61 protein-coding genes and 1 pseudogene are annotated in these 50,729 nt (G+C 48.9%); 8 read left to right on the top strand and 54 right to left on the bottom strand.

Annotated features, from left to right (window positions below):
- The coding region (locus ACR0QE_RS03080) for a zinc ribbon domain-containing protein (protein WP_432626896.1) at positions 1 to 460 on the top strand (460 nt) is incomplete at its 5' end.
- Between the two features lie 156 nt (positions 461 to 616).
- On the top strand, positions 617 to 1,450 hold the full coding sequence (locus tag ACR0QE_RS03075) for a deoxyribonuclease IV (protein WP_432626895.1): 834 nt from the start codon (positions 617 to 619) through the stop codon (positions 1,448 to 1,450).
- Positions 1,451 to 1,650: 200 nt separating this feature from the next.
- Here ACR0QE_RS03075 and ACR0QE_RS03070 read toward each other — a convergent pair whose 3' ends face one another.
- The 4 genes from ACR0QE_RS03070 to ACR0QE_RS03055 form a co-directional block, all read right to left on the bottom strand.
- Positions 1,651 to 2,250 carry an AAA family ATPase gene (locus ACR0QE_RS03070; protein ID WP_432626894.1) on the bottom strand — a complete coding sequence of 200 codons (600 nt, stop codon included), beginning with the start codon at positions 2,248 to 2,250 and terminating at the stop codon, positions 1,651 to 1,653.
- Positions 2,251 to 2,341: 91 nt separating this feature from the next.
- The gene (locus ACR0QE_RS03065; RefSeq protein WP_432626893.1) at positions 2,342 to 2,971 is read right to left on the bottom strand and encodes a flavodoxin family protein; all 630 of its coding nucleotides are present in this window, start codon (positions 2,969 to 2,971) and stop codon (positions 2,342 to 2,344) included.
- Between the two features lie 246 nt (positions 2,972 to 3,217).
- Positions 3,218 to 4,057: a bifunctional 5,10-methylenetetrahydrofolate dehydrogenase/5,10-methenyltetrahydrofolate cyclohydrolase gene (locus tag ACR0QE_RS03060; protein ID WP_432626892.1), complete on the bottom strand. Its 840-nt coding sequence runs from the start codon at positions 4,055 to 4,057 to the stop codon at positions 3,218 to 3,220.
- Between the two features lie 107 nt (positions 4,058 to 4,164).
- Positions 4,165 to 4,791 (bottom strand): cyclodeaminase/cyclohydrolase family protein, encoded by a 627-nt coding sequence (locus ACR0QE_RS03055; RefSeq protein ID WP_432626891.1) that lies wholly within the window; start codon positions 4,789 to 4,791, stop codon positions 4,165 to 4,167.
- Positions 4,792 to 4,982: 191 nt separating this feature from the next.
- On the opposite strand from ACR0QE_RS03055, the gene mscL reads away from it, so the two are divergent.
- The gene (gene mscL / locus ACR0QE_RS03050; RefSeq protein WP_432626890.1) at positions 4,983 to 5,465 is read left to right on the top strand and encodes a large conductance mechanosensitive channel protein MscL; all 483 of its coding nucleotides are present in this window, start codon (positions 4,983 to 4,985) and stop codon (positions 5,463 to 5,465) included.
- Between the two features lie 231 nt (positions 5,466 to 5,696).
- Here mscL and ACR0QE_RS03045 read toward each other — a convergent pair whose 3' ends face one another.
- The 5 genes and pseudogenes from ACR0QE_RS03045 to argC form a co-directional block, all read right to left on the bottom strand.
- Positions 5,697 to 6,902, bottom strand: a complete 1,206-nt coding sequence (locus tag ACR0QE_RS03045; protein ID WP_432626889.1) for an aspartate aminotransferase family protein — start codon at positions 6,900 to 6,902, stop codon at positions 5,697 to 5,699.
- Between the two features lie 73 nt (positions 6,903 to 6,975).
- Positions 6,976 to 7,866: pseudogene (gene argB, locus ACR0QE_RS03040) on the bottom strand (acetylglutamate kinase); the annotation flags it as partial.
- A 22-nt stretch (positions 7,867 to 7,888) separates the two neighbouring features.
- Complete coding sequence (argJ, locus tag ACR0QE_RS03035; RefSeq protein WP_432626888.1) at positions 7,889 to 9,112, bottom strand: bifunctional glutamate N-acetyltransferase/amino-acid acetyltransferase ArgJ; 1,224 nt, start codon at positions 9,110 to 9,112, stop codon at positions 7,889 to 7,891.
- 90 nt (positions 9,113 to 9,202) lie between these two features.
- Entirely contained in the window at positions 9,203 to 9,667 is a 465-nt protein-coding gene (locus ACR0QE_RS03030; protein WP_432626887.1) for a GNAT family N-acetyltransferase, read from the bottom strand.
- Between the two features lie 90 nt (positions 9,668 to 9,757).
- Entirely contained in the window at positions 9,758 to 10,798 is a 1,041-nt protein-coding gene (argC, locus tag ACR0QE_RS03025; protein WP_432626886.1) for an N-acetyl-gamma-glutamyl-phosphate reductase, read from the bottom strand.
- Between the two features lie 340 nt (positions 10,799 to 11,138).
- Between argC and ACR0QE_RS03020 the strand changes: the two genes are divergently transcribed.
- Positions 11,139 to 12,368 (top strand): argininosuccinate synthase, encoded by a 1,230-nt coding sequence (locus ACR0QE_RS03020; RefSeq protein WP_432626885.1) that lies wholly within the window; start codon positions 11,139 to 11,141, stop codon positions 12,366 to 12,368.
- Between the two features lie 346 nt (positions 12,369 to 12,714).
- On the opposite strand, the gene ACR0QE_RS03015 is transcribed toward ACR0QE_RS03020, so the two are convergent.
- From ACR0QE_RS03015 to ACR0QE_RS02970, 10 genes are all read right to left on the bottom strand, one after another.
- A complete protein-coding gene (locus ACR0QE_RS03015; RefSeq protein ID WP_432626884.1) occupies positions 12,715 to 13,803 on the bottom strand; it encodes an NlpC/P60 family protein in 1,089 nt (362 codons plus the stop codon).
- Positions 13,804 to 13,831: 28 nt separating this feature from the next.
- Positions 13,832 to 14,767: a DMT family transporter gene (locus tag ACR0QE_RS03010; RefSeq protein WP_432626883.1), complete on the bottom strand. Its 936-nt coding sequence runs from the start codon at positions 14,765 to 14,767 to the stop codon at positions 13,832 to 13,834.
- Positions 14,768 to 14,911: 144 nt separating this feature from the next.
- Positions 14,912 to 16,567 (bottom strand): acetolactate synthase large subunit, encoded by a 1,656-nt coding sequence (locus ACR0QE_RS03005; protein ID WP_432626882.1) that lies wholly within the window; start codon positions 16,565 to 16,567, stop codon positions 14,912 to 14,914.
- Positions 16,568 to 16,811: 244 nt separating this feature from the next.
- Positions 16,812 to 18,317: a UDP-glucose--hexose-1-phosphate uridylyltransferase gene (gene galT / locus ACR0QE_RS03000; RefSeq protein ID WP_432626881.1), complete on the bottom strand. Its 1,506-nt coding sequence runs from the start codon at positions 18,315 to 18,317 to the stop codon at positions 16,812 to 16,814.
- 179 nt (positions 18,318 to 18,496) lie between these two features.
- Positions 18,497 to 19,777 (bottom strand): DUF1576 domain-containing protein, encoded by a 1,281-nt coding sequence (locus ACR0QE_RS02995; RefSeq protein ID WP_432626880.1) that lies wholly within the window; start codon positions 19,775 to 19,777, stop codon positions 18,497 to 18,499.
- 105 nt (positions 19,778 to 19,882) lie between these two features.
- Positions 19,883 to 20,719 (bottom strand): undecaprenyl-diphosphate phosphatase, encoded by an 837-nt coding sequence (locus ACR0QE_RS02990; protein ID WP_432626879.1) that lies wholly within the window; start codon positions 20,717 to 20,719, stop codon positions 19,883 to 19,885.
- Positions 20,720 to 20,794: 75 nt separating this feature from the next.
- Positions 20,795 to 21,469, bottom strand: a complete 675-nt coding sequence (locus ACR0QE_RS02985; RefSeq protein WP_432626878.1) for a uracil-DNA glycosylase — start codon at positions 21,467 to 21,469, stop codon at positions 20,795 to 20,797.
- A gap of 124 nt (positions 21,470 to 21,593) precedes the next feature.
- Positions 21,594 to 22,355 carry an imidazole glycerol phosphate synthase subunit HisF gene (gene hisF / locus ACR0QE_RS02980; RefSeq protein ID WP_432626877.1) on the bottom strand — a complete coding sequence of 254 codons (762 nt, stop codon included), beginning with the start codon at positions 22,353 to 22,355 and terminating at the stop codon, positions 21,594 to 21,596.
- Between the two features lie 29 nt (positions 22,356 to 22,384).
- Positions 22,385 to 22,990 (bottom strand): imidazole glycerol phosphate synthase subunit HisH, encoded by a 606-nt coding sequence (gene hisH, locus ACR0QE_RS02975; protein ID WP_432626876.1) that lies wholly within the window; start codon positions 22,988 to 22,990, stop codon positions 22,385 to 22,387.
- 230 nt (positions 22,991 to 23,220) lie between these two features.
- Positions 23,221 to 23,991, bottom strand: coding sequence for a hypothetical protein (locus tag ACR0QE_RS02970; RefSeq protein ID WP_432626875.1), 771 nt, complete (start codon positions 23,989 to 23,991; stop codon positions 23,221 to 23,223).
- Positions 23,992 to 24,659: 668 nt separating this feature from the next.
- Between ACR0QE_RS02970 and ACR0QE_RS02965 the strand changes: the two genes are divergently transcribed.
- The 4 genes from ACR0QE_RS02965 (at position 24,660) to hydF (ending at position 28,916) form a co-directional block, all read left to right on the top strand.
- Complete coding sequence (locus ACR0QE_RS02965; protein ID WP_432626900.1) at positions 24,660 to 24,926, top strand: TM1266 family iron-only hydrogenase system putative regulator; 267 nt, start codon at positions 24,660 to 24,662, stop codon at positions 24,924 to 24,926.
- 50 nt (positions 24,927 to 24,976) lie between these two features.
- A complete protein-coding gene (gene hydE / locus ACR0QE_RS02960) occupies positions 24,977 to 26,029 on the top strand; it encodes a [FeFe] hydrogenase H-cluster radical SAM maturase HydE (protein WP_432626899.1) in 1,053 nt (350 codons plus the stop codon).
- 155 nt (positions 26,030 to 26,184) lie between these two features.
- Positions 26,185 to 27,606: a [FeFe] hydrogenase H-cluster radical SAM maturase HydG gene (gene hydG / locus ACR0QE_RS02955; protein WP_432626874.1), complete on the top strand. Its 1,422-nt coding sequence runs from the start codon at positions 26,185 to 26,187 to the stop codon at positions 27,604 to 27,606.
- A 77-nt stretch (positions 27,607 to 27,683) separates the two neighbouring features.
- Entirely contained in the window at positions 27,684 to 28,916 is a 1,233-nt protein-coding gene (gene hydF, locus ACR0QE_RS02950; RefSeq protein ID WP_432626873.1) for a [FeFe] hydrogenase H-cluster maturation GTPase HydF, read from the top strand.
- A 206-nt stretch (positions 28,917 to 29,122) separates the two neighbouring features.
- Here hydF and ACR0QE_RS02945 read toward each other — a convergent pair whose 3' ends face one another.
- The 35 genes from ACR0QE_RS02945 to rpsJ form a co-directional block, all read right to left on the bottom strand.
- The gene (locus tag ACR0QE_RS02945) at positions 29,123 to 30,049 is read right to left on the bottom strand and encodes an N-acetylmuramoyl-L-alanine amidase family protein (RefSeq protein ID WP_432626872.1); all 927 of its coding nucleotides are present in this window, start codon (positions 30,047 to 30,049) and stop codon (positions 29,123 to 29,125) included.
- A gap of 90 nt (positions 30,050 to 30,139) precedes the next feature.
- On the bottom strand, positions 30,140 to 31,450 hold the full coding sequence (locus ACR0QE_RS02940) for an N-acetylmuramoyl-L-alanine amidase family protein (RefSeq protein WP_432626871.1): 1,311 nt from the start codon (positions 31,448 to 31,450) through the stop codon (positions 30,140 to 30,142).
- A gap of 272 nt (positions 31,451 to 31,722) precedes the next feature.
- Positions 31,723 to 32,526, bottom strand: a complete 804-nt coding sequence (locus ACR0QE_RS02935) for a hypothetical protein (protein WP_432626870.1) — start codon at positions 32,524 to 32,526, stop codon at positions 31,723 to 31,725.
- A gap of 170 nt (positions 32,527 to 32,696) precedes the next feature.
- The gene (locus ACR0QE_RS02930; RefSeq protein ID WP_432626869.1) at positions 32,697 to 33,893 is read right to left on the bottom strand and encodes an LCP family protein; all 1,197 of its coding nucleotides are present in this window, start codon (positions 33,891 to 33,893) and stop codon (positions 32,697 to 32,699) included.
- A 330-nt stretch (positions 33,894 to 34,223) separates the two neighbouring features.
- Positions 34,224 to 34,760 (bottom strand): bL17 family ribosomal protein, encoded by a 537-nt coding sequence (locus tag ACR0QE_RS02925; protein ID WP_177977835.1) that lies wholly within the window; start codon positions 34,758 to 34,760, stop codon positions 34,224 to 34,226.
- Positions 34,761 to 34,898: 138 nt separating this feature from the next.
- Complete coding sequence (locus ACR0QE_RS02920) at positions 34,899 to 35,858, bottom strand: DNA-directed RNA polymerase subunit alpha (protein ID WP_308451370.1); 960 nt, start codon at positions 35,856 to 35,858, stop codon at positions 34,899 to 34,901.
- A 155-nt stretch (positions 35,859 to 36,013) separates the two neighbouring features.
- Positions 36,014 to 36,607 carry a 30S ribosomal protein S4 gene (rpsD, locus tag ACR0QE_RS02915; protein ID WP_432626868.1) on the bottom strand — a complete coding sequence of 198 codons (594 nt, stop codon included), beginning with the start codon at positions 36,605 to 36,607 and terminating at the stop codon, positions 36,014 to 36,016.
- A gap of 18 nt (positions 36,608 to 36,625) precedes the next feature.
- A complete protein-coding gene (rpsK, locus tag ACR0QE_RS02910) occupies positions 36,626 to 37,027 on the bottom strand; it encodes a 30S ribosomal protein S11 (RefSeq protein ID WP_177978761.1) in 402 nt (133 codons plus the stop codon).
- A 91-nt stretch (positions 37,028 to 37,118) separates the two neighbouring features.
- Positions 37,119 to 37,487 carry a 30S ribosomal protein S13 gene (gene rpsM / locus ACR0QE_RS02905; protein ID WP_177978763.1) on the bottom strand — a complete coding sequence of 123 codons (369 nt, stop codon included), beginning with the start codon at positions 37,485 to 37,487 and terminating at the stop codon, positions 37,119 to 37,121.
- Between the two features lie 35 nt (positions 37,488 to 37,522).
- A complete protein-coding gene (rpmJ, locus tag ACR0QE_RS02900; RefSeq protein ID WP_003497809.1) occupies positions 37,523 to 37,636 on the bottom strand; it encodes a 50S ribosomal protein L36 in 114 nt (37 codons plus the stop codon).
- Between the two features lie 151 nt (positions 37,637 to 37,787).
- Entirely contained in the window at positions 37,788 to 38,006 is a 219-nt protein-coding gene (gene infA / locus ACR0QE_RS02895; RefSeq protein ID WP_021869270.1) for a translation initiation factor IF-1, read from the bottom strand.
- Between the two features lie 96 nt (positions 38,007 to 38,102).
- The gene (map, locus tag ACR0QE_RS02890; protein ID WP_432626867.1) at positions 38,103 to 38,852 is read right to left on the bottom strand and encodes a type I methionyl aminopeptidase; all 750 of its coding nucleotides are present in this window, start codon (positions 38,850 to 38,852) and stop codon (positions 38,103 to 38,105) included.
- Positions 38,853 to 38,855: 3 nt separating this feature from the next.
- Positions 38,856 to 39,500: an adenylate kinase gene (locus ACR0QE_RS02885; protein WP_432626866.1), complete on the bottom strand. Its 645-nt coding sequence runs from the start codon at positions 39,498 to 39,500 to the stop codon at positions 38,856 to 38,858.
- A gap of 138 nt (positions 39,501 to 39,638) precedes the next feature.
- Complete coding sequence (gene secY / locus ACR0QE_RS02880; RefSeq protein WP_432626865.1) at positions 39,639 to 40,955, bottom strand: preprotein translocase subunit SecY; 1,317 nt, start codon at positions 40,953 to 40,955, stop codon at positions 39,639 to 39,641.
- A 1-nt stretch (position 40,956) separates the two neighbouring features.
- Positions 40,957 to 41,397: a 50S ribosomal protein L15 gene (rplO, locus tag ACR0QE_RS02875; protein WP_177978771.1), complete on the bottom strand. Its 441-nt coding sequence runs from the start codon at positions 41,395 to 41,397 to the stop codon at positions 40,957 to 40,959.
- Positions 41,398 to 41,423: 26 nt separating this feature from the next.
- Positions 41,424 to 41,606: a 50S ribosomal protein L30 gene (gene rpmD, locus ACR0QE_RS02870; RefSeq protein WP_432626864.1), complete on the bottom strand. Its 183-nt coding sequence runs from the start codon at positions 41,604 to 41,606 to the stop codon at positions 41,424 to 41,426.
- Between the two features lie 13 nt (positions 41,607 to 41,619).
- On the bottom strand, positions 41,620 to 42,129 hold the full coding sequence (rpsE, locus tag ACR0QE_RS02865) for a 30S ribosomal protein S5 (RefSeq protein WP_177978775.1): 510 nt from the start codon (positions 42,127 to 42,129) through the stop codon (positions 41,620 to 41,622).
- A 16-nt stretch (positions 42,130 to 42,145) separates the two neighbouring features.
- Complete coding sequence (gene rplR, locus ACR0QE_RS02860; protein ID WP_177978777.1) at positions 42,146 to 42,514, bottom strand: 50S ribosomal protein L18; 369 nt, start codon at positions 42,512 to 42,514, stop codon at positions 42,146 to 42,148.
- Positions 42,515 to 42,531: 17 nt separating this feature from the next.
- Positions 42,532 to 43,074, bottom strand: a complete 543-nt coding sequence (gene rplF / locus ACR0QE_RS02855; protein WP_177978779.1) for a 50S ribosomal protein L6 — start codon at positions 43,072 to 43,074, stop codon at positions 42,532 to 42,534.
- A 141-nt stretch (positions 43,075 to 43,215) separates the two neighbouring features.
- Positions 43,216 to 43,617: a 30S ribosomal protein S8 gene (gene rpsH, locus ACR0QE_RS02850; RefSeq protein WP_432626863.1), complete on the bottom strand. Its 402-nt coding sequence runs from the start codon at positions 43,615 to 43,617 to the stop codon at positions 43,216 to 43,218.
- A gap of 193 nt (positions 43,618 to 43,810) precedes the next feature.
- Positions 43,811 to 43,996, bottom strand: a complete 186-nt coding sequence (locus ACR0QE_RS02845; protein WP_002566501.1) for a type Z 30S ribosomal protein S14 — start codon at positions 43,994 to 43,996, stop codon at positions 43,811 to 43,813.
- Between the two features lie 15 nt (positions 43,997 to 44,011).
- Positions 44,012 to 44,551: a 50S ribosomal protein L5 gene (gene rplE / locus ACR0QE_RS02840; RefSeq protein WP_177978783.1), complete on the bottom strand. Its 540-nt coding sequence runs from the start codon at positions 44,549 to 44,551 to the stop codon at positions 44,012 to 44,014.
- Positions 44,552 to 44,573: 22 nt separating this feature from the next.
- Entirely contained in the window at positions 44,574 to 44,873 is a 300-nt protein-coding gene (gene rplX, locus ACR0QE_RS02835) for a 50S ribosomal protein L24 (protein ID WP_432626862.1), read from the bottom strand.
- A gap of 13 nt (positions 44,874 to 44,886) precedes the next feature.
- Positions 44,887 to 45,255 carry a 50S ribosomal protein L14 gene (gene rplN / locus ACR0QE_RS02830; protein WP_177978786.1) on the bottom strand — a complete coding sequence of 123 codons (369 nt, stop codon included), beginning with the start codon at positions 45,253 to 45,255 and terminating at the stop codon, positions 44,887 to 44,889.
- A gap of 20 nt (positions 45,256 to 45,275) precedes the next feature.
- Entirely contained in the window at positions 45,276 to 45,530 is a 255-nt protein-coding gene (gene rpsQ, locus ACR0QE_RS02825; protein ID WP_349061731.1) for a 30S ribosomal protein S17, read from the bottom strand.
- Positions 45,531 to 45,545: 15 nt separating this feature from the next.
- A complete protein-coding gene (gene rpmC, locus ACR0QE_RS02820) occupies positions 45,546 to 45,752 on the bottom strand; it encodes a 50S ribosomal protein L29 (RefSeq protein WP_177978790.1) in 207 nt (68 codons plus the stop codon).
- Positions 45,742 to 46,179, bottom strand: a complete 438-nt coding sequence (gene rplP / locus ACR0QE_RS02815; protein WP_177978792.1) for a 50S ribosomal protein L16 — start codon at positions 46,177 to 46,179, stop codon at positions 45,742 to 45,744. The genes rpmC and rplP overlap by 11 nt, the downstream gene beginning before the upstream one ends.
- Positions 46,179 to 46,835 carry a 30S ribosomal protein S3 gene (rpsC, locus tag ACR0QE_RS02810; RefSeq protein ID WP_177978794.1) on the bottom strand — a complete coding sequence of 219 codons (657 nt, stop codon included), beginning with the start codon at positions 46,833 to 46,835 and terminating at the stop codon, positions 46,179 to 46,181. Before rpsC ends, rplP begins: the two co-directional genes overlap by 1 nt.
- A 13-nt stretch (positions 46,836 to 46,848) precedes the next feature.
- Entirely contained in the window at positions 46,849 to 47,235 is a 387-nt protein-coding gene (rplV, locus tag ACR0QE_RS02805; RefSeq protein WP_177978804.1) for a 50S ribosomal protein L22, read from the bottom strand.
- Positions 47,236 to 47,265: 30 nt separating this feature from the next.
- The gene (gene rpsS, locus ACR0QE_RS02800) at positions 47,266 to 47,544 is read right to left on the bottom strand and encodes a 30S ribosomal protein S19 (RefSeq protein ID WP_177978806.1); all 279 of its coding nucleotides are present in this window, start codon (positions 47,542 to 47,544) and stop codon (positions 47,266 to 47,268) included.
- Positions 47,545 to 47,563: 19 nt separating this feature from the next.
- A complete protein-coding gene (gene rplB, locus ACR0QE_RS02795) occupies positions 47,564 to 48,409 on the bottom strand; it encodes a 50S ribosomal protein L2 (protein ID WP_432626861.1) in 846 nt (281 codons plus the stop codon).
- 194 nt (positions 48,410 to 48,603) lie between these two features.
- Positions 48,604 to 48,903 (bottom strand): 50S ribosomal protein L23, encoded by a 300-nt coding sequence (gene rplW, locus ACR0QE_RS02790; protein WP_432626860.1) that lies wholly within the window; start codon positions 48,901 to 48,903, stop codon positions 48,604 to 48,606.
- The gene (rplD, locus tag ACR0QE_RS02785) at positions 48,903 to 49,523 is read right to left on the bottom strand and encodes a 50S ribosomal protein L4 (protein ID WP_177978813.1); all 621 of its coding nucleotides are present in this window, start codon (positions 49,521 to 49,523) and stop codon (positions 48,903 to 48,905) included. The genes rplW and rplD overlap by 1 nt, the downstream gene beginning before the upstream one ends.
- Before the next feature lie 28 nt (positions 49,524 to 49,551).
- Positions 49,552 to 50,187, bottom strand: coding sequence for a 50S ribosomal protein L3 (rplC, locus tag ACR0QE_RS02780; RefSeq protein WP_432626859.1), 636 nt, complete (start codon positions 50,185 to 50,187; stop codon positions 49,552 to 49,554).
- Positions 50,188 to 50,237: 50 nt separating this feature from the next.
- Positions 50,238 to 50,555 (bottom strand): 30S ribosomal protein S10, encoded by a 318-nt coding sequence (rpsJ, locus tag ACR0QE_RS02775; protein ID WP_118533463.1) that lies wholly within the window; start codon positions 50,553 to 50,555, stop codon positions 50,238 to 50,240.
- Positions 50,556 to 50,729 lie beyond the last annotated feature (174 nt).

Below are 50,729 nucleotides of genomic sequence, written 5' to 3'. Positions count from 1 at the left end.
TCGCGAAATCATTCAGTATCTTTGCGAATGGAACGGGATTCGCTGTATTGAACAGGAAGAAAGCTATACCTCAAAGGCAAGTTTTCCTGATCATGATCCGATCCCGGTATACCAAAAAGAAGATTCCACAAAATATACGTTTTCCGGTAAGCGAAAACCGACTCGCTATGCAGGAATATATAAAAAAGATGGATTTCGCGGTCTTTATCAAACAAAAAATGGCATGATCATCAACTCTGATTTAAATGGATCTGCGAATATTTTGAGAAAAGCATATCCGCAAGCCTTTACCGGGGAAAGTCTGCCTTGTTTTGAGAACGTTTTTATCATTTTTCATCCTGACTATGAAAATCAGAAAAGAAACCGTGAAAAACAATTACAGGCAAACCATTTGCCCAGCAAATCAAAACAAAAACGTCAAAGACGAAAAGAACATACTTTTCGGCAAACTGTCGCTTAAAAGTAATCCCATTGGGATAGGGCTTTGTGAATAGCCATAAGCCACTTATCGTAGTCTTTCAGAAAACACGCCTGATGGCGTAGGAAACGGAGACTTCAGACGTGGTAATTCATAATAAATATGATATCATTGATTTTTTAGAAAGGAACTTTCACTATGCTCACAATCGGATGCCACCTGTCTTCCTCCAAGGGCTACCTTGCGATGGGAAAAGATGCTGTAAAAATCGGCGCAAACACCTTTCAGTTTTTCACGAGAAATCCCCGGGGCGGCAATGCAAAAGCCATAAACCCCGAGGATGTCAAAGCCTTTCTCGATTTTGCTGCGAGAAACGGAATCCACCAGATCCTCGCTCACGCCCCGTACACACTCAACGCCTGTTCTGCCGATGAAGGTCTGCGCGATTTCGCCTGCCGGACAATGGCAGACGACATGGAGCGGATGGAATTCACACCGGGAAACTGCTACAACTTTCACCCGGGTTCCCACGTCAAACAAGGGACAGAGACCGGCATTGCCTATATCAGCGAAATGCTGAACAAAATTCTCAAACCCGATCAGCACACAACGGTTCTTCTTGAGACAATGTCCGGAAAAGGCAGTGAAGTCGGCCGGACCTTTGAAGAGCTGCGTGAAATCATTGACCGCACTGAGCTCTCCGACCACCTCGGTGTCTGTCTCGACACCTGTCACGTCTGGGACGGAGGATATGACATCAAAGATCACCTCGATGAGGTTCTGACAGAATTTGACCGCATCATCGGTCTTGACCGCTTAAAAGCAATCCATCTAAATGACAGCCAGAATCCTCTCGGCGCCCACAAGGACCGCCATGCACGCATCGGCGAGGGATACATCGGAAAGGATGCCCTGATCCGCGTCATCAATCACCCCGCCCTGCGTTCCCTGCCCTTCTACCTCGAGACCCCAAATGCGACCCTCGACGGATATGCCGAGGAGATTCGTCTGCTCAGGGAAAATTACCGCTGACACTTAAACGGCTAAAGGAGTGGGATTTTCGCGCAATTGTTGTAAATCTCTCTCCTTGGCAATATAAGCAAACGAACTTTGACACAAACAACAGAGAGACAGCCGAACACGTCTTACTTCGACTCTGCCCGGCTGCCTCTCTGTTTCTTTTTTTAAGCGTTTTTCTGTTCAAGTCGACACAAGCATCGACTTGGTGCGACTCACTTTTCCAGCTTTACACTATTTGCGATGATCTCCACGCAGGTCTCCACACCCAGTTTGCCACTGTTCAGGCTCAGGTGGTAGTTGCGCGGATTTCCCCACTCATTTCCGCTGTAATACTGGTAGTAATCACGACGCTTGCGATCAATCGCACGCATCCGGCTCTCCAGCTTCTTTGCCGACTCTTCCGGCTCAAGCGCCTGCATGCGCTCCAAGCGTTTCTTCATGCTCGCACAGATGAAGACATGGAACCCGTTCTCCACGATGATGTCTGAGCAGCGGCCGATGATGATACACGGACCCTCCTGCTCTAACTTGCGGATCATCTGGGACTGCGCCAGAAAAATCTGATCCGAGACCGGCACCTCATACAGGGGAGAAAATGGATTGACCGAAACGTACTCCTGATCGACCCGCACCTTTCTTCCAATCACCTCGTCATTCGCATGAAATACTTTTTCTGCGATATTGCTGTCCTCTGCAGCCAGAGAAATGATCTCTTTATCGTAAAACGGAATCCCCAGCTTTTCTGAAAGCCGGAATCCAATCTCGCGCCCGCCGCTTCCAAACTCACGGCTGATGGTAATCACTTTGCTCATAATTGCATGGCCTCCTCTCGTGTATGAAGCACTCTCCATCTCGGGAAAGTACCATCAGTATATCACGTTTGCGGGAAGAATTCTACCGCTTTTAGCGGATAAAGTTTGTTCTCTGGCGAACTTCTTCCGGCTGCGGATGAGTGAATCCTGCCGCCTCTCCCGCCTTGATGCAGCGGATCAGCCATGCCAGATTTCTTGCCAGATCGCGCATATTCTGAAGGCCTTCCAGATCCTGACGCACCTCTTCCGGAGTATTTCCGTGAACCATATTCCAGTACTGCCCGGAGACAACCGGCATCCGGTTGATCGTGAAATACTTGTTCAGCACGTCGAGAGAAGCCGTTGTTCCCGCACGTCTCGCAGAAGCCACTGCAAATGCCGGCTTATATGCAAGATCCGCACTGCCTGAGTAAAAGAGACGATCTAAAAATGCCTGGATGCGTCCACTCGGATGTGCATAGTAAACCGGGGTGCCGAACACGAAGCCATCTGCCTCCTTCGCCTTCTGTCTGACCTCATTTACCATATCGTCATCAAACACACACTTTCCGAGTTTTCCGCAGGCTCCACAGCCGATGCAGTCGCGGATCGCATTCTTTCCGAGCGAAATGATCTCCGTCTCAACGCCCTCCTTCTCCAGCACATCCGCAACCTCTTTCAGTGCCGTGTAAGTACATCCATAATCATTGCTGCTTCCGTTAATCAACAATACTTTTGACATGTGAAATTCGACCCCTTTCTACAAACCCTTAACTATTATTCTATTTCTACATAAAACTATTTCTTATTCTGCTCCTCAATGCGACGTAAGGCGAGAAAGTCCATGCAAACCCGTGTGAGGCGTCGGTGTTTAGACTGCGTATTTTGCAGTCTTATGCACCGCTACGCCGAACCCGGAGTGAGAACGAGTTTGCATGACTTTACTCGCCGTCGGAGCTACATAATCCATATCACAAGAATTACACTCCTATTTTTTCTTCGCCCACGCCTGCACCAGATGCTTCGCCAGAACCGCTGTCGTCACCGCACCGACACCGCCCGGAACCGGAGTTGCCATCGAGGCATGTCCCTCAAGAGACTCAAAATCCACATCGCCGCAGAGCTTTCCGTTCTCATCCACATTGATGCCGACATCGATCACAACTGCACCGTCCCCGACATACTCCCCGTCAAGCATTTTTGCCTTTCCGGCTGCTGCACAGAGAATCTCGGCATTCCGGCAGGTTTCCTTTAAATCTTTCGTGCGGGTATGGCAGATCGTCACCGTCGCATTCTCCTTCAAAAGAAGCATTGCAAGCGGACGTCCGACCACCATGCTTCGTCCGACCACAACTGCACGTTTTCCGGAAATCTCGATCTGATTCTGTTTCAGAACTTCCATGACAGCCTCCGCTGTGCACGGTGCAAAACCGCTCTGGTCTCCCGCAAAGACTTTCGCAATGTTGACCGGTGAGATTCCGTCAAGGTCCTTCTCCGGATCAATCATCTTCTCGATGTCTTTCTCGCAGATCTGCTTCGGCAGCGGGCGGAGCATCAGGATGCCCGTCACGTCCGGATCCTCGTTGATCTTCTTGAACTCTGCCTTGAACTCTGCATCGCCAATGTCAGCCGGAAATACGTAGGACTGCACTCTCAGCCCGAAATTTCCCATCTTCTTTGTAGCACCCTTCTCATAAGAAATATCATCCGGTCTCTCCCCGACACGGATGATCGCTAACTTTGGCGCCTCGCCGGAAAGCGTTCCCAGAATGTCCTGTACCTCTTCTTTGATCTTTGCAGAAACTTCTGCTCCCTTTAATGTAACCATCTCGTCTCGCTCTCCTCTCTCATTCTCAGAATCTGCCTGAACCTCTTATCTGAATGAACTTCTTATTTAAATGAACTTTTTATCTGAACTTTTCTTCGTTATGCTATCTATCTCAGTTTCTCCTGAACCCGTCCGTAAATCTGATCTGCCAGATAAATGCCATCACGGAGAAGTGCATCCGCCTCACGGTTCAGTTCCTCCGCCTTATCGCGATCCTTCATTGAGCGGGTGTTGATGTAAATGTTCATCACAGCACCCGTCACAGCGGAACGTGCAAACTGCGCCGCCACACCGATATCAGAGACTGCCATCCGGCTTCCCTTCTCCTCGAGAACATCGAGTGCCTTTAAGACCTCCATCGCCTTTCCCATCATCTGAAGCGGAACAAGGCTCGCTGCAAGGAGGTTCTTCTCCATCTCCCAGTCTTTCGCTGTGCGCTGTTCTTCCGTCTCGGTCGGCATGGAATAAGCTGCCGCAAGCGGAGCAAATACCTGTGCGTCCTGATCTGCCAGATCAAGAAGATCATTCTGAAGTCTCTCGAGATGCTCACAGAGCTCTTTGACCTCTCTCTCCACATCCGCATAACGCTTCTTGCCGATTGTCAAATTGGAAACCATCTGTCCAAGTGCCGCTGCAAGCGCGCCGCCGAGTGCAGATGCACCGCCGCCGCCCGGTACCGGTGCCTTTGATGCCAATGCCTGAATCCATATTCCCATTTCCTGTTTTTCTATCATAATGATCCTCCAGCTAAAAGATGTTATCACTCATTGGTCTTTAGTGATGCTTATCACTTTTCGCTCAGTATACCATACCGGGCAGAATTTTTAAAGATTCCTCCAGAAAGTTCGGTTGCATTGTCCGTTAAAATTCTTTATACTAGTACTTAATGAACCATACAATACTTTCGATAGGGGGATGAGTTACTGTGAAAAAATTACTCAGTGAATTCAAAGATTTCGCCTTAAAAGGCAACATGATCGATCTCGCTGTCGGCGTAATCATCGGCGGTGCCTTCAACAGCCTCGTCAAATCGCTTGTTGAAAACATCGTCATGCCGGCACTCAGCCTTTTGACCGGTCGAATCGATTTCACCAACAAATTCATTGCACTGAACGGTCAGCACTATGCCACACTCGAGGAGGCAAAGGCTGTAACTTCCACGATCAGCTACGGTCTGTTCATCACGGAAGTCATCAATTTTTTGATCATGGCATTCGTGATTTTCCTCGTTGTCAAGCAGCTGAACAAGTTCCACAAACCGGCTCCGGCCCCGGAACCGCATGAGAAGACCTGTCCGTTCTGCAAGACAAAGATCGATCTCGATGCTGTCCGCTGTCCGCACTGCACCTCCATTCTCTCCGAGGAGCTGAATGAACAGATGCGAAAAGCGCTCGCAGAAGAAAAATAATCTTACCGTTCAAAAAATTTCCAGTAAAAAAGGTGCTGTCGCGAAACCGAAATGACTGACAAAGTCATTTCCGGTCAAATCTCCGACAGCACCTTCTTTTTTCGCTCTGCATACTACCTGTCAACAAGATCCATGAAACCTCTCCCAGATTCCTGTTTCTGTTGTTCCGCAAAACACTGCAAGGCAAAAAATTGTTAGTTCTTTACAATCTCTCTTCTGAAGTCTTTCGGCTCAGTCTTCCTTCACAACCGCCTGGATTGCTCTCTCAAGACGGACTGCCATCTCATCCACATCCTTCTTCTCAATCACGAGCGGCGGAACAAAGCGGAGAATGTTTGCTCCTGCGCTGATCAGGACAAGATGCTGATTTAAGAGTGCATCCGAGACGATCGGGCCAACTGCCGTGTCAAATTCCAGTCCCTGAATCAGTCCGAGACCACGGTGTGCCTTGATGCAGGAATACTTTTCTTTCAGCTGCTCAAGTTTCTCCCAGAGATATGCCCCTGTTGCCTGAACCCGCTCCGGAATCTGCATCTCCTCAAACAGATCAAGCACTTTTGAAGCTGCTGCACAGACAAACGGATTTCCGCCGTAAGTTGTGCCGTGATCGCCCGGAACCATCGCGGTTGCAGCCTTTCCGCATGCGAGAAACGCGCCGATCGGGACACCATTTCCAAGTGCCTTTGCAACGGTCATGACATCCGGTTTTACCCCGTATACCTGCCATGCAAACATCTCTCCGCTTCTGCCCATTCCACACTGGATCTCGTCGAGCATCAGCAGGGCATCATGCTCATCACAGAGCTTGCGAACGCCCTCAATGAATTCCGGATAAGCCGGATAGATTCCGCCCTCGCCCTGAATCGTCTCCATCAGAACGGCACAGGTCTTATCGCTGAACAGCGCCTTCACGCTCTCAAGATCGTTGAAGTCCGCAAACTTGATATTCGGGATCAGCGGCTTGAACGGATCCTGATAGTGGTCATTTCCGGTCACGGACAAGGCGCCGAGGCTGCGTCCGTGGAACGAATGATGCATGGCAATGATCTCATAATCCGGTGCCATTCCCTTGTTGTAGGCATATCTCTTTGCGATCTTGAGTGCACCCTCAATCGCCTCAGTTCCACTGTTTGTGAAGAATACCTTCTCCATTCCGGATACTTTTAAGAGCTTCTCTCCTGCCTCAACTGCCGGCTCATTGTAGAACAGGTTGGAGGTGTGACAGAGCTTGTCGATCTGATTCTTCAGAGCATCCTTGAATGCCTCGTTGCTGTATCCAAGTCCCATAACAGCGATGCCGGCACCAAAGTCAAGGTACTCCTGTCCATCCGTATCGTATAAATTTACGCCCTCGCCGTGGTCAAACACGACCGGGAAACGATTGTAAGTCTTGTAGAGCACCTGCTCTGCCCGATCAATATACTGTTTCTTATCCATCTTATTTTCCTCCCTGGCACTCCTGCTCCTGCAATTTACGGTCAAATCCTGTCTTCGGAAGACCTGTCTCCTCGTGAGAGTAGCGCTCTGCTCCGTGTTTCAGGATTGCAGTACCGATTCCTCGGTTCGTGAAGATCTCAAGAAGCAGACAGTGTGCGATTCGTCCATCGAGAATATGCACCCGGGATACGCCGTTGTTGATGGCATCGATGCAGTTCTGAAGTTTCGGGAGCATGCCTCCGCCAAGAGAACCGCCGGATACGAACTCCTGCGCCTCATCGACCGTCATCTCGGAGATCAGGGAAGACTTGTCCTCAAAGTCGCGGTAAACACCCTCGACATCCGTCAGGAATGCGAGTTTCTCTGCCTTGACTGCACGGGCAATCGCACAGGCCGCATCGTCCGCATTGATGTTGTAGCTCTGGAAATCATCATCAAATCCGATCGGACAGATGATCGGCAGGAAATCCTTCTCGAGGAGATCGTAGATGATCTGCGGGTCAACCTCTGTGATATCTCCGACAAATCCAATGTCCTCTCCCTTGGAGTATTTCTTCTTGCACTTGAGCATCATGCCATCCTTGCCGCTGATGCCGACTGCCTTGATGCCGAGCTCATTGACGAGCTGTACGAGACTCTTATTTACCTTGTTGAGCACCATCTCCGCGATCTCCATCGTCGGCTCATCGGTCACGCGCAGACCGTTTACAAAGTGCGGTTCCATTCCGACTTTGCCGACCCACTTGCTGATCTCCTTGCCGCCGCCATGGACGATGATCGGCTTGAATCCTACGAGTTTCAGAAGAACAACATCCTGAATGACCTGATGTTTCAAGTGCTCGTCCACCATCGCGCTTCCGCCGTATTTTACAACGATAATCTTTCGGTTAAATCTCTGAATATACGGAAGTGCCTCGATCAGAACTTCCGCTTTCTGCATCTCACTGATTTCACTGAATTCCATACTCATGATAAAGTGGCTCCTTTCAGGACCGGTAATCGGCATTGATTTTTACATAGTCAAATGTCAGATCGCATCCCCACGCTGTCGCGGTTGCGTCTCCCATTTTTACATCTGCGGTTGCAGTGACTTCCGGCTCGGAGAGGATCTTTGTTGCCTCCTCCTCACTGTAATCGAGCGCCACGCCGTCCTTAATGATCTGCATCTTTCCGGCTTTACTCTCAAAGTAGAGGTCAACTTTCTCCGGATCAAACTGTGCACCGGAATATCCCATTGCGCACAGGATTCTTCCCCAGTTTGCATCGTGGCCGAAAATCGCTGCCTTCGTCAGGCTTGAGGTGATGACGGATTTTGCAAGCGTCACTGCCTGTGCCTTCGTCTCAGCGCCGACAATCTTGACCTCAAACAGAGCCGTGCATCCCTCTCCGTCGCCTGCCATCTTCTTGGCAAGCGTCTCATTGACGTAGTTGAGTGCCTTGCAGAACTCCTCGTAATCTGCATTCTTCTCTGTGATCTCCGGGTTTCCTGCCATTCCGTTTGCAAGCAGAAGCACCGTATCATTCGTCGAGGTATCACCGTCAACCGAAATCATGTTGTAGGTGTCCTTGATGTCCTCGCTCAAAGCCTCCTGGAGAAGTTCTTTGGAGATTGCAATATCCGTCGTCACAAACGCAAGCATCGTGCACATATTCGGGTGAATCATTCCGGATCCCTTGCACATTCCGCCGACGGTTACAGTCTTTCCGCCAATCTCAATCTGAACGGCAACTTCCTTCTTCTTCGTATCCGTTGTCATGATCGCCTTTGCCGCCTCGGTACCGCTCTCAAGGCTTCCGTCAAGCTGCGGAGCCATCGCCTTGATTCCGCTTTCAAGTTTTTCAATCGGGAGCTGCATGCCGATGACACCGGTCGATGCGACGAGAACTGCATCGGTTGGAACGTGCAGAACCTCTCCGGCTGCCTGCGCCGTCTTCTCACAGTATCCAAGTCCCTCTGCGCCGGTACATGCATTTGCGATTCCTGCATTGACTACGACCACCTGTGCAAAGTCAGACTCTCTCACAATTTTCTGATCCCACTTTACCGGAGCGGCTTTTACAATATTTGTGGTAAAAGTTCCTGCTGCGTGGCACGGCACCTGACTGTAAATCATCGCCATATCTTTTCTGTTTTTATACTTGATTCCTGCCTCTGTGGATGCAGCCTCAAATCCCTTTGCCGCTGTTACTCCGCCTTCTGTGATTTTCATGTCGTTTCCTCCCTGATGATGTATCTTAATCTCAACTCAACATCTTTTGTAAGATCCCTCACAATGCATCTTTCATATCTCTGACAGATCCTAACGGATAAAATTCGTGATATTCTCCTCATTCAGAACAAAATCATAATAGTTCATATCATCCCGGCGCTGCCAGCCCACATTGTGCCAGAATTCATTTCCCAGCGCATTGCTCTTGAACGCAACCAGACTGACTTTATTTACGCCTTCCTCCCTCAGCGCCTGCATTGCAAAATGTGCCATCCTGTGACCCACTCCGCGGTTCCGGTAGTCACTTGCCACACAGACGTGATAGAAAAATCCGGTGCGCCCATCGTGACCGCACAGAATCGCTCCGACTATCCTGCCATTCTGCACTGCCACAACGCTCGTCGTCGGATTCCGTTTCAGAAAACGTTCCACGCCCTCTCTCGAGTCATCGATCGAGCGGATTCCGAATCCCTGAATGCTGTTCCAGAGTTCATATACCTTGTCATAATCCTCCGGGGTCATCTCCCGCACGAGGATGCTCATCGTTCCTGCCATGAATTTCTTCCTGATTCTTCCTAATTCTTTCTAAAATAAAATAAATTAAATAATTCAATCAATTCCATTCATTCTTTTTTGCCGGTGAATTTACGGAAATGCCGGGATCTGCTTAAGTCCCGTATTCTCCGGAAGTCCGAACAGCAGGTTCATATTCTGCATTGCCTGTCCGGCAGCACCCTTCACCATGTTGTCGATGGCACCCATCATCACGATTCGGTTCGTGCGCTCATCAATCTTGAATGCCACATCGGCAAAGTTGCTTCCCTCTACCCAGCGCGTCTGCAGTACCTCGCCCGGTTTGAGCACGCGCACAAAGTACTCGTTTCCGTAATACTTGTCGTATACAGCCTTGATCTCCTCGGTTGTCACCGGCTTTGTCAGAGTTGCATACGCTGTTGCCAGAATTCCTCTGTTCATCGGAACGAGATGCGGGGTAAAGCTGATTGTCACCGGCTTTCCTGCCGCATAGGAGAGCTGCTCCTCAATTTCCGGGGTGTGACGGTGAGTAGCCACACCATACGGTTTCATGCTCTCATTGACCTCACAGAAGAGGCTGTCTACCTTTGCGGAACGTCCTGCTCCGGAAGTACCGGATTTTGCATCGATGATCAACGTGTTCGGATCCACAAGACCTTCCTTCACCATCGGATAAACCGAGAGGAAGGAGCAGGTCGGATAGCAGCCCGGATTTGCGATCAGACGCGCATTCTTGATCTTCTCTCGGTTGATCTCCGGAAGTCCATACACTGCCTCTGGAATGAACTGCGGGGATGCATGAGAAATCTTATACCATTTCTCATAGACATTTACATCTTTAATACGGAAATCCGCACTCAGATCGATGATCTTTGTCTTGGAGAGAATCTCTTCCGTTACCTGAGATGCACAGAAGCCCTGCGGAGTTGCTGTGAAGATCACATCTGCAATCTCGGCAAGTGCTGCCATATCGTCATCTTTGCACGGCTCATCGGTCAGATGAACCACATTTCTATAAACAGAGGCAAAATCCTGTCCTACATAGCTTCGGGAACCATACCAGACAATCTCCACGTCTTCTCTCTGCAGAAGCAGTCTGACAAGCTCTGCTCCGGCATATCCGGTTGCTCCGATAATTCCGACTTTAATCATTTTCCTCATCCTCTCATAATCATGCATTTTCTGTAACGGTTTCATGCTGCGTAAAATCGTTATCGCTTTTTTTTGACTTTCTTTTCTGTTTTATTATAGTTATTTTTTCTTTATAAGGAAAGACCCTTTTCCAAATTCTTTCTTTTCATACAAGATTTCTGTATGAGACGCACCCCTGTTTTCTTCGGATGTGCGGTTTCATAATTATACATCTGTATTGCATATTATGCAAGTATTTTTTGAATAAAATGAATTTCCCTCTTGCATTATCGCGAAAAGTGTTGTATATTTATGAAGTCTAAACGAATGAAACCAACGATACCGAGGAGGATTTTCGATTATGAAAGAGAAAGTTGTATTAGCTTATTCCGGCGGTCTGGATACCACCACCATCATTCCGTGGCTGAAAGAGAATTTCGACTATGATGTTATCTGCTGCTGCGTTGACTGCGGTCAGGGCAACGAGCTGGATGGTCTCGATGAGAGAGCAAAATTATCCGGCGCCTCCAAATTATATATTGAAGATGTTACCGACGATTTCTGCGACAATTACATTATGCCCTGCGTAAAAGCAGACGCTGTTTATGAGGACAAATATCTCCTCGGCACCTCCATGGCGCGTCCGGCTATCGCAAAGCGTCTGGTTGACATTGCCCGCAAGGAAGGTGCTGTTGCAATCTGCCACGGCGCTACCGGTAAGGGAAATGACCAGATCCGTTTCGAGCTGAGTATCAAGGCACTGGCTCCGGACTTAAAGATCATCGCTCCATGGAGAATGACCGACATCTGGACTCTCCAGTCCCGTGAGGATGAGATCGAGTACTGCAAGCAGCATGGCATTGATCTTCCGTTTGATCACAGCCACAGCTACAGCCGTGACCGCAACTTATGGCACATCAGCCATGAGGGACTTGAGCTGGAAGATCCGGCAAATGAGCCGAACTTCGAGCATATGCTTGTTCTTGGCGTAACCCCGGAGAAGGCACCGGACAAGGGCGAGTATGTGACGATGACTTTTGAGAAAGGTATCCCGACCAGCGTAAACGGCGAGAAGATGAAGGTTTCCGACATCATCCGCAAGCTCAATGAACTGGGTGGCAAGCACGGAATCGGTATCGTTGATATTGTAGAGAACCGTGTTGTAGGTATGAAGTCCCGCGGTGTCTATGAGACTCCTGGCGGAACGATCCTGATGGAAGCACACAAGCAGCTCGAGGAGCTCGTTCTCGACCGCGCTACGATGGATCTGAAGAAAGATCTCGGCAACCGTTTCGCACAGATCGTATACGAGGGAAAATGGTTCACCCCGCTGCGTGAGGCAATCCAGGCATTCATGGATGTAACTCAGGAGTATGTAACCGGTGAAGTTAAGTTCAAACTGTACAAGGGCAACATCACCAAGGCCGGCACCACTTCTCCGTATTCCCTGTACAATGAGTCTCTTGCATCCTTCACCACCGGCGATCTCTATGATCACCACGATGCATCCGGCTTCATCACCCTGTTCGGACTGCCGTTAAAGGTTCGTGCAATGATGATGGCTGAGAACAAGAAGAACGAGAATAAGTAAAAAAAAAGAGCTTTGTGTGGAATCATTTCGTAAATTGATTCCGCGCAAGGCTCTTTTTTTATCTTCTCTATTCCGGCTCCTCCAGCAAGTAAAGTCCTGCAAACACGCTCTCGCTCCGAATTTCGGTCAGCGGAAGCGTCACTGGCGCTTCCTCGACATGCAGAGCAACGTAATGGTGCATAAGATTGCAAACTACGCAATCTAAGCACCAACGTTGAAAACGGGTTTGCAGTGACTTTCTCGCCTTCCGTCGCCTACTTCTTATCCATTACTTAATACACATCTCACTGTTCATGCCCCACAATTCATCCTTGATACCTGATTTCCGATTTTTTCATTAAATTAATCACCCTTTAACAAATACACTCCCATATCCCGTAATCGAATTTACTAGATCCTCCCGGTAATCACGATCCGCCGGATTCAGGCTGTTGATGCAGACTCCCGCATTCTCTTTGTATGCAGTGGCGTGAATAAATTTCCCATCGCCCAGATACATCGCGACATGACCCGGAAAATAGATTGCATCGCCGGGGGCAAGTTCATCCCGCCCAATCGGTCTCATCGGAAATCCATCCTTCATCTTTGCATCCCGGTAAATCAGGATCCCATTTTCCATGTAAGACAGAAACAGCAGGCCGGAGCAGTCGACTCCCTGCGAGCTTTTTCCCGCCCAGCGGTACTGTGTTCCTAAATAACTGAGAGCATGTTCCGTTAAGGCATGGCGAAGTTCCCGCTCCCATGCCTGCACGTCTGCCTGTGTCTCCCGAACCTTTTGATTTTTTCTTTCCTGTAATCGGTCTGATCTGCATAACAGGATCGTTCTCTGAGAGAGAAAATCCTTCAAAAAGAAATCCGGAATTCTCTTAAATTTCTCCATCAGAAATCTCTCGTGGTCGCGGCGCTCGGTGAGAAAAACCGTGTGAAGATAGCCCTCTGTTCCCGAGGCGGTGCGGACTCTGCTCCAGCCGTCTGTCTCATCACGCTTTATGAGCTGCACGATCGAATCGCGCGTCAATGTCTCAAGGATTTCTCCCTGAACTCTCGGTTCTGAAAGAATATCTGCCCTGTGGACTCTGATCCAGAAAAATGGCGCAAGGGGCTCTGACGATTCCAATAATTGTGATGATTTTGATAGTTCTGAGGTTCCCGATAATAATAAAGCCCCGGAATTCTGGCGCAGTCTCCACTCTTCTTCTGAGCACGGACGAAGATCAGAAGTGCACATCCATCCCTGATATCCATAATGAGTCACGACATGGACATATTGGTTCTTCTGCCAGTCCATCGAGTCTTGCCCAGACATTTTCGTAATCTGTATCTGCGAATCATCACACCGGACTGCCCACCCGGACAGAACCTGATCTGCCCGCCCGGATTTTTCATCTGCCTGTTCAAACAGCCACGCATCTCTCAGAGCAATCGCAATCCCCACAACTCCATTCCTCCTTGCCATCTAAATCTTATGCTTTCTTGAACTTCTCTGCCGGGATCTGTGCGAGAATGATCGCACCAAATACGAGGGCACAGCCTAACAGTTCGCGCGCGGACATCTTCTGTCCGAGAATCACCCATCCGGCAAGCATTGCAAATACAGATTCCAGACTCATGAGCAGAGAGGCAACCGTCGGATCGAGATTTTTCTGTCCGATTATCTGAAGCGTATATCCGACACCGGATGACATCACACCGGCATACAGAATCGGCAGCCACGCTGCAAGAATTCCCTTCCATGACGGCTGTTCAAATGCAAACATCAGCACAAGGGAGATAAATCCTGCCGTGAAAAACTGAACGCAGGATATCACGACTCCATCCGCCTTCGGAGAGAAGTGATCAATGACCAGAATATGAAAAGAAAAACCAACTGCACACAAAAATACCAGAAGATCTCCGCGACCGATCGAAAATTCTTCCGTGATACAGAGCAGATACATTCCCGCTGCTGCAATCACAACGCTGATCCAGATGTTCGCTCCGACTTTATGATGCATAAAAAGTCCGAGAAGAGGCACAATCACAATATAGAGTGCCGTGATAAAACCGGCTTTTCCAACGGTTGTGTACGCGATTCCAAACTGCTGGAGACTGCTCGCAAGGCAGAGAAAACATCCGCAGCAGATTCCTCCGATCACACCGGTTTTTAAGCGTTTCTTCTCTGCTTCCCGATCCTTTTGACTCTCCCCGCGATTTTTCCTGCCAGCAAACAGAACATATGGCAGAAGAACCATACCGCCCACAAGAAAACGGCTTCCATTGAGCGTAAATCCTCCCACGTAATTGAGTCCCTCACTCTGTGCCACAAATGCCACACCCCAGATCAGGGCAGTGAGCATCAGGAGCAGGCTGCTGACCAGTGTTTTTTTTCTGTCTTTCTCCATTGCTGTTCTACCATCCATTTTCTTTTTTTCATAAATTTGCAAGATGAATAAATAAACTGAATTTTTGCATATTCATTCAAACGCACTCCTGCATCATAACACAAAAAGAAAAGGATGCAAAGACATCCTTTCCCTTTACAAACAAAATTTTTATTGCCGCACTTACAGTTCTTCCATCAACTGCTTCAAATGTGCAGTCAGCTTTGTGTTTTCCGAGTAGTCCACCGGGCAGTCGATGATGACCGGTACTTTCTGCTCAAATGCCTTCTCCAGTGTCGGGACAAGATCCTCTGCCTTCTCGATCCGGTATCCGATCGCTCCCATGCTCTCTGCAAACTTCACAAAATCCGGGTTTGTGAAATCCACATAGCAGCTTTTTCCATACTGATCCATCTGTTTCCACTTGATCAGACCGTAACTGCAATCATTGAAGATCAGGGTGACAAACGGGATTCCCTCTCTTCTTGCTGTCTCGAGTTCCTGACAGTTCATCATAAATCCTCCATCTCCGCTGATCGCGAGGACTTTCTTGTCCGGATGGACAATCTTTGCGCCGATCGCTCCCGGAACAGAGATTCCCATCGTCGCAAAACCGTTTGAGATGATACAGGTATTCGGCTCATAACAGTTGTAATGACGGGCAATCCACATCTTGTGCGCTCCGGTATCTGAGATCACAATATCCTCGCGCCCCATGACTTTGCGGACATCGTTGAGAATTCTCTGCGGCTTCATCGGGAAGGAATCGTCCTTTGCGTAGGACTCATGCTCTGCGACCATTTTTGCACGGATCGCAAGCGCCTGCTCCGGCTCTTTGTGGCGGCCGGTTCTTCTCGCAATCTGATTCAGAGAGTCTGCAATGTCTCCGACCACCTCGACATCCGGCTGATATACCTTGTTGATGTGCGCCGGGCGCATGTCCACATGGACGATCTTTGTCTCCCCCTTCGGGTTCCACTTTGCCGGGGCAAATTCTACAATATCATATCCGACTGCAATGACAAGATCAGCCTCCTCAAGAATCTTATTCTCGTAATCTCTCTGCGGAATTCCGACTGTCCACATCGAGTACGGATTGTCGAACGGAATCACACCCTTTGCCATCATCGTGTTGACAACCGGGATCTTGAGCTTTGAAGCAAACTCCGTGAGTTCCTTCGACGCGTGACCGCGAACCACTCCGCTTCCTGCAAGAATGACCGGATTCTGCGCCTGAAAAATCAGTCCCGCTGCATCCTGAACCGTGTCAAGCTCTGCATATTCCTTCGGTGCAATCTTCTTGTGAAGAGGTTTCTCGGAATCTGCCACCGGCATCTTTGCCACATTGACGGGAAGATCGATGTGAGTGGCACCCGGCTTTTCGCTCTCTGCATACTTAAATGCGAGGCGCACGATCTCACCGACGGTGTCCGGGCGGACGACCATCTTTGTCCGCTTCGTGATCGGCTCAAACATTTTCGTCAGATCAAGAAACTGGTGACCCGTGATATGCATGCGCTCCGTTCCAACCTGACCGGTGATTGCGACAAGCGGGGCACCATCGCTGTCCGCATCCGCAACACCTGTCACAAGGTTTGTAGCTCCCGGTCCGAGCGTGGAAAGACACACGCCTGCTTTTCCGGTCAGACGCCCATAGACATCTGCCATGAAGGCTGCGCCCTGCTCATGTCTCGTCGTGATAAAACGGATTTTGGAATCGTTCAGCGCATTCATCACTGCCAGATTCTCCTCTCCCGGAATTCCAAAAATGTACTCCACGCCTTCCTCTTCCAGACACTCAACCAGAAGATCTGCTGCATTTCTCTTCTTTTCTTCCATCTTGATTTCCTCCCTTGCAAGCCACATACAAAATTCTGTCAAAACAGAGCAGATGGGAATTAACAAAAAAGGCCACCGCAGAACATCCCGGAACAAGCTCCGTTCTGTTCTGCAGCAGCCTCTTTGCTGTCATCTACTGACTCTCTGATATGCTTTTTATTTATCACCAAATATACATCCAGGAGCCAACAATTTCCAACACCTATTTTCCTGCAAGTTTCACAACATTTTTCTTGTGGACTTTTTACGCGGTAAATCCAACCGTTGCCAGGAATCGCAGGAAATCTTCCCGTCCCTTCTGTGTGCACTTGTATACACCAGCATCCTCAAGCACGCGGGCAAAGACGAGACCCACCTCATCGCGGAGAATCTGCTCTACATTCTCCTTTGTGATGGACTCATATTTCGGCAGGAATTTCTCCACCCAGTCCGCATGTTTCTCAATGCTCTCGTTGCTTCGAATGTCTTTCTTCTCCACGATGTAATCTGCAAGAAGTGCCAGCTCATCCTTCAGTCTCGACGGGAGAACGGCAAGTCCCATGACCTCGATCAGACCGATATTTTCCTTCTTGATGTGGTGGAGATCCTGATGCGGATGGTAAACGCCGAGAGGGAACTCCTCCGTCGTGATGTTATTTCTCAGCACCAGATCCAGTTCGTAGAGATTTCCGTTCTTTCTCGCAATCGGTGTGATTGTGTTGTGCGGCTCCCCGTCCGTCTCTGCAAAGACAAAGGCAGACTCATCCGTGTATACGCGCCATGCCTGAAGCACCTTGTCACCGAGATCAATCAGGCGGTCCGGATCTTTTCCGCGCAGACGCAGAACGGACATCGGCCAGTAGACAATTCCTGCCTCCACATCCTCAAATCCCGGCATCTTGACATGTTTCTCGATCGGAGCTTTTGCCATCGCAAATGTATAGTGGCCGCCCTGAAAATGATCATGGCTCAGAATTGAGCCTCCCACAATCGGAAGGTCTGCATTCGATCCGAGGAAATAATGCGGAAACTGCTTTACAAAGTCAAACAGCTTCACAAAAGATGCCCGCTCCACCTTCATCGGAACGTGCTCCCCGTTGAAGACGATGCAGTGCTCATTGTAATAGACATACGGGGAATACTGGAAGCCCCAGCGCTTTCCGCCGATTGTCAGGCGGATGATGCGGTGATTGTTTCTTGCCGGATGGTTCAGCCGTCCGGCATATCCCTCGTTTTCCATACAGAGAAGACACTTCGGATATCCACTCTGTTTTGCCAGTTTTGCAGCTGCAATCGCTCTCGGATCCTTCTCCGGTTTCGAGAGATTGATCGTCACATCGAGATCTCCGTAAGGCGTGGACGTCACCCATTTCTGATCCTTGCACACCCGGTATCTGCGGATGTAGTCAGAATCCTGACTCAGCTTGTAAAAATATTCGGTTGCTGCCTGCGGTCCCTTTTCCCCATAAAGTTTCCAAAACTTCTCCGAAACCTCCGACGGTCTCGGCATCAGACAGTTCATCAGTCTCGTGTCAAACAGGTCTCTGCTCGCGATTCCATTCTCAATCAGTCCTTTTTCGCACGCATAGTCGAGAAGTTCCTTTAAGATCTCCTCGAGTTTGACCTCACCCAGATCGCCCTCCGGCTCTTCATACTCTTCCATATGCAGCGTGTCAAGAATCTGATTGCGCGCATAAATCGCGTCTGTGTCTGTGATTAACCCCGTTTCAAGTCCATACTGTACCAGCTGTTTTATTGCTCCGTAAACCATAGAAACCCCTCTCCTGTCCGTCACATATTTGCCGTCCCGGCGACTTTTCCCCAGCCACTTTCCGGCTACTCCCGTCGCTGTTTCCAGCAACCTTTTTTCAGTATACGCCTGAAAAAGAGAAATTTCCATGTAAAAATCTGCTGTCTGTTTACATTATTTTGCGATTTTTCATATCCGGGTTACAGCGACCAGCCGGACTTTGCGCGCGCTCTTCTCGAGCGGACAGACTGGATGACCGGAACGAGGAAGGCTGCCACGATGCCGCCTGCAAATCCGTTGTTGTAGAGATTCATTCCGCCGTACACAATTCCGACGTTGAGCGCCACGGACGAGTGAAGAAAGCCCGCAAGAATCCCGGCAAAAATGCCGAACTCTCCCGCAATCGGAGCTAAGGTCGTTGAGAGCAGAAGTGCAAGCGTCGCGGACGGGTCTGTGAGCGACCACACTTTTCCTGCACTCGCAAATACGACTCCGGTCATGACCGGCAGAATATTTCTGAGATGTTTTCCCGTCGCACTGAAGCCGACAATTGTGAAGATTCCGCCGATTGTCGGTCCGTTCAAATGCACTCCCGTTGCAATCAGAAATCCCATCGCCGTCAACCCGTTGATCCCCATGTTAATCATCGTTGCCGGGGCGCCCCACTCCTTGTAATAATCCGTTCCGCCAAGCCCGTAGGACCGCAGAATCTGCTGATACCTCAGAAACGCCATATTTCCGCCATACAGAAATCCTCCGAGAATCATTCCCAGAAAGAGCACAGAGAGCAGAATCACAAACGGCAAATTGTCACCCTCATACCAGATCAGCCGGGATTCCATCGTGATTCCAAACGATTTCATCAGGGAAACCAGAACGGTCGCGATGATTCCTCCCGCAAATCCGACGTTGTAGAGCGAGTATCCGCGGTGCATGAAGTGCATATGGGTACTTAACGGCGGAAGGACGAAGCCGATTGTCATTCCGGTCACAACACAGAGCAACAGTCTCTGGGGAAGCGAGAAATTACCGATCTGCATGACCTCCGTGATGATCGGAGAGAGACTTGTCCCGTAAAATCCCACATAGATATATTTTGACAGAGAAACCCTGTGATATTTTGCATAGAGCCAGACACCGGCGAGAATCATCCAGATATTCAAAAGATTTTTTCCAAACAGGGAAAATCCAAACATCAGAAACGTGGAGGTGATCGTGTGTCCGTCCATCTCCATTCCAAGAAAATAGAGGATTGCAATGCTTAAAAGGGTAAGAACACCCGCGTTGAGAAATGCAGCACCCACTCCTCCGATCACAAAATAATCCGTAATCAGAAAGTCCGGCTCTCTCACGATTGCCCAGACTCCCTCAAAAATCTCTCCTGCCGGCTGAAGGAGAAATCCCGCAGCGATAAAATAGACAGGAACCAGAGCCAGAAGAATGAATCGCTCATTTCTGGTCAGAGGTCTTCTTATGTTCATATTTTTTTCTTTCTTCCCTTTCTGTCTTATGGCACTCCTGCACGGAAGTTTATTGAAAGATAACAAAATTGCCTCCGCGCAGAAGAGTCACTTAAGTTCCTATGGCTATGACAACAGCGCGCGCACGATGAAGAATGCAAGCACAATCACGCCAAGCACAATTCGATAGTATCCGAAAAACTTAAAGTCGTTGTTCTTGATGTAGGACATCAGGAAACGGATGGAGTAAACCGAAACGCCAAATGCAACTACCATGCCGAGAATCAGATAAAAAATCTGCAGTCCCGTGAAGTTGAAACCAAATTTGACTAACTTCAGTGCACTCGCTCCGAGCATAATCGGAAGTCCGAGGAAGAAGGAAAACTCTGCCGCAGCCCCGCGGGAGCAGCCGAGAATCATTGCGCCGAGAATCGTCGAACCAGAACGGGAAGTTCCAGGAACTAAAGACAGCACCTGAAACAGACCGATCAGAAATGCCGTCTTGTATGTGATCTGTGTCACGCGCTGAACCGGAAACTCGGTGTAGTGGTTGCGGTTCTCAATCATGATGAAGAGAATACCGTAGACAATCAGCGTTGCTGCCACGACATAGGCATTGTAGAGGTGTGCCTCCATCCAGTCGTCAAGAAGCAGTCCGCAGACTGCTGCCGGAAAGCAGGCGATGACAATCTTTACCCATAACTGCCAGACTGCACGTTTCTGTCCTGCACTCTTGCCCGGATCAAACGGATTCAGCTTCTTAAAATACAACAATACGACCGCCATGATTGCGCCGAGCTGAATCACAACAAGAAACATATTCATAAAATCCTCTGGTACATTCAGGTGAATGATCTCATCCACAAGGATCATATGACCGGTACTGCTGATCGGAAGCCACTCTGTGAATCCCTCAACAATTCCCAGTACAATTACTTTTAAAATTTCAATCAGTTGTCCCATAATAGGTTGAATCTCCTTTTTCTTTTCTCCTACTCAGGTTTACACAAACTCTTTTTTGCCAATGTTTTTCTTTCATCAGACATTTTCAATCTGCCAGTCGATCGGTGTAAGCCCGTGCTCTTCGAGGTAGGCATTTGTCTTGCTGAACGGTCTGCTGCCGAAAAATCCCCGGTATGCAGAAAGAGGACTCGGGTGCGGAGCTTCCAGAATCAGATGTTTCGGATTCGTCAGCATAGATTTCTTCATCTGTGCCGGTCTTCCCCAGAGAATGAAAACCATCGGGCGGTCCTGCTCATTGAGCACACGGATTGCCGCATCGGTAAACTCCTCCCAGCCGATTCCGCGGTGTGAATTTGCCGCATGCGCGCGCACAGTCAGAACAGTGTTAAGCAGCATGACACCCTGCTTTGCCCATTTCACCAGATAACCGTTGTTTGGAATATAACAGCCGAGATCATCGTGAAGCTCCTGATAGATATTCACCAGAGACGGCGGAATCTCCACATCCGGCTTTACCGAAAAACAGAGTCCGTGAGCCTGTCCCACATTGTGATACGGGTCCTGTCCCAGAATAACTACCTTCACCTCGGAAAGAGGCGTAAACTCAAACGCGTTAAAGATGTCATTCGGATCCGGAAAACACTGTTTTGTCTCATATTCATGTTTTACCGTATCGTATAATTTCCGGTAATACGGTTTTTTAAACTCTCCGCTTAACGGTTCAAGCCAGTCATTGGCGATTGCTCCCATTTCTTGTCCCCTTCTTTCGCTATTCGCTTTTTGCTTTTACTCCTTTACAAACCTTCTCTAAAGAGCTTTTTACAAGCCGCTCTTTCAGGTTCAAGTCGACACGCCCGCTTTTATGACAGCCACTTTACAGGCGCACCGGAATTCCCCGCTCTCTCAGATACTTCTTAAGATCACGGATCTCTAACTCCTTATAGTGGAACAGTGAGGCCGCAAGCGCAGCGTCCGCTTTTCCCTTTGTGAGTGCATCATAAAAATGTTCTTTTGTTCCCGCTCCGCCTGAAGCGATAACCGGAACCGAGACATTCTCCGCAATGATGGAGGTGAGCTCGTTGTCGTATCCCGCCTTTGTTCCATCACAATCCATGCTCGTGAGCAGAATTTCTCCGGCTCCGAGCTCATCTGCCTTTCTCGCCCACTCAACGGCATCAAGCCCCGTGTCAAGGCGACCGCCGTGTTTGTAAACGTTCCAGCCGCTTCCGTCCGCGCGCCGTCTCGCATCGATTGCGACAACGACACACTGCCGCCCGAATTTCTCAGCCGCCTCGGAAATGAGCTCCGGCCGGTCAATCGCAGCCGAATTCACAGAAATCTTGTCTGCGCCCTCCCTGAGCAGTTTCCTGAAATCCTCCACCGTGCGGATTCCACCGCCCACAGTAAACGGGATAAACACTTTCTCTGCCACACGGCGCACCATATCCACAACCGTATCACGGCCGTCTGAGGATGCCGTGATGTCCAGAAAAACCAGCTCATCCGCTCCTGCCTGATCGTAAGCCGCCGCAATCTCAACTGGATCGCCGGCATCCCGCAGATTCACAAAATTAACGCCTTTTACCACCCGTCCGTCTTTCACGTCCAGACAGGGAATGATTCTTTTTGTAAACATTGATCTCGTTCTCCCTTCCGCCCGGTCCGTCACAGGCTGATAAAATTCTTCAGGATCTGGAGTCCCACACGACTGCTCTTCTCCGGATGGAACTGACAGGCAAAAATATTGCCCTGTTCCACTGCCGCATGAATCTCTACACCGTACTTTGCAGTAGCTGCCACAATCTTTGGATCTCTGGCTTTCAGATAATAAGAATGAACAAAGTATACATAAGATTCATCGTCCACACCCGCAAAGAGGCGGCTGTCCGGCCGGATCTTGATGGAATTCCATCCCATATGCGGAATCTTGAGTCCCTCTGCCGGTGGAATCCGAAGAATCTCACCCGGAAGAATACCGAGTCCCTCCACGCCTTCGCTCTCATCGCTCCGCTCAAACAAAAGCTGAAGTCCCAGACAGATTCCAAGAAACGGCGTTCCCTTTGCCGTAACTTCACGGATCACATCCACAAGACCATACTGTCTCAAACGCTCCATCGCATCGCCAAATGCACCGACACCCGGAAGAATCACCTTGTCTGCACGGCGGATCACATCTGGATCACGCGTCACAGTCGGTCTCTCTCCCAATGCGGTCAGCGCTTTCTCTACGCTCTTTAAATTTCCTGCATCGTAATCAATGATTGCTATCATTCGTTCTCTGCCTCCAGACATTCTTTCCCGACATTCTGCCGACAATTCCCTACACTGTTCTTCAACTGTTATTCGACTTTTCCCCGATTGCAGAATGTTCTGCCTTTCACGGAAATATCGCCACTATCAGCGATACTTTAACAGTTTAACACACTCCAGTTGTTTTCACAACTTTTGTTTCTTCGTTTGTATCCTTCATTGGGAAATTTGCCTTTTTTACTGGAGTGCATTTATTTAATTTGACTCACCCACTCAACCGAATTTTCCTTAATCCCGACTGCGCGCTCTGCCAGTTCCTGCGTAATCTGTGGAAACTGTGCATGCACACGGCACAGGTAGGATTTCCGGTTGAAAAATGCAGTCTTCTCAAACGGGAAACGAATCACTCCCGGATTGCCAAATCCTGCTCCGAGCTCCAGAATCAGGGTCTCCCGGTTCAAGGTACGCGTCAGCCACTGGGTATAGCGGTTCCACTGCGGCAGATACCCCTCCTCAATATAAGGGGTTGCATCGATGGTATTTCCGGTCAGCGGTGCCCCACAGTGCGGACAAACGTCATCCGGCACCTCTCCCGGTTCCCAGATGTCCTTCGTACAGCCCGCTGAACACTGTCTCCACGTCTCATTTCCACACGGAGCCACGATCCGCTGCCATCTGGTATCCTCCGGACGCTTCTTTGACGGGAACAGCCGCTCCATCACTGCCAGTGTCTCTGCATTCTCCGACGGGCAGGAAACCGCCTCTTCCTCCTTATCCGTCGAAATCACTTTTTCTGTCCTGCTTCCAAGCAAGGTCTCATAGATCAGCGCATCTGTCGCAAGCGTCACAATAAAATAGTCTTTATTTTTAAGTACCTGATACAGTTTCTCATACGCTTTCACCAACTCTTCGCGGCGCTCTTTTGCATCCTCGCCCTGGCGATTCCACTTCCACTCCTCACCAAGTCCGACTAATACTTTTTCTGCCCCTGCAATCTGTCCCTGAATCTCATCTATCTTCATTGTTCTTTTCTCTCCACTCTCATTTATGTTGTTCTTTATTGATTCTATTTTCTCTGCCATCTCACCGTATTGTCCTTCCTTATGTCTGAGTCTTATTTTATCACAGGCTTTTCGCTCTTGCAAACTGAGAACAAACATCAGGATGCTCAGTGATTCTTACTAAACAACACCCTAGGCTCCGACAGCGAGAAAGATCCTCGCAAACCCGTTTTCGATGTCGGTGTTTAGGTCGTGTTCTTTACGACCTTATGCACCGCTACGTCGAAATTCGGAGCGCAAGCGTGTTTGCGGGACTTTTCTCGCTGGCGGAGCCGAAAAAGCACCCGAAAAATCATTAGAAAAATCATCAAAGCCCAAAAGCAATGGACATCTCTGCACACATCCTATCTCTCCAGCGCCCACTTTTGCGCGCTCCCTATTGCAAACTTTTTCTCACTATGTTACGATGATTTCGTATCCTGACGCCAAAAAATTATTTTGAGGAGAAAGGTTCATCCATTTCATTTTCAAAATTCACTATCTGTAATTTCTCATTACAGTCTTTTTTGCGTCCCGGATTCTAAAATAATCTTTATATGATGTATGTTAGGAGGAATCTGCCGCAGATGAATACCCCAAACTCACCCAACAACGCAAAACTTCACACTGAGAATTCCCAGTCTCCCGTTTTGCCGTCTCCCGCTGAGGAAACACGGATCGCCGTCATCGGAATCGTCGTGGAAAATCCGGATTCAGTCGAAGCACTCAACGACATCCTGCATGAATACCGGACTTTTATCATCGGGCGTATGGGAATTCCCTATCGTCAAAAGCAGTTGAGCATCATCAGTATCGCGATCGATGCCCCCCAGCCGGTGATCTCCGCACTGTCAGGAAAGATCGGAAAACTGCCCGGTGTCAGCTCCAAGACGGCTTATTCGGGAGTGAAATCATGAATGACTTGAAAAACATAACAAACTTGAAGAACATGACAAATTCAAACTTAATGACACTCGCTGAGACTCTGGTTCGTCGGCATGACCTCCCCGACGAAGACCTTCTTCGTCTGATTGATGGGCGAAATGACGACGGCGGAATCGTTCGCACATTTCTGAAAAAGGAGGCTGCTGCGTGCTGTGCCCGGTATTATCACGAAGACGTTTTTCTGCGCGGACTGATCGAATTTACCAACTACTGCAAGAATGACTGCTTTTACTGCGGAATCCGCCGCAGCAATCCACACGCAGACCGCTATCGTCTGAATTTCGATGAGATTCTCTCGTGCTGTCGTCAGGGATATGATCTCGGTTTTCGCACCTTTGTGCTTCAGGGTGGGGAAGATCCCTATTTTACAGACGAACGCATGGAAGAAATCGTGCGTGCAATCCGTGCCGGATACCCGGACTGTGCGATCACCCTCTCCCTCGGAGAGCGAAGCGCAGAGAGCTACAAGCGGCTGTTTGACGCAGGTGCTGACCGCTATCTGCTCCGCCACGAGACCGCCTCAAAGTCCCACTATGAGAAACTTCATCCCTCACAGATGAGTTTTGACAACCGGATGGAGTGTCTTGAGACTCTCCGGAAAATCGGCTACCAGACCGGATGTGGATTCATGGTCGGATCGCCCTACCAGACGACTGCGGATCTCGTGAAGGATCTGCGCTTTCTCAAGACGTTTAAGCCTCACATGGTAGGAATCGGTCCGTTTCTCCCACAGCGGGAGACTCCTTTTGGGGAAATGCCCGCCGGAAGCGTCGAGCTGACGCTGTTTCTCCTGTCTGTGATCCGCCTCCTGCTCCCGAAAGTGCTCCTTCCAGCGACAACTGCACTTGGAACTGCACAGGCTGACGGACGCGAGGAAGGACTTCGCTGCGGTGCAAATGTCATCATGCCAAACCTCTCCCCGGTCGAAGTCCGCAAAAAATATGCGCTCTACGACAACAAGATCTGCACCGGTGAGGAAGCTGCCGAGTGCCGCGGCTGTCTCGAGCGCCGCGTCACAAGCGCCGGATTTCACATTGTCTCCTCACGCGGTGACAGCCTGATTGAAACCGTCTGACCGCCCCGGGGACGCCAGCTAATACGGTTAAAGATCAAAAAAGGAAAAAATAAACTATGTTCTGACGGGGAAGCCTGAGTCCCGACCTCAAAATGCGTAAGAACAGCATCTGGGGTCACGCACTTTCGCTGACCTGCAAGAAAGGAAAAATCATTATGTACGCATACAATCCAAAATCTCTGAAAGCAGAGGAATTTATCAACCATCAGGAAATTCTTGACACTCTTGCATATGCCGAGGCAAACAAAGATAATCTCGAGCTGATTGACCAGATCATCGAAAAAGCCAGACTCTGCAAAGGTCTGACTCACCGCGAGGCGTCTGTTCTCCTCGCCTGCGAAAATCAGGAAAAAATCGAAGAACTCTACACGCTCGCAGAAGAGCTGAAAAAGAAGTTTTACGGCAACCGCATCGTCATGTTTGCTCCTCTTTACTTATCCAATTACTGCATCAACGGCTGCGTCTACTGTCCTTATCACAGCAAGAACCGCCACATTGCCCGCAAAAAACTGACACAGGAGGAAGTTGCCGCCGAAGTGACCGCACTTCAGGATATGGGACATAAGCGTCTCGCCATCGAGGCTGGTGAGGATCCGCTTCACAACCCGATCGAGTACATTCTCGAGTGCATCAACACGATCTACTCCATCAAGCACAAAAACGGAGCCATCCGCAGAGTCAATGTCAACATCGCTGCCACAACAGTGGAAAATTACAGAAAGCTCAAGGAAGCCGGAATCGGAACCTACATTCTCTTTCAGGAGACTTACCACAAAGAGAGTTATGAAGCCCTTCACCCGACCGGTCCGAAGCATGATTACTGCTACCACACGGAGGCGATGGACCGCGCTATGGAGGGCGGAATCGACGATGTCGGCCTTGGCGTTCTCTTTGGTCTGGAGATGTATAAGTACGAGTTTGCCGGTCTTCTGATGCACGCAGAGCATCTCGAGGCCGTTCACGGGGTCGGACCTCACACGATCAGTGTTCCGCGAATCAAGCATGCCGATGACATTGACCCGGATGCCTTCGACAATGGAATCAGCGACGAGATTTTTGCAAAACTCTGTGCCCTGATCCGCGTCGCTGTTCCCTACACCGGCATGATTATCTCCACGAGAGAGAGCCAGAAAGTCCGCGAGAAAGTCATCCGCCTCGGAGTCTCCCAGATCAGCGGCGGTTCCCGTACCTCCGTCGGCGGTTATCAGGAGGAAATCCGCCCGACTGACACGGAACAGTTCGATGTGTCAGATCAGAGAACCCTTGATGAGGTTGTGAAATGGCTGATGGAGCTCGGATACATCCCCTCCTTCTGCACCGCCTGCTACCGCGAGGGCCGCACCGGCGACCGCTTTATGAGCCTGTGCAAGAGCGGCCAGATCCAGAACTGCTGTCACCCGAACGCGCTGATGACCCTGAAAGAATATCTGATGGACTATGCGTCCGAGGATACCAGAAAAATCGGCGAAGCGCTGATTGAGGCAGAACTGTTGAACATTCCGAAGGAGAAAGTTCGGGAAATCTGTGCTGACCATTTAAAGAAAATTGAAGAGGGAATCCGCGATTTCCGTTTTTAATCTTCCCGGTTACTGTGAAACGGACATTTCAGCAACCTTTGGTTTCTGCTTAATTTGTTTAATAAGAGGTATCGATTATGGGATTGAATGCAACTCCATCCGCTGAGCGGATTCACATTGGATTTTTCGGGCGGCGAAATGCCGGAAAATCCAGCATTGTCAACGCGATCACCGGCCAACAGATGTCTGTCGTCTCCGATACAAAGGGGACGACGACCGACCCGGTGACAAAATCTATGGAACTTCTCCCGCTCGGCCCGGTCGTCATCATTGACACTCCCGGATTTGACGATGAGGGAAGTCTCGGCGAGCAGCGCATCAAGCGCGCCCGCCAGATCTTAAACCGCGCCGACTGCGCCGTTCTCATCGTGGACGGCACGGAAGGTCTCGGCAAAGCCGATCAGGAACTGCTTGATCTCTTTAAAGAGAAGGAGATTCCCTTTCTCACCGTATTCAACAAATGTGATCTTCCTTCTTTTCAGAGTCCAAAGCCCCCGGTTTCATCCACAGCGAATGCCGGTTTTCTCTGCGTCAGCGCTCAGAAACACCTCGGGATTGAAAAGCTGAAAGAACAGATTGCAGGGCTTATCCAAAACGGAAAAACGGAGCGCCCTCTCATCCGCGATCTCTTACATCCCGGTGATCTCATCCTTCAGGTGATCCCGATCGATGAGTCTGCACCAAAGGGGCGCCTGATCCTTCCCCAGCAGATGATGATCCGCGAGGTCTTAGAGGCCGGAGCGGTCTCCATCGTCTGCCGGGAGACAGAACTGGCTGCCACGCTGATGAAACTGCAAAGCGGCGGAATCCGTCCGGCAATGGTCATCACAGACAGTCAGGCATTTGGTCTTGTGAGCCGCCTTGTTCCCGAAGAGATTCCGCTGACCTCCTACTCGATCCTGATGGCCCGCTACAAAGGTTTTCTGGAAACGGCAGTCCACGGTGTCTCCGCAGTCTCCACGCTGAAAGATGGCGACCGCATCCTGATCTCTGAGGGCTGTACCCACCACCGCCAGTGCGGAGACATCGGAACCGTCAAGATTCCCGGCTGGATTCGAGAATGTACCGGAAAATCTCTTGAGATCGAGACAAGCTCCGGCCTCGGCTTCCCGGAAGATCTGTCAGCCTTTCGGATGGTCATCCACTGCGGCGGATGCATGCTGAACGGCCGCGAGGTCCTCTACCGCCAGAAATGCGCCCTCGACGCCGGAATTCCATTTACCAATTACGGCATCACGATCGCGTTCATGAAAGGGATCTTAAAGCGCAGTCTCGGACTCTTCCCCGAGCTTGCCAGACTTGTACCGTAGTGTCCGTAATGTCCTCATAATGCCTTTATAATGCCTTCCCTGCGCAATTCTGAAGGAAGAAAGAGACCCACCACGACAATTGACATAGAGCACATAGAGCCGATAAAAAAGGCGACCGCCTGACGAATTTTCCGTCAGACTGTCGCCTTTCTCAATTAATCAGAACTCCGATATCAAATGGATTTTCCTTCCATCTATTCCATTTATTATTGGCGGAGCCCCTTGCTGTCAAGCGTGTATCCGCCCACAACCGTGTCATGTGCCATTGTGCCGTCTTCATTCAGGTAATAATATTTTCCCGGCTGATCCATGACCCATCCGGTCTGCACCGCGCCCGTCTTATCCGCATAGTACCAGTTGTCGTCCCAGACAAACCACCCGGTCGCAAGCATTCCGCTCTCCTCGTTCAGATAATAGCGGATATTCTCCACCGTCTGCCACCCACTCAGGCGATATCCATTTTCATCAAACAGATACCAGACTCCCTGAATTCTCTGCCAGCCTCCGGCAAGAAACGTACCGTCCTCCATCTCATATTTCGTTCCCTCGAGGTAGTTGCGCCACTTTCCTCCTGTGATTCCCTGAACCTGGTTTTCCTTAAAGTCTGCTGTCGGGGAGACGATCCAGTCTCCGGATTTCACATACTGCTGTTCGCTTAGTTTCGGAACAGCCCGGACGACAAAAACATACGTATAAAGATCTTTCATGTACGGAGAGAAATCATAGCTGGTCTGGGTTGTGCGCTTCATCATCACACACTCCGCATCCTGCGTCAGCTCATTGAGCTTGGAATCGGTGAGCGTGACCGCTCCGCCATCCTCATCATCCGTGTCCAGATCAAGATCATCCGCCAGATAGAGTTTCACCTGATACTCGTGTGCCTTGCTGACGGAATTCCATCTGCCGACGGTATCCGTGTCCCACCATGCATGCTTGGATGTCCCAAGATAAACCGTCTCAACCGCCTTATCAGACGCATATACCTGCATAACCGGCCAGACACTCGCTCCCGCACATCCTGCAAGCACCACTCCGCACAGAATGATTCTTGTAAGTGTCTCTCTGATCACATGATCCTTGTTCGAACCTCGTCTTCTATCTTCCCTACTGCTTGTCTCTGCTCCTCGTCTCATTCTATTTCCTTTCTGATTCTCCAGTTTTCCCTTATTCTGGAATAATCATAACAAAGAAATTTGAAAATCCTGTGAATCACAGAGCCTCTCTTATTTGACCCAGACACCATTCTGGTCCACATAAAAGCTGTCCACATAGGTGTTCTCTGCTCTCGCGCCGCTGTCCGGATAGAAGTAATACCAGTTTCCATCCACCTGTGTCCATCCGGTCGCTCTCGCACCATCGGCACCGAGGTAGCAGGCCTTGCCGTTCACCGTCCACCAGCGAGCCTTCACCAGTGCTCCCTGATACTGATCCGGCGTCGTGTTGAGGTAATACCAGCGTCCGCTCCATGAAATCCATCCGGTCAGCATCGCACCATCATCTGCAAGATAATATGTCTGGCCGTTTACCGTCTGCCAACCCGTCAGCATCTGGCCATTGCTGTTGAACAGATACCATTTTCCACCAATCTGGCTCCAGCCGTTCTTCTGATAGCTTCCGTCCGGATAATAGAAATACCAGCTTCCACCCGACTGACGCCAGCCAACGTTCGTATTTCCGCTCGGGGAAGAGGAGCCATTCGGTCCTCCCGGAGTGATCGCAGCACCGCTCTCCTGACCGCTTCCATCCGATACATCTTCCTCTGCCAGATACATCTCATCGGAATCAACCCAGTCACTCTTATCTCCGTAATCCTTTTCCTTTGTCGTCTTCGCGATTGTGCGCACACGGAACGTATAGGTACCCTTCTTTGTCATATATGGGTAAAAATTGAAAGAGCGATTATTCGTCTCCGTGGAATACACTTTTGAGGAACCTCTGCGCAGTTCCACCTCATAGCGGCCGGTTCCGCCGTCCTCCGGCTCATCCCAGCGCGCAGTTCCCTTGCTGTTATCCTTCCAGTAAGCATTGTCCGGTGCTGAGAAAGCTCCCTCCACCGCACGAACCTTGATTTTGACAATCAGGTTGCCTCCACTCTTGCTCGCGCTCACAAAATCTGCCTTGCGGATGCTGACATTGCTCGAGCGGTAAGTCCCCTTAAACTGATACTGATCCCCACCCACAGAATTCGGACTCAATGTCAGTTTCATCTGCGGCTGCTGTCCCACTTCCATCACCTTAGAAGTTGATGTCGTCCACTCCGCATCCACAATGGAATATGCATCCGAGGTATTGGTCACAATAATTTCCCCGTCAGCCGCGCTCGCATTCTCACCAGAATTGTTATAAGAAATCGACGGCAGGGTATCTCCCGGCTTTAACTTGGAATCCACTCTAAGTGTCACCTTCGATACCGCCTTATCCGATGCATACGCAACCACCATTCCAACGTTTGCCACCGTGCTCACTGTCCCGGTGATTCCCGCAGCACCGATCATTGCACTCATGCACAATGCCCGTAAATTACTCTTCTTCATTGTCAACCCCCACTTTCCTATTATAAAGATAAAACACTCTCATTTCCCTCACAAAATTTTTTCATCTGAGTCTTTTGATTGTAATTTTATTATAGTGGAAGAAAATTGTATAGTCAACTTACGATATCCTTACCCTTTTCCGACGAGAACCTGTCATGTTACTGTTCACGCATCGCGCAAACAGCAACACTTCCCCTATCAAACGCAAAAAAGGAAGAAGCTCTCATCGAACTTCTCCCTTTCGGATTTGAAGATCCATTCTCATGGATTTCTTATTTAACATAGATGGTGATCTGACCAGATGCCGGAAGTACAAAGTACAGGATATCGCCTACACGTGTTACATTCAGAACCTGGGTTGTACCATTGTTGTTTACGAATACAACTCTTACCTGGGCATCTGCCTTCAGGCCAGAGCATACATATCCGTACTCAGTGTTTCTGCTAACCTCTGTGCTGGTCTTGACATCGGTCATGAACACATTCTCCGTAATACCAGTGGACTGGTAACCCTCTGCCTTTACAGCAGCGGTTGCCGCATCCGTAGAAGTACCAGCAGATACTGCCTGACGCAGGGTGCTCAGCTCCGTGCTGACATTTGCTGTGTTGATCTCAGTACCGCTCAGAACTTTAACGTTCGTTCCAACAAGCTCGTCACCAACTCTGCTCTCTACGGTTACGGTTGCATTTCCTGCATAGGTAATCTTGGAACCATCTACAGCCGTTACATCCGTAGCAGAACCTGTGGTTACGCTCTCACCAGTTGACGTCGTCTGTGTGCTTGTTGCAGTAGCACTTACAGTCTCTCCATTTCCAGCTGTGATAACATTGGAACCCTGAGATTTCGTGCTCTCAGCCGGGGTTGTAGTAGTTGTGGTTGTGGTATTTGTTACAGTACCATTACCCTGAGTTACACTACCAGTACTGGTTGTACCACCAGAAAATGTATTATCCGTAGTAGAAGTAGTGTTGCTGTCATCTCTGTCCGTAACTTTAGAACCTGCTGCAAATGCAACTGCCGGTACCATTGCCAGAGCCATCACAACTGCTGCTAATTTCAGACCTCTCTTTTTCATTGTCTCCACCTTCCTTCCCATAAATGGGATATTTATTTCAATAACAGTCTAAAATTCCGACTGATTATTGCTTGTCTGTATTCATTTTACTGTTCTTTTTTCTTTTATTCAAGTCAAAACTTCTTTGGGATCGGAGCTCATACGCTCTCAAAAACTCAAGCCTGCTTTTGTCATGCTTCCCTGTAGAACATCTGTAAAAGAATCGGGATCATCTGCTGGATATTTGCATGAAATTCATCGTAAGTATCTGTCGCTGTGCCAATACCCGGAATCATGCGGAAATTGTCATCTCCAAGACTTCCATTCCCAAGTACATCGATCGCAATCTTCATATACTCATCCTTCGGCATATCCGTCTGCATATAATCCTGAATCATATCGAACATTTCCGTCACAATCTGACTGTCCTCTTTTGATTTCTGCTTGACTACCTGAAAGAATTGTTCCATATATTCTTTGTGCTGATTCATACGGAACAGCGCCGAATTGTCGCGCTCAATATCACGATAGCGGATAAAGGCCTCCGCCTGATCTCCGTGAAGTGTAACCTGAGTGCCCTTGACGAATGCCGGATCGCGCTTCTCCATGCCATCTGTCGGGATTGTGACAGTGACACCGCCCACCGCATCGTTCAGTTTAGATAGCACTGCAATATCTACCGCCATATAGCGGTCAATCGGAATCCCCTGAAGAAGATTTGTCACAGCCCGCTTTGCAAGATCACAGCTGAGCTTCTCTCCATCTCCATATCCGTATGCCGTATTCAGATGATCGACTCGCGTTCCAAGCTCACGGTTATCCAGATCGGTGATGACAATTCTTGTCATCGTATCTCTCGGAATCATCAGAATCTTGATCTGGTTGCGCACCGTATCCTGGGCAATCAGGTAAATACCATCACTCTGTCCTGCTTTTCCCGGCTCTCTTGTCCCGACCATATCATCGGTGCGGTCAATACCGAGACAGAGAATTGTGTGAATGTAGGTATTTCTCCGGTAGGTCTTTCCCTCCCAGGTAACGGTATCCTGACTGAGGTCCACGAGATAGTCTCCCATCTGTGCTTCTTCAGCCTCAGAAGGATCAGAACCTGAAGTTCCTGAATCGTCCGTCGATGCATTCCCGGTGCTGTTCAGACTTCCATCATTTCCCCCATTCGATGAATCCGGGGAAGCGGAAATGGAATTTCCTGACGCATCCTGCTGGCTCATCTGTGTCTGGCTGGCACGATTCGCCGCAATCATCTCCTCAGTTGCCTTCCTCTGCCTGTACAATCCAACGCTGTACCAGATAAATACGGTAATCCCTACCATGCAGATTCCAATCAATCCATTTCTCAATGTCTCTCCATGTTTCCTTATCCAGTCCATGCTATTTCCTTCCATCACATACGTTTCACTTCATTAAAACCGTGATTTCTTTCACGCCTTTAAGTGTGCGATTTCCGCCCTTAAATCGTAAGGCAAAGGTTAGCATTAGTCTATCACTTTTTTTGACAAAATCCAATACCATTTTTCCGTTTTTCCCCTATTTTGGAAGAAAATACAGGAGTTTTTGCCCTCTATCCACGGATTTTCATCACTTTTAAGGGAATGTATTCCTATCATACAAAAAAGCCTGCATGAAAGAATACTCTCTCACACAGGCTTTTCACGTTCATCTGCGAAAATCTACACTTGGATTTTCATGCAAGCGGTCTATTAAACCAGCTCAAGCAGAACTTCCATAGCGCCATCGCCGTGACGAAGACCGATCTTTACCAGACGGGTGTAACCACCGTTACGGGAAACGTACTTCGGAGCGATCTCATCGAACAGCTTTGCCGGAAGATCAACACTCTTGGTGTTCTTCTTCTTGCCTGCTGCTGCGGTCGGAACCTCAGTTACATCGTACAGAACCTTCAGCATCTGACGACGAGCGTGAAGTCTGGACGGCTTATCCTTCTTGATCTCCTTCTGAACTTCATCATAAACGGTAACTTTCTTGCCGTTTACAACTTCCTTTACGCGCTTGCCGTTCTCGTCCTTGCGAGCAACCTTAGCGGTAACGGTAACAGTCTCGAAGTTGTCTTTCTCTTTAACAGCCAGAGCGATCAGACCCTCAGCAACCTTACGGATCTCCTTTGCTCTTGCCTCAGTGGTAACGATCTTTCCATGATACAGCAGAGCTGTAACCTGGCTGCGGATCAGTGCCTTTCTCTGATTGGAAGTTCTTCCAAGCTTTCTGTAACCTGCCATTTTATTTTCCTCCATATAATGTGGAGTGCAGCCTCATGCACATCGGACTTACCGGGCCGCAGCATCCAAGATATTTTTCGTACCCGCCCCTGCCCTATGGACTTACGGGGTATGGCACATCATAATTCTTTGTTCTTTTTATTCCTCGCTAGGATTCAGCTGAAGTCCCAGCTCTTTCAACTTGGCAAGAACTTCCTCAAGGGACTTTCTTCCCAGGTTACGAACCTTCATCATATCCTCCGGAGTTCTGTTGCACAGCTCCTCCACGGTGTTGATGCCGGCACGCTTTAAGCAGTTGTAGGAACGAACGGAAAGCTCCAGTTCGTCAATGTTCATTTCCAGAACCTTTTCCTTCTCGTCATCTTCCTTCTCTACCATGATCTCAGCGGTCTTGGCATTCTCGGAAAGGTCGATGAAGAGGTTCAGATGCTCGCTGAGCACCTTAGCCGCAAGGCTGACAGCCTCATCCGGAGCAAGCGTTCCATTGGTGTAAACATCCAGAGTCAGCTTATCGTAATCGGTAACCTGTCCCACACGGGTGTTCTCGATGGACATATTGACACGCTCAACCGGGGTGTAGATGGAATCTACTGCGATCACACCGATCGGAAGATCCTCACCCTTGTTCTTGTCTGCGCTCACATAACCACGGCCCTTGGTGATCGTCAGCTCCATGTAGAACCGGCTATCTGCGCCGCCGCTCAGTGTTGCGATGACCTGATCCGGGTTCATGATTTCAATATCCGGGTCAGCCTGAATATCAGCAGCAGTGATCACGCCCTCACCCTCATGCTCAATGTATGCGGTCTTGACTTCATTGCTGTCGCTGTTATTCTTAATAGATAAGCTCTTGATGTTCATGATGATCTCAGTTACATCTTCCTTTACGCCAGGAATAGAACTGAACTCATGCAAAACGCCGTCGATTTTCACCTGACTGACAGCTGCGCCCGGTAAGGAAGAAAGCATAATCCTTCTCAGGGAGTTGCCCAATGTGGTGCCGTAGCCTCTCTCAAGCGGTTCAACTACAAACTTGCCATATTTCTTGTCATCTGAAATTTCAACAATCTCAATGTTTGGTTTTTCAAAATCGAACACGATTATAGCCCCTCCTTCTGGGTATATGATTCGAGGGATTTCTGTATTCCGCAAAGTCGCTTTTTCCATGTTGGAAAAGAAAGCCCTTTAGACAAAGCACAGCCAGAACCTCTCGGCCTGGCTTTGCCCTGTATTCAGGCTCACGCGCTTACATCTTACTTGGAGTACAGCTCGACGATAAGCATCTCGTTTACCGGAACATCAATCTCTTCTCTGTTCGGCAGTTCCTTAACGGTACCGCGCAGGTTCTCCTGGTCAACCTCGATCCAGGCCGGAACCAGACGTCCTGCAGTTACTTCCAGGATGTCTTTGTATCTCTGAGAGGACTTAACCTTCTCTTTGATCTCGATTACGTCGCCAGCCTTTACCAGGTAGGACGGAATGTTTACGCACTTGCCGTTAACAAGTACGTGCTTGTGATCAACGATCTGTCTGGTCTCACGTCTGGTGCGGCCGAATCCCATACGGAATACAACGTTGTCCAGTCTTCTCTCCAGAAGGATCATCATGTTCTCACCGGTCTGACCTTCCATCTTCTCAGCTCTGGTGTAGTAGTTGCGGAACGGCTTCTCAAGAACACCATAGATGAACTTTGCCTTCTGCTTCTCGCGCAGCTGCAGGCCGTACTCGCTAACTTTTCTGTTGGCTCTCTTTAACTCTCTGTTTGACTTCTTATCAATTCCTAAATAAATCGGATCCAGACCAAGAGATCTACATCTTTTAAGAACAGGAACTCTATCTACTGCCACTTTTCGTACCTCCTAAGATTAAACTCTTCTACGCTTTGGCGGACGGCAACCGTTGTGCGGAACCGGGGTTACGTCCTTAATGCTAGTTACTTCAATACCGCATGCAGAAAGTGCGCGGATTGCTGCTTCACGGCCTGAACCAGGTCCTTTAACCATAACGTCAACAGACTTTAAACCATGTACGATAGCTGCTTTGGCAGCAGTCTCTGCAGCCATCTGAGCTGCATATGGAGTAGATTTCCTTGAACCTCTAAATCCCAGACCACCGGCACTTGCCCAAGACAATGCATTACCCTGTGCATCGGTTAAGGTAACGATCGTATTGTTAAAAGAGCTCTGGATATGTGCCTGTCCGCGTTCAACGTTTTTCTTTACACGCTTTTTTGTCACTTTTTTAGTAGTGGACACTTTTTTAGCCATTTTAAACTAACCTACTTTCCTTTCATCTCGAATCCTGTTTCCTGTTTTTAAAACATGCAACCTGATTCTACTACTTGTTTCTTGAAACTAATTATTTCTTCTTGTTTGCAACGGTCTTACGCGGACCCTTACGAGTTCTTGCGTTGGTCTTTGTCTTCTGACCACGAACCGGCAGACCCTTTCTGTGACGGATTCCACGATAGCATCCGATCTCCTGGAGTCTCTTGATGTTCATAGCGATCTCTCTGCGAAGGTCACCCTCTACAGTCTGAGTCTCAGCGATAACTGCTGCGAGCTTCTTTACTTCGTCATCAGTCAGATCTTTAACACGAGTGTCCGGATTAACACCTGCAGCTGCAAGAATACGGTTAGAACTGGTTCTGCCGATTCCGTAGATGTAAGTCAAGCCGATTTCCACACGTTTTTCTCTTGGTAAGTCAACACCTGAAATACGAGCCATTTGCGTCGTACACCTCCTATTACATATATTGTCTATTAACCTTGTCTCTGCTTGTGCTTAGGATTCTCACAGATTACTCTGATACTGCCTTTGCGCTTGATGATTTTGCACTTTTCGCAAATCGGTTTTACCGACGATCTCACCTTCATGGCAAATCTCCTTTCTACTGAATAAGCCCCGGAAAGTGTTCCCTCACGGACGCACTTGTCCCGGCATCTCAACAAAGTCGCCATGACATTATAACATCATGGCGTACTTTATGCAAGTGGTTTTTAGAAACTTTTTTAAAAAAATTTCAATTTATTTGTCTCTCCAAATGATACGGCCCTTGCTCAGATCATACGGGGACATCTCGAGCGTTACCTTATCGCCCGGAAGAATACGAATGTAGTTCATTCTCAGCTTTCCGCTGATATGAGCCAGCACCTGATGACCATTCTCCAGTTCTACCTGAAACATGGCATTCGGCAGCTTCTCAACAACCGTACCCTCAATCTCAATAACATCTGCTTTAGACATGTGCTCTGCCTCCTTAATTTATTCAATGACTGTTCTGTTTCTACCAACATTTTCTGTCTTCCGGCCAAGCTTTTCAAGCTCTCCTGTACAGAGATCTTACAGGGAGAGAATCTCCGGCTCACCGTCCGTGATCAGAATCGTGTTTTCATAATGTGCGGACAGAGAGTGATCTTTCGTCACAACTGTCCATCCGTCGCTCATCCATGATACCTGCCAGGTTCCCGCATTAATCATGGGTTCTACCGCCAGTGTCATTCCCGCCTGAAGGCGGATTCCTTTCTTCTTGCGTGCGAAGTTCGGCACCTCCGGATCCTCGTGAAGATGACTTCCGATTCCGTGTCCTACCAGATCCCGCACAACTCCGTATCCGAAGCTCTCCGCATACGCCTGGATTGCAGACGAAATATCATTCAGGTAATTGCCTGCCTTGGCATAGCGGATTCCCTCAAAGAAGGATTCCCGGGTCACATCAATCAGTTTCTGTGCTGCCGGATCTACCACTCCGACTGCATGCGTTCTCGCCGCATCGGAGTGATATCCCTCATAGATCACACCGGCATCGAGGCTGACGATGTCGCCCTCCTTGATGATCCGGTGGCTGTTTGGGATTCCGTGAACAATCTCATCGTTGACCGACACACAGATAGAAGCAGGATAACCATTGTAATTCTTAAAAGAAGGAACACAGCCATGGCTGCGGATCAGCTCCTCGCCCAGACGGTCGATGTCCAGAGTGGACATTCCCGGCTTCAGAGCCTTTCCAAGTTCCTCGTGCACGCTTGCCAGAATTTTTCCGGCCACGCGCATTCGCTCAATTTCTCTCGCAGATTTTATGGTCACCGGCATAATTTACGCTCCCAGGACACTCACGATGTCCTCAAATACTTTGTTCAGATCCTGCGTTCCGTCAACCGTAACGAGGATTCCTGCCTTGCCGTAGTAATCAATCAGCGGCTTTGTCTGATCATGGTAAACCGTCAGACGCTTCTGAACCGTCTCCGGCTTATCGTCGTCACGCAGAACAAGTGCCTCTCCGCATACGTCGCACACATTCTCTTTCTTCGGTGCATTGTATACAATATGATAGGTTGCTCCGCATGCCAGACATGCGCGTCTTCCTGCCATACGGGTTACGATTGCCTGATCCGGAACATCCACATTGATTGCATAATCAATGCTCTCTCCGCGCTCTGCAAGTGCCTTTGTCAGGCTCTCTGCCTGCGGGATCGTGCGCGGGAAACCGTCGAGAACGTATCCCTCTGCACAGTCTTCCTGGCTGATGCGATCGAGAAGCATTCCGATCGTCACGTCATCCGGAACAAGCTGTCCCTGATCCATATAGGACTTTGCTTTCATTCCAAGCTCTGTGCCATTCTTGATGTTGGCACGGAAAATATCCCCTGTGGAAATGTGGGGAATGTGATATTTCTCCGCAATCTTCTTTGCCTGGGTGCCTTTTCCTGCACCCGGAGCTCCCAGCATGATAATCTTCATATCGGCTTATCCTCCATTTTCTAATATTGAGGGAAGATTCCCTCAGAGGTAATACTCCCCAACAGATGCTTCTGAAATGCCATTTCCCATAAAACAAAAGAGCTGCTGCCTATCCGCAGCAGCTCTTCTCACGAACGCTTAATCATTCAAAAAGCCCTTGTAATTCCGTACAATCAACTGTGACTGAACCGCTTTGATGGTTTCCAAAATAACGCTGACAATGATGATCAGAGATGTTCCCATAAAGGACATTCTGTTCACAGAGAACAGCCCGGAAATCATAATCGGAATCACACTGATCACAATCAGACCAGCAGCTCCGACAAGGATGATATAATTCAGGATTTTGTTCAGGTAGTCGGAAGTCGGCTTACCCGGACGAACTCCCGGAATAAATCCACCGGATTTTTTCATATTGTTCGCCACTTCCAGCGGATTGAAGGTGATGGAGGTATAGAAATATGCGAAGAGCACAATCAGTACCAGATAGATCACCAGACCGATGGAATATTTGGGCATCTCCGGTCTGAACCAGTAAGAGGAATTCAGAACCATCAGAATCTTGCCCGGAATTGTCGTGTAATCCGGTTTGAAGAACTGAGCAATCACAACCGGGAACGACATGATGGAAGAAGCAAAGATGACCGGCATAACGCCTGCGGTATTAACCTTCAGCGGAATGTTGGAAGCCTGACCTCCAACCATCTTTCTTCCTACCATTTTCTTAGAATACTGAACCGGAATTCTGCGCTCGCCATCCTGCAGAACAACAACAAATACCACCATTGCGATGACAACTGCCAGAATAATAACAAGAGTTGTCACAAGCACACCGATGTTTTTCCCTCTCAGGAACTTGGTGTAAATGGTATTCACATCCTCCGGAAGGGAGGAAATGATGTTGAAAAGCAGAACGATGGATATACCGTTGCCAACGCCCTTATCCGTGATTCGCTCACCGATCCACATCAAGAACGCACTTCCCGCAGTCATCGTGACAACTGCAACAATCACGCTCCAGACATCGAACTTAATCAACAGTCCCTGTCCGCCAAAACCGACAGCCATGGCAATGGACTCAACCAGAGCCAGACCTACAGTCAGGTAACGGGTGTACTCTGCGATCTTTTTTCTTCCGTCCTCTCCCTCACGCTGCATCTCCTCCAGCTTCGGAATCGCAATCGTCAGAAGCTGAACGATAATGGATGATGTGATGTAGGGAGTAATGCTTAACGCAAAAATAGACATGGAGGTAAAAGAACCACCTGTCATTGTGTTGAAGAAACCAAAAGCATCATTGGACTGATTCGCGAAAAAATTCGCGAAAAAGTCCGTTCTCACTCCTGGAATTGGCAGTTCGGAACCGAATCGGATCACTACCAGCATCAAGAAGGTGAAGATCAGTTTTTTTCTGATCTCCACAACTCTCCATGCATTTTGGAGCGTTTTCAACATATTAGATCACCTCGCAGGTTCCGCCTAATGCCTCGATCTTAGCCTTTGCACTCTCGCTGAATGCATCAACCTTAACGTTGAGCTTCTTGGTTAACTCACCGTTACCAAGGATCTTAACGCCATCTCTCGGATTCTTAACGATTCCGGTCTCCAGTAAAGACTCAACGGTAACCACTGCATCGTTCTCGAAGCACTCCAGAGCGCTTACGTTGATGCCAACGATGGTCTTCGTGTTGCGATTCTTAAATCCTCTCTTCGGAAGACGTCTGTACAGCGGCATCTGACCACCCTCGAAACCGATTCTCGGTGCTCCAGAACGTGCCTTCTGACCCTTATGGCCCTTACCAGCAGTCTTACCGTTGCCTGAACCGTGACCGCGTCCTCTTCTGAAATTATCGCTGTGCTTAGAACCTACAGCAGGCTGTAAATTGGATAAATCCATTGCAGTACACCTCCTTACTTCAGTAATTAGATCTCTTCTACTTTAACTAAATGCTTAACGTGCCAGATCATGCCTCTAACAGCGTCATTGTTCGGAAGCTCAACAGTCTTGTTCAGCTTCTTCAGGCCAAGAGCCTCAACGGTAGCTTTCTGCTTCGGGATTGCACCGATCGGGGACTTGACTAACGTAACTTTTAACTTCTCTGCCATTTTACTGTCCTCCTTAGCCTAAAATCTCTTCTACGGATTTGCCGCGAAGCTTTGCATACTCCTCCGGAGTCTTAAGCTGAGTCAGGCCGTTGATTACTGCCAGAACAACGTTGGTCTTGTTGTTAGAACCCAGAGACTTTGCACGGATATTCTTGATACCAGCCAGCTCCAGTACGGAACGAGCCGGGCCACCAGCGATGATACCGGTACCTTCCGGAGCCTTCTTCAGCAGTACGCTGGAGCTACCGAATTTTGCCAGATGATCATGAGGAATGCTCTTGTTCTCATCAACCGGGATCTCAACCAGGTTCTTCATAGCTGCCTCTTTACCCTTGCGGATTGCTTCCGGAACCTCGCCAGCCTTACCCAGACCTGCGCCTACGTGGCCATTGCCATCTCCTACTACTACCAGAGCAGAGAATCTCATGGTACGTCCGCCCTTAACGGTCTTAGATACACGCTTGATTGCTACTACATTGTCATTTAACTCGAACTGATTCGGGTCAATAATTGTACGCTTCATGCCGTTCTCCTCTCTACTAGAATTTCAGACCAGCTTCACGAGCTGCATCTGCAAGTGCCTGAATCTTACCCTGGTAAATGAAACCGCCTCTGTCGAATACAACTTCCTCGATTCCCTTTTCCAGTGCTCTCTTAGCGATCAGAGTTCCAACATAGGATGCTGCAGCCACATCATTGGTGTGCTCCAGCTCAGCTTTTGCTGCCTTCTCTGCGGTGGATGCTGCAACCAGAGTATTGCCGACTGAGTCGTCAATAATCTGAGCATACATGTGGTTGTTACTTCTGAACACAGCCAGACGCGGTCTCTCTGCAGTACCTGCAAAGCGATTACGTAATCTGGTATGCTTTTTAACGCGGATTTCGCTTCTTGATTTCTTACTAACCATCTTCGTACTCTCCTTAATTATTTCTTACCAGTCTTACCAACTTTGCGTCTGATCGTCTCATCCGCATACTTGATGCCCTTGCCCTTGTACGGCTCCGGAGCTCTCTTGGAACGGATCTCTGCAGCGTACTGGCCAACTTTCTCTTTATCGATACCCTTAACCGTGATCTTATTCTGTCCGTCGAGAACGGTCTCAAGACCCTCCGGGTCCTCCATCTCTACCGGATGAGAATAACCAAGGTTCAGAGTTAATTTCTTACCCTGCTTGGATGCTCTGTAACCTACACCGTTAACCTCAAGAACCTTCTCATAACCAGCAGTAACACCAACTACCATGTTGTTGATCAGGGTTCTGGTCAGACCATGAAGAGACTTCATCTTCTTCAGATCGTTCGGTCTGGTTACTACGATATGTCCATCCTCTTCTTTGATGTCCATCTCTACTGGAAGCTCTCTCTCAAGAGTTCCCTTCGGACCTTTTACAGTCACTTTATTATTCTCAGCGATCGTAACAGTTACACCTGCCGGGATCGCGATAGGCATTCTTCCGATACGTGACATGCCACTTACCTCCTACTTAAATTTTCGGAAAACGCTTTTTCGCGTCTTCTGTTTTCAGTTACATCTTAAATCCGCTTCCCCACTCAGAAAACGGATGCGAAATACCAGCGGTCTTCGCGGAAATCCCAGTCTGAGCTGAAATTACCAAACGAATGCCAGAACCTCGCCACCTACACCTAAACGACGAGCTTCCTTATCGGTAACTACGCCCTGGTTTGTAGAAATGATTGCGGTACCAAGACCGCCGAGAACCTTCGGCAGATCCTCTTTGTTTGCGTAAACACGCAGACCCGGCTTAGAAATTCTCTTAATTCCGGTAATGATCTTCTGATTCTTGTCAGCACCGTACTTCAGGGTGATGCGGATGGTCTTGAATGCGCCGTCCTCTACGATGTCGTACTTCTGAACATAACCCTCTTTAACCAGGATGTCAGCGATAGCCAGCTTCATCTTGGAAGAGGGAACATCTACGGTATCATGTTTTGCAGTGTTTGCGTTACGGATTCTGGTAAGCATATCTGCAATCGGATCGCTCATAGTCATGGTAGATAATTCCTCCTTGTATATACTGATTGGTTTCCTTGTCTGGACCTACATCCCAGTCAACCAAGCTCATCCGTCGCCGTGACGGCTCGGATTCGCTAAGTTTCGGGATGGGCTTTCAGCAATCGCTCTGTTAAGTTCATCCGTCGCCGTGACGGCTTGGATTCACTAAGTTTCGCGATGGGCCTTCAGCCTACCAGCTTGCCTTCTTTACGCCCGGGATCTGGCCCTTGTATGCCAGTTCTCTAAAGCAGATACGGCAGATGCCATATTTTCTTAAATAAGCATGCGGACGTCCGCAGATTCTGCAACGGTTGTACTCTCTGGTGGAGAACTTTGCAGGACGCTGCTGCTTGATCTTCATTGAAGTCTTAGCCATGGATCTTTCCTCCTATTATTTTGCAAACGGCATATTGAATAATGTCAAAAGTTCACGAGCTTCCTCATCGGTCTTGGCAGTGGTAACGAAGATGATATCCATACCTCTTACCTTGTCAACTTTATCGTATTCAATCTCAGGGAAGATCAGCTGCTCTTTGATGCCCAGAGCGTAGTTTCCTCTGCCATCGAAAGCGTTCGGGTTCACACCGCGGAAGTCACGTACACGCGGCAGAGCCAGGTTGATCAGACGATCAGCGAACTCATACATCTTCTCGCCACGCAGGGTAACCTTACATCCGATCGGCATACCCTCTCTGATCTTGAAGTTTGCGACAGACTTCTTTGCCTTGGTGGTAACTGCCTTCTGGCCAGTAATCAGCTCTAAGTCTCTTACTGCAGAATCCAGAACCTTGGCATTCTCTTTTGCTTCACCAACGCCCATGTTGATAACGATCTTATCAAGCTTCGGGACTTCCATGATGTTCTTGTATCCAAATTTTTTGATCAGAGCGTCAACGATCTCGTTCTGATACTGTTCTTTTAATCTTGCCAACTCTCGTTCCTCCTCTCTGCAATTAGTCGATTACTTTACCGGTTGCCTTTGCGACGCGGACTTTCTTGCCGTCCTTCATCTCAAAACCAACTCTGGTTGCCTTGCCATCAACTACCAGCATTACGTTGGAAGCGTCGATTGCAGCCTCGTGCTTTACGATGCCGCCCTGCGGATTTCCTGCATTCGGCTTCGTGTGCTTGGTAACCATATTACATCCTTCAACAACAACCTTACCGTCCTTAACCTGAAGAACTTTACCGGTCTTGTCTTTATCTTTTCCCGTGATAACCTTTACCAGGTCGTCTTTCTTGATCTTCTGCACAGTGGACACCTCCTTACAGTACTTCCGGAGCCAGAGAAACGATCTTCATGAACTGCTTCTCACGAAGTTCTCTTGCAACCGGCCCAAAAATACGGGTTCCTCTTGGGGTCTTGTCATCCTTAATAATTACTGCTGCGTTCTCATCGAACTTGATATAGGAACCGTCTTTACGACGTGCGCCCTTAACGGTACGTACAACAACGGCCTTAACAACATCGCCCTTCTTTACAACGCCGCCTGGTGTTGCATCTTTAACGGAAGCGACGATGACATCGCCAATATTAGCATATCTTCTGGTAGATCCGCCCATAACACGAATGCACAGTAACTCTTTTGCTCCGGTGTTATCAGCAACCTTCAGTCTTGTTTCCTGCTGAACCATGCCTGATACTCCTTCCTGCTTTACTTCGCCTTCTCGATAATCTCAACCAGTCTCCATCTCTTGTCCTTGGACAGCGGTCTGGTTTCCATAACTTTAACGGTATCGCCCTTGCCGCACTCGTTGTTCTCGTCATGCGCTTTCAGCTTAACGGTCTTCTTCACGATCTTGCCGTATAAGGGATGCTTAACGTGGTCCTCAATAGCAACTACGATGGTCTTGTCCATCTTATCGCTTACGACCTTACCAACGCGGGTTTTTCTTAAATTTCTTTCCACGGTCATTTTTCCTCCTTATGCCAGCTTGGACTTCTCAGTAATAACAGTCTGAATCCGGGCAATGTTCTTGCGAACCTCTTTGATCCGGCTGGTATTGTCCAACTGATTGGTTGCATTCTGGAATCTCAGGTTAAAGAGTTCCTTCTTTGCTGCTACTAACTCCTCGTTCAGCTCAGCAGCAGACTTCGCCTGTAAACTTTCTACGAACTTATTAGTTTTCACTGTTATCACCGCCTTCTAACTCTGCTTTGGAAGCAATCTTACATTTGCAGGGTAACTTGTGCATGGCAAGACGCAGAGCCTCACGAGCAGTCTCCTCAGAAACGCCAGAGATCTCGAACAGTACGCGACCTGGCTTAACAACTGCTACCCAGTACTCTACTGCGCCCTTACCGGAACCCATTCGGGTCTCAGCCGGCTTTGCGGTTACTGGCTTATCCGGGAAAATCTTGATCCAGACTTTACCACCACGCTTAATGTAACGGGTCATAGCTACACGAGCTGCCTCGATCTGATTGGACTTGATCCAGCACGGCTCAGTTGCTACCAGACCGAACTCACCATAGTTAATCTTATTTCCTCTTAAAGCCTTGCCAGCCATAGTTCCACGGAACTGTTTGCGGCGCTTTACTCTCTTCGGCATTAACATTATTTATCGCTCCCTTCCTTTTTTCCTCTAGTCGGAAGTACCTCGCCTTTGTAGATCCATACCTTAACGCCAAGCTTGCCGTAGGTGGTATCTGCCTCAGCGAAACCATAGTCAATATCAGCTCTCAGGGTCTGCAGCGGAATAGTTCCCTCGCTGTAGAACTCGGTACGTGCGATATCCGCACCGCCAAGACGTCCGCCAACAGCGGTCTTGATTCCCTTGATGCCGGTCTTCATGGAACGGCCCATGGTGGACTTCATTGCACGACGGAAGGACACACGGTTCTCCAGCTGCTGTGCGATGTTCTCAGCAACGAGCTGAGCGTCACGGTCCGGTCTCTTGATCTCTTTGATATCGATGAATACCTTCTTGTCGGTCATCTTCTGAACTTCAGCTTTCAGCTTCTCGATCTCAGAACCACCCTTACCGATAACTACGCCCGGCTTTGCGGTGAAAACGATGATCTTAACTCTGTCAGAAGCACGCTCGATCTCGATCTTAGAGATGCCAGCGCTGTACAGCTTCTTCTTGAGGAAGGTACGGATGTTGTAATCTTCTACCAGGTTGTCTGCGAAGTTGCCTTCTGCATACCACTTGGAATCCCAGTCTTTAATAACGCCGACTCTGATGCCGTGCGGATTAACTTTCTGTCCCATAATTGCCTCCTATTTATCTCTCATTCAGAACAACGGTGATGTGGCTCATTCTCTTCTCGATTCTGTAAGCACGTCCCTGTGCTCTCGGGTGTACTCTCTTCATGATCGGGCCGTTGTTTGCATAGCATTCTTCTACGTAAAGCTTAGCCGGGTCCATGTTGTTGTTGTTTACTGCATTTGCAACAGCAGACTCAAGCAGCTTCCGAATCAGGGAAGAAGCATATCTGGGATTATAAGTTACAATACCAAGTGCGGTCTGCACATCTTTGCCTCTGATGGCATCTAATACGAAGCAAGCCTTCTGAACGGATACACGAGCGTAAGACAGCTTTGCGCTTGGTCTGGTATCCTTCTGGGCATTTCTTTCTCTCTTAATCTGACTTCTATGTCCTTTAGCCATTGCTAAATTACCTCCTTTCGCTCATGCCGATTAACGTTTGGTCTTCTTCTCGTCTTTACCATGTCCTCTGTAGGTTCTGGTAGCTACGAACTCACCGAGCTTGTGGCCTACCATATCCTCGGTAACATATACCGGAACATGCTTTCTACCGTCATGAACTGCAATTGTATGTCCAACCATCTGCGGGAAGATAGTAGAACGACGAGACCAGGTCTTGATAACCTGCTTCTGTCCCGATGCGTTCTGCGCGTCAACCTTTTTCAGCAGGTGCGCGTCAGCAAATGGTCCTTTTTTTAATGAACGTGCCATAGGTGTCTTCCTCCTTCAATTATTTAATGGTCTTGCCGTTACGTCTTCTTACAATCAGCTTGTTAGACTGCTTGTTCTTCTTGCGGGTCTTCAGTCCCAGAGCAGGCTTGCCCCAAGGAGTGCACGGACCCGGACGGCCGATACCAGTCTTACCTTCACCACCACCATGCGGATGGTCATTCGGGTTCATAACGGAACCGCGAACGGTAGGACGAATTCCCATATGGCGTTTTCTTCCAGCCTTACCGATATTAACCAGGTTGTGCTCGCCGTTACCTACAACACCGATAGTTGCGCGGCATGCGATCGGAACCATTCTCATCTCACCGGACGGAAGTCTCAGAGTAGCGTACTTACCTTCCTTAGCCATCAGCTGTGCTGCGTTACCAGCGGAACGAACCAGCTGACCGCCCTTACCCGGGTACAGCTCGATGTTGTGGATCTGAGTACCAACCGGGATGCTGGACAGCGGTAAGCAGTTACCTACCTTAGCCTCAGCCTCAGCGCCACTCATAACCTTCATTCCATCGGTCAGACCAGCCGGAGCAAGGATATAGGACTTGGTTCCGTCTGCATAGCAGATCAGTGCGATGTTAGCGGTTCTGTTCGGATCGTACTCGATACCGATTACAGTTGCCGGAATACCGTCTTTGCTGTTTCTCTTGAAATCGATGATTCTATATTTTCTTCTGGAGCCACCTCCACGATGTCTCACAGTGATCTTACCCTGATTGTTACGTCCTGCATTCTTCTTTAAAGAAGTAACCAGAGACTTCTCCGGAGTGGTCTTCGTGATCTCAGCGAAGTCAGAACCGGTCATATGTCTTCTGGACGGTGTATATGGGCGGTATGTTTTAATTCCCATGACGTTCTCCTTTCAAACTTTCACACGCTTCGCAACAGTTCCGCGTGTTTCCTTATCACGGCACAGTATAGTCTCGAAATCATCACTACGCCGTATATCTTACATAATTTCATCGCAAAGCCGATTGGCTGAGCGATGAATTTCCAGGCTTTCTTACTTAACTCGCATTTTCTGCTTATTAAGTGTTCAATGCCTTACAGACCAGCGAATACCTCGATCTCCTTGCTATCCTCAGTCAGCTGAACGATAGCCTTCTTGGTTGCTGCGGTCTTACCGAAGGTCATTCCTCTTCTCTTGTTCTTGCCTTCGCTGTTCATGGTATTTACACTCTTAACCTTGGTGCCCGGGAACATCTTCTCAACGGCATCCTTGATCATAGCCTTGTTAGCATCGGTGTGTACCAGGAAAGTATATTTCTTCGTAGCCATTGCGTTCATGCTCTTCTCGGTGATAACCGGCTTGAGAATGACATCAAAATACTGAACGTTTGCCATTATGCGTACACCTCCTCGATGTTTGCGACAGCAGTCTTGGTAGCTACTACTGTGTTGTACTTCAGAATGTCATATACGTTGATCGTATTAACATAAGCAGTCTTTACAGACGGGATATTCTTAGCGGACTTAACTACGTTCTCGCTGTCCTCGCCGATAACAACCAGAGCCTTGGAAACCTTCAGGTTGTTCAGAACGGTCTGGAACTTCTTGGTCTTGATCTCATCAAGCTTCAGCTCATCAACAACGATGAACTTGTTCTCCTGAACGCGGGTGGTCAGTGCAGACTTCAGAGCTGCTCTCTTCTCCTTCTTGTTCAGGGTGATGGTGTAGTCTCTCGGAACCGGAGCAAATACGGTACCGCCGCCCTTCCACTGCGGAGATCTGGTTGAACCCTGTCTTGCATGACCGGTTCCCTTCTGTCTCCACGGCTTTCTTCCGCCTCCAGATACCTCAGAGCGGGTCTTTGCCTTCTGAGTGCCCTGACGCTTGTTTGCAAGCTGAGCAACTACTGCAAGGTGTACCAGGTGCTCATTTACTTCAACACCAAACACCGCATCGTTTAAGTCGATCTTGCCGACTTCATTACCTTCCATATTGTAAACAGATACGTTTGCCATCTGTGTGTTCCTCCTTTCTCGTCAAGGCTTACTTGCCAGCCTTCACTGTTTCTTTCAGCGTTACTAAAGATTTCTTCGGTCCCGGAACAGCGCCCTTAACCAGGATCAGATTATTCTCAGCGTCAACTCTGACAACCTGAAGATTCTGAACGGTAACCTGCTTGCTGCCCATGTGACCCGGCATTCCTTTACCCTTGAATACCTTGCTCGGATCGGAACATGCACCGTTGGAACCCTGATGACGATGGAACTTAGAACCATGAGCCATCGGTCCTCTGTGCTGGCCAAATCTCTTGATTGCGCCCTGGAAACCTTTTCCCTTAGAAACAGCAGTTGCATCGATCTTATCGCCAGCAGCGAAGATGTCAGCCTTGATCTCGTCCTTTACGGAGTAATCTTCTGCGTTCTCAAAACGGAACTCTCTGATAAATCTCTTATAAGAAACACCAGCCTTGTCGAAGTGTCCCTTTACCGGTTTGCTAACCAGTTTCTCTCTCTTGTCAACAAAACCAACCTGTACGGCCTTGTATCCATCGTTCTCCTCGGTCTTAACCTGCGTTACTACGCACGGACCAGCCTGAAGAACCGTTACCGGAACCAGTACACCGTCTTCGTTGAAGATCTGGGTCATTCCGACTTTGGTAGCTAAGATAGCTTTCTTCATTTCATTTCCTCCTTACAGCGGATTACCTTTTTGGCAATCATACTAAAGTCTTATTTCTGCTTCATTTTGATATCGATATAAACACCAGCCGGCATTTCCAGCTTAGACAGTGCATCTACGGTCTTCTGGCTCGGGGTGGTGATATCAATCAGTCTCTTGTGAGTTCTCTGCTCGAACTGCTCTCTGGAATCTTTGTACTTGTGTACCGCTCTCAGAATTGTTACAACCTCTTTCTTGGTCGGTAACGGCACCGGTCCGCTCACCTGTGCTCCTGTTTTCTTTACGGTCTCGATAATTTTTCCGGCAGACTGATCAACCAGCTGGTGATCGTAAGCCTTTAACGTGATTCTCATTACTTGACTTGCCATAAAAAAAGTCGCCTCCTTTTCGCACTTTTCATTCGAAGTACGACAAGCGGTGACTGTACACTTCTCCGTGTGTGTCGCCCTGGACCCACACTGCGTTACTGCATTACTCTATGTCTCGATACTTAATCTCGATCTAATTACAGCTGTTCAATTTGTACAGTGACTTGTCGTCAG

Origin of the sequence: Brotaphodocola sp. (assembly GCF_050873065.1) — a bacterium.
Lineage (GTDB): Bacteria > Bacillota > Clostridia > Lachnospirales > Lachnospiraceae > Brotaphodocola.
Note: the sequence above shows the minus strand (reverse complement) of the source record. Positions and strands in the feature narration are given on the sequence as shown.

Bases quoted from the DNA above. Each gene is read 5' to 3' on its own strand.
- ACR0QE_RS02970 (WP_432626875.1), bottom strand. From the start codon at position 23,991: ATGAAGATAGATGAGATTCAGGGACAGATTGCAGGGGCAGAAAAAGTA.
- ACR0QE_RS02935 (WP_432626870.1), bottom strand. From the start codon at position 32,526: ATGAAAAAGAGAGGTCTGAAATTAGCAGCAGTTGTGATGGCTCTGGCA.
- galT (WP_432626881.1), bottom strand. From the start codon at position 18,317: ATGGTTTACGGAGCAATAAAACAGCTGGTACAGTATGGACTTGAAACG.
- rplC (WP_432626859.1), bottom strand. From the start codon at position 50,187: ATGAAGAAAGCTATCTTAGCTACCAAAGTCGGAATGACCCAGATCTTC.
- rplP (WP_177978792.1), bottom strand. From the start codon at position 46,179: ATGTTAATGCCGAAGAGAGTAAAGCGCCGCAAACAGTTCCGTGGAACT.
- hydE (WP_432626899.1), top strand. From the start codon at position 24,977: ATGACACTCGCTGAGACTCTGGTTCGTCGGCATGACCTCCCCGACGAA.
- rpsJ (WP_118533463.1), bottom strand. From the start codon at position 50,555: ATGGCAAGTCAAGTAATGAGAATCACGTTAAAGGCTTACGATCACCAG.
- ACR0QE_RS03055 (WP_432626891.1), bottom strand. From the start codon at position 4,791: ATGATAGAAAAACAGGAAATGGGAATATGGATTCAGGCATTGGCATCA.
- ACR0QE_RS03005 (WP_432626882.1), bottom strand. From the start codon at position 16,567: ATGGAAGAAAAGAAGAGAAATGCAGCAGATCTTCTGGTTGAGTGTCTG.
- ACR0QE_RS02945 (WP_432626872.1), bottom strand. From the start codon at position 30,049: ATGAGACGAGGAGCAGAGACAAGCAGTAGGGAAGATAGAAGACGAGGT.
- ACR0QE_RS02985 (WP_432626878.1), bottom strand. From the start codon at position 21,469: ATGGGAGCAATCGCCAATGACTGGCTTGAACCGTTAAGCGGAGAGTTT.
- hisF (WP_432626877.1), bottom strand. From the start codon at position 22,355: ATGTTTACAAAAAGAATCATTCCCTGTCTGGACGTGAAAGACGGACGG.
- ACR0QE_RS02925 (WP_177977835.1), bottom strand. From the start codon at position 34,760: ATGGCAGGTTACAGAAAGCTTGGAAGAACTTCCAATCAGAGAAAGGCA.
- rplF (WP_177978779.1), bottom strand. From the start codon at position 43,074: ATGTCACGTATCGGAAGAATGCCTATCGCGATCCCGGCAGGTGTAACT.
- ACR0QE_RS03075 (WP_432626895.1), top strand. From the start codon at position 617: ATGCTCACAATCGGATGCCACCTGTCTTCCTCCAAGGGCTACCTTGCG.
- secY (WP_432626865.1), bottom strand. From the start codon at position 40,955: ATGTTGAAAACGCTCCAAAATGCATGGAGAGTTGTGGAGATCAGAAAA.
- rplD (WP_177978813.1), bottom strand. From the start codon at position 49,523: ATGGCAAACGTATCTGTTTACAATATGGAAGGTAATGAAGTCGGCAAG.
- rplB (WP_432626861.1), bottom strand. From the start codon at position 48,409: ATGGGAATTAAAACATACCGCCCATATACACCGTCCAGAAGACATATG.
- rpsH (WP_432626863.1), bottom strand. From the start codon at position 43,617: ATGACTATGAGCGATCCGATTGCAGATATGCTTACCAGAATCCGTAAC.
- rplR (WP_177978777.1), bottom strand. From the start codon at position 42,514: ATGGTTAGTAAGAAATCAAGAAGCGAAATCCGCGTTAAAAAGCATACC.
- ACR0QE_RS03020 (WP_432626885.1), top strand. From the start codon at position 11,139: ATGAAAGAGAAAGTTGTATTAGCTTATTCCGGCGGTCTGGATACCACC.
- rplO (WP_177978771.1), bottom strand. From the start codon at position 41,397: ATGGATTTATCCAATTTACAGCCTGCTGTAGGTTCTAAGCACAGCGAT.
- argJ (WP_432626888.1), bottom strand. From the start codon at position 9,112: ATGAAAATCACAGAAGGCGGAGTAACAGCGGCAAAGGGATTTGAGGCT.
- hydG (WP_432626874.1), top strand. From the start codon at position 26,185: ATGTACGCATACAATCCAAAATCTCTGAAAGCAGAGGAATTTATCAAC.
- ACR0QE_RS02845 (WP_002566501.1), bottom strand. From the start codon at position 43,996: ATGGCTAAGACTTCAATGAAGATCAAGCAGCAGCGTCCTGCAAAGTTC.
- ACR0QE_RS02930 (WP_432626869.1), bottom strand. From the start codon at position 33,893: ATGGACTGGATAAGGAAACATGGAGAGACATTGAGAAATGGATTGATT.
- map (WP_432626867.1), bottom strand. From the start codon at position 38,852: ATGCCGGTGACCATAAAATCTGCGAGAGAAATTGAGCGAATGCGCGTG.
- rpmJ (WP_003497809.1), bottom strand. From the start codon at position 37,636: ATGAAGGTGAGATCGTCGGTAAAACCGATTTGCGAAAAGTGCAAAATC.
- rpsE (WP_177978775.1), bottom strand. From the start codon at position 42,129: ATGAAGCGTACAATTATTGACCCGAATCAGTTCGAGTTAAATGACAAT.
- ACR0QE_RS03045 (WP_432626889.1), bottom strand. From the start codon at position 6,902: ATGGATAAGAAACAGTATATTGATCGGGCAGAGCAGGTGCTCTACAAG.
- ACR0QE_RS02940 (WP_432626871.1), bottom strand. From the start codon at position 31,450: ATGAAGAAGAGTAATTTACGGGCATTGTGCATGAGTGCAATGATCGGT.
- ACR0QE_RS03070 (WP_432626894.1), bottom strand. From the start codon at position 2,250: ATGAGCAAAGTGATTACCATCAGCCGTGAGTTTGGAAGCGGCGGGCGC.
- ACR0QE_RS02995 (WP_432626880.1), bottom strand. From the start codon at position 19,777: ATGAACATAAGAAGACCTCTGACCAGAAATGAGCGATTCATTCTTCTG.
- ACR0QE_RS03060 (WP_432626892.1), bottom strand. From the start codon at position 4,057: ATGGTTACATTAAAGGGAGCAGAAGTTTCTGCAAAGATCAAAGAAGAG.
- infA (WP_021869270.1), bottom strand. From the start codon at position 38,006: ATGTCTAAAGCAGATGTTATTGAGATTGAGGGTACGGTTGTTGAGAAG.
- rpsC (WP_177978794.1), bottom strand. From the start codon at position 46,835: ATGGGACAGAAAGTTAATCCGCACGGCATCAGAGTCGGCGTTATTAAA.
- rplW (WP_432626860.1), bottom strand. From the start codon at position 48,903: ATGGCAAACGTTCAGTATTTTGATGTCATTCTCAAGCCGGTTATCACC.
- ACR0QE_RS03065 (WP_432626893.1), bottom strand. From the start codon at position 2,971: ATGTCAAAAGTATTGTTGATTAACGGAAGCAGCAATGATTATGGATGT.
- ACR0QE_RS02885 (WP_432626866.1), bottom strand. From the start codon at position 39,500: ATGAAGATTATCATGCTGGGAGCTCCGGGTGCAGGAAAAGGCACCCAG.
- rplV (WP_177978804.1), bottom strand. From the start codon at position 47,235: ATGGCTAAAGGACATAGAAGTCAGATTAAGAGAGAAAGAAATGCCCAG.
- rpsK (WP_177978761.1), bottom strand. From the start codon at position 37,027: ATGGCTAAAAAAGTGTCCACTACTAAAAAAGTGACAAAAAAGCGTGTA.
- rplN (WP_177978786.1), bottom strand. From the start codon at position 45,255: ATGGTTCAGCAGGAAACAAGACTGAAGGTTGCTGATAACACCGGAGCA.
- hydF (WP_432626873.1), top strand. From the start codon at position 27,684: ATGGGATTGAATGCAACTCCATCCGCTGAGCGGATTCACATTGGATTT.
- rpsM (WP_177978763.1), bottom strand. From the start codon at position 37,487: ATGGCTCGTATTTCAGGTGTTGACTTACCAAGAGAAAAACGTGTGGAA.
- ACR0QE_RS02990 (WP_432626879.1), bottom strand. From the start codon at position 20,719: ATGGGACAACTGATTGAAATTTTAAAAGTAATTGTACTGGGAATTGTT.
- argC (WP_432626886.1), bottom strand. From the start codon at position 10,798: ATGATTAAAGTCGGAATTATCGGAGCAACCGGATATGCCGGAGCAGAG.
- ACR0QE_RS03030 (WP_432626887.1), bottom strand. From the start codon at position 9,667: ATGGCAGGAACGATGAGCATCCTCGTGCGGGAGATGACCCCGGAGGAT.
- rpsS (WP_177978806.1), bottom strand. From the start codon at position 47,544: ATGGCACGTTCATTAAAAAAAGGACCATTTGCTGACGCGCACCTGCTG.
- hisH (WP_432626876.1), bottom strand. From the start codon at position 22,990: ATGATAGCAATCATTGATTACGATGCAGGAAATTTAAAGAGCGTAGAG.
- ACR0QE_RS03010 (WP_432626883.1), bottom strand. From the start codon at position 14,767: ATGGATGGTAGAACAGCAATGGAGAAAGACAGAAAAAAAACACTGGTC.
- rpmD (WP_432626864.1), bottom strand. From the start codon at position 41,606: ATGGCAGAGAAGTTAAAAGTTACGTTAGTCAAGTCCCCGATCGGTGCA.